Origin of the sequence: Luteimonas gilva (assembly GCF_005239095.1) — a bacterium.
Classification (GTDB): domain Bacteria; phylum Pseudomonadota; class Gammaproteobacteria; order Xanthomonadales; family Xanthomonadaceae; genus Luteimonas_C; species Luteimonas_C gilva.
In genome coordinates this window covers 1-56,934 of the sequence record NZ_SZUA01000001.1, presented here as the reverse complement: position 1 = coordinate 56,934, position 56,934 = coordinate 1, and the positions used below count along the sequence as shown (strand labels likewise).

Below are 56,934 nucleotides of genomic sequence, written 5' to 3'. Positions count from 1 at the left end.
GGAACCGCATCCTCGCGATCGCGCGGATGCGCACAAACCCAAGCCGGCGCCGCGGCCTGCTCAGCCGGACGAGAGCGATCTGCAGCGGGATCCTGAGGAAGACGGCGGCGCCGGGCGCTGAATCGATCGCTTCTTGTAGGAGCGGCTTTAGCCGCGAGCTCTTCCCGCATGGCTGCGGCTCGATGGAAGAGCTCGCGGCTAAAGCCGCTCTTACAAACGCATGCGCGCTGAGGATCCCTGATCCGTTTCTTTTGAAACGAACGCGCTGGATCGATTAGATCTTTCCGGCATCGTTGTCGTCGCTTGACGTCCACGCCCGGCCGGCGCAATTTTGAAAGCGCAAGAGCGGCGCACCGGTTCGGGGACGGTTGGCTGTTCAACCCCACTTCCGCGGCCGGCGCGTTCCGAGGTTAGGCGCAACAACCTCAGGAGGTGGGTCATGGTCCTATCGCAGCACCGCGGCTTCCGTTTTTCGTTCGCAGAAGACGACACCGGCAACTCGCCCAATCCATTACGCATCGCCGTGACGAGTACGGCATTGGCGCTGCATGCGGTGGCGCTGCTGGTATTGCTCGCACCAGTGGCCATGCCGCCGGCGCCGGTCGTGGACGAGCCCGAACCCACCATCAAATTGGTGCCGATCGAGCCGAAACCGGTGATCGTGGATACGAAGAAAGAGGAACCGACCGCGAAGGCCGATCCCAAGCCCGTTGCGTCCAAGCCGGTTCTCAATAACGCCGTCGAGACGCCCATCGTCACTCAACGGCCCACGGACGATTTCGTACCCGATGTCGCCGTGGCCATCGCCGACCCGGTCCCCACGGGGAATATCGAGCCCCCCGCCCCCTCGCCGGTGCAATTGGCTTACCTCAACGCTCCGCCGCCCCCCTACCCGCGCGCCGCGCAAACCCAGCATCGCGAGGGCATGGTGATGCTGCAGATCACCGTCGATCTCGATGGCCGGCCGATAGCGGTGGAAATCGCGCAGAGCAGCGGCCATCGCGACTTGGATGCGGCCGCGCGCGCCCATGTGCTGAAGCATTGGCGCTTCCAGCCGGCGATGAAGGACGGACACGCGATCCAGGCCATCGGCATGGTGCCGATCAACTTCACCTTGAATTGAAGCGAAGCGGCGGACGGACAGGAAATCCGTCCGCTTTTTTCTTCGTAGAGCGGAGCTTGCTCCGCTGCTTCGGTTTGATTCTTGTGGGAGCGGCTTTAGCCGCGAGCTCTCCCACAATGGAGCAAGAGCAGCGGAGCAAGCTCCGCTCTACAAAGCAAAAAAGCTCAGGCGCGGTGGTAGGGGTGATTGGCCAACAGCGCGGCGGCGCGATACAGCTGCTCGGCCACCAGCAACCGCACCAGCATGTGCGGCAAGGTCAGCGGACCCAAAGACCAAGTTTCGTCGGCGCGCGCGAGCACTTCCGGCGCGTGGCCTTCCGGGCCGCCGATCAGGAAAGCCGGATCGCGGCCCAAGCCGCGCCAATGCTCCAATCGCTGCGCCAGCTGTTCGGACGAATGCGGCTTGCCGCGTCCGTCCAATGCGACCACGTACGCGTTCTTCGGCAAGGCGGCGAGCACGCGTCCGCCCTCGTCCTGCATCGCCCGCGCCGCGTCGCGCCCCTTGCCGCGCAGGCCGGGCTCGATTTCGACCAGTTCGAACGGCAGCCAGTGCGACAAACGTTTCTGGTATTCGGCGAAGCCCTGCGCCACCCAGGCCGGCGCGCGTTCGCCGACCGCGATCAATTTCGCTTTCATGCCGACATCGTAGCCCGGGTAAGCGCAGCGCACCCGGGAAACGCCGAAGGCGTTTCGTAACGACCGCGCAATACGCATCCGGCCGCGGCCGCGTTCCCATTTACGTCGACCGCAACCGGAATGTCATCTGGCGGTTACCGCGCTTGCCTAAGGTCCAGACTCCCCCGCTAGCTGGAGTCGCCAATGCAACCGTTCGATCACTCCCGCCGCCAGGTACTGAAGGGCAGCGCCGCCGCCATGGCCATGGGCGCGATGGGCAGCCTGGGCGCGCTGTACACGCGCCAGGCGCTCGCCGCCGCCGGCGACCCGACCCGTGCCTCGCCCATTCCCAGCCCCTACGGCCCGCTGGCTCCGGTCGCCGACCGCACCACCGGCCTGCCGCTGCTGCAGCTGCCGCGCGGTTTCAGCTACCGCTCCTTCGGTTGGAGCGGCGATGCGATGGACGACGGCCAACTCTGCCCGGACCGCCACGACGGCATGGCCGTGGTCGGCTTCCGCCGCGCCCGTCACGGCGGCCGCAAGGACGATCGCCACCACGGCACCGAGCTGGTGCTGATCCGCAACCACGAGCGCGGCGCCGCGACTCCGATCCAGGCGCCCGGCATGTACGACACCGGCGACATCGGCGGCGACGCGCGTCCGGGCGGCGGCACCACCACCCTCGGCTACGGCGCGCGCGGCTGGCAAAGCCTCGAACCGAGCCTGGGCGGCACCCTGGTCAATTGCGCCGGTGGTCCGACGCCGTGGGGCACCTGGCTGACCTGCGAAGAGATCAAGACCAATGCCGTCTCCAGCGCGGGCCGCAAGCACGGTTACGTGTTCGAAGTGCATCCGGAAGCCGAACGCACCAGCGGCCAGCCGTTGGTTTCGCTGGGCCGCTTCAGCCACGAAGCCGTGGCGATCGATCCGCGCACCGGCATCGTCTACATGACCGAAGACGACCGCAACAAGGCCGGTTTCTATCGCTACATCCCCAACGATTCCCGCGGCCGCTACGGTTCGCTGCAGAACGGCGGCCGGCTGCAGATGGCGCGCGTGCGCGGCCAAGCCAACGTCGACCTGACCACGGCTTCGATCGGCGCCGAATACAAACTGGAGTGGATCGACATCCCCGATCCGGACCTGGACAACCTGCCCGCGCCCAGGGGCTTCCCCGACATCGGCGCCAACGACACCTTGAGCGGACCGTTCGCGCAAGGCTGGGCCGAAGGCGGATTGCGCATGAGCCGCGGCGAAGGCATCTGGTACAGCTACGGCAAGATGTTCATCGTCGACACCAGTTGCGGCGTCGGCGCCGACGGCCGCAAAGGCCGGGGTTTCGGCGCGGTGTGGGTGCTGGATCTGCAAAGCCAGCGCTTGCGCGCGTTGTTCGTCAGCGGCCAGCAATTGGCCGCGCACAATCCGGACAACCTCACCGTCAGCCCGCGCGGCGGTGTGGTGCTGTGCGAAGACCCGGACGCGGCGCCGTCCGGCAGCCCCGACGAATATGGCCCGGGCACGCGCCTGGTCGGCCTGACCCGGCAGGGCGAATCGTTCTGGTTGTGCAAGAACAACACCCAGCTCACCGCCGCGCAGATCGCCAACGCGGACAAGAACATCCCCGAAGGCGATTACCGCGAAAGCGAGTTCTGCGGCGCGTGCTGGGATCCGTTCGGCCGCACCCTGTTCGTCAACATCCAGACGCCGGGCATCACGGTGGCGATCACCGGTCCTTGGCAGCGCGGGCCGCTGTGACGCAAACGAAGAAACGGCGCCGAAAGGCGCCGTTTCTTGGCTCTGGTTTCTTTGTAGAGCGGGCTTGCTCCGCTGTTTTTCCCCGATGTCGCTAACATCCAAGGCAAGAGCAGCGGAGCAAGCCCCGCTCTACAAAGCCAAGCAAAATCAAAGGCGGTCTTCGGACTCGGTCTCGGTTTCCGGCGGCTGGTCGCCTACCGTCCACAACCGCTCCAGCGCGTAGAACTCGCGCACGCGCGGCAGCATGACGTGCACGATCACGTCGCCGAGGTCGACGAGCACCCACTCGGCCTCCTGCTCGCCTTCGACGCCCAAAGGCTGCAGATCGAGCTTCTTGGCGTAACGCACGACTTCGTCGGCGATCGACTTGACGTGGCGGGTGGACGTGCCCGAGGTGACGATCATGAAATCGCAGACGCTGGTCTTGCCGCGCACGTCGATCTCGACCGTGTCGCGGGCCTTGATTTCTTCGAGGGCGGAATGGACCTGTCGCAACAGGACAGGTACGGGCGGCGGCGGGTTGGGCAGGCGGGTCTTGATGACTTGCGCGGGGCTGGTCAAGGTCTATCGGCTCCGGGAATTACGCAGGGATTATAGCGGACCGGATGTGACGGTTCGCGCGCCGTACAAGCCGTGATCGGCGATATAGGCCGCCACCGGCGGCGGCACTTGGTCGCGCCAGGGTTCCCCCGCCCGGATGCGGCGCCGGATTTCGCTCGCCGATTCCGGATGCAGGGGTTGTTCCAGCAACAGGATCCGCCCCGCGGCCAGGCGCCCCAACTCCACGCCGGAATCGGCCCAGCGGCCTTCGGCGACTTGCGCCAATGCCTCGGGCAGATCGCGCGCGATGCCGTTGCCGGGCCGTTCGGCGACGACGAAATGGGCGTAATCGAACAATTCGCGCCAGGCCCTCCAGGTCGGCAGCGCCAGGAAGCTGTCGGCGCCGACCAGCAGGGCGAGCGGCGCGGCGGCGCCGATCTCTTCGCGCAGTCCGCGCAAGGTGTCGATGGTGTAGGACGGGCCGTTGCGGCGCAGTTCGCGCAAGTCGACGCTCAGGCCCGGCTCTTCGCCGATCGCCAGCGCGAGCATTTCCGCTCGTTGCTCGGCATCGGCATGGGTCGGGCCCTTATGCGGAGGATCGGCCGCCGGCATCAGATGCACTTCCGCGCGCAACGCATCGCGCGCATGCCGCGCGACGGCAAGGTGGCCGTTGTGCACCGGATCGAAGGTGCCGCCGTAGAGCACCCGTAGCAGGGTGTGCCCAGTCATGCGGCAAACGTCCACTTTTTGCTGTTGCCCCCTTTGAAAAAGGGGGCTACGGGGGATTTGCTTTTGATGTTGCCAACGGCAAAAGCAAATCCCCCTCGATCCCCCTTTTTCAAAGGGGGCGGAACAGCCAGAGCGTCAACGTCGGTCACGCCAGCAATGCCGATGCGCGCGGTTCGGCCACGGCCAGCAGCAGGCGCTCCAACGCTTGCCAGGCGTCGCCCGCAGCGCGGCCCTTCGCGATCCGGTCGACGCGTCCTGCGCCGGCCACGAAACGTTCCCAGCGCGGCGCGGCGTGCCGTTGCAGCGCGCGCCGGTACAGCGCCTGCTTGGATTCCCAAATCCGCTGCGCCTTGAATTCGGCGGCGAGATTGCCGCCGCGCTCCTGCACGCGCGCCAAAGCCGCGGCGCGCTGCAATTCCATCACCACCATGCCGAGCAAGCCGGGAACGGCTTCGCCCTCGGCGCGCAAACCGGCGAGCATGCGCGAGACCTGCGCGGGCTGGCCGTTCATGGCCGCGTCGACCAGGCGGAACACGTCGTAGCGCGCCGCATCGGCGACCAAGGCTTCCATGCGCGCGGCGTCGATCGGCTGGCCGTCGCTGAGCAAAGCCAATTTGTCGATTTCCTGCGCGGCAGCCAGCAGATTGCCTTCGACGCGCTCGCTCAGGCTCTGCACCGCCCCGCGGTCGGCGCGCAGGCCGCGCGCGCGCAAGCGGCGTTCGATCCAATCCGGCATCTCGTGCGGCTTGATCGCCCAAGCGACGACGATGTGGCCGATGCGGCCGATCGCCTCGCTCCACTTGCCCGCATGCGCTTTGCTCCATTCGCCGGCGACGACGGCGAGCGACACGTCGGGCGCCGGATCGGCGCAGAAATCGGAAATGAGTTCGGCGCCCTGCTTGCCGGGCTTGCCGGTGGGCAGGCGCAGTTCGATCAGGCGGCGCGCGCTGAATAGGCCCGGCGCGGACAGGCTGGCGTACAACGCGTCCCAATCGGGTTCGCGCTGGTTGCCTTCGGCTTCGAACACTTCGCGCTCGGCGTAGCCTTGCGCGCGCGCTTGCTGGCGCAGCGCGTCGGCGGCTTCCAGCACGCGCAGCGGCTCGGGGCCGGCGATCAGATAAGCCGGCCGCAGCGGCTCGGCTGCGAGCTGCGCTGCCAGCCGTTCCGGCGTCAGTTCCATCAGGGGTTGGACGTTTGGCCCGGCAGCGGCGACGTGTCGGGCTGCGACGCGGGCGAGTCCGGCGATTGCCGCGCCGGCGGATCGGTGGCGCGCTCGGTCGCGTCGATCCGGCGCAGGATGCTGGCGACCATTTCGCGGCGCATTTCCTTGGCCAGCAATTCCTGTTCGCCCTCGGCGCCGGTGGGATTGACCGGCGAAGACACGTAATCGCGCGACAGTTCGATCGTCTGCTGCGGCACCACGTCCCGGCCATCGGCCGCGCGCAGGCCGAACACGACGGCGTAGCGCAGCGAGAATTCCTGGGCGCGGCCGAGCTCGTCGATGCTGATCGGGCGGCTGCCCCATTTTTCCGAAATGATTTCCAGCGTCGCCGCCTCGGTAGCGCTCTCGGTCGCGGGCGTGGCGCCGATCCGCGCCAACGCCTGCGCCAGGGACTCGTTCAGCGGGCTGTACGGGTCCGACGACACCACGCGCACCGGGCCCAGGTCCGCGGGCAGCGTCACGGCGTTGCGTAGGTGGAAACCGCAGCCGGACAGGACGATGGCCAGAACGGCGGCCGAAACGGCATGGAAGGGTCGAATCATGCCCGCCAGTCTGGACGAGGCCGACCCGGGCATCAATAGCGCATGGGAAGGCCGCTGAGGATCGCTTCAGGCGAACGCGGACCGGCCTTGGCCGGGCCGCGTCAGGCCGCGACGATGTTGACCACCTTGCCCGGCACGATGATGACCTTGCGCACCGTCTGCCCTTCCAGGAACTTGGCGACGTTGCTCTCGGCCAGAGCGAGGGCTTCGATCGTCTCGCGCGGCGCGTCGACGGCAATTTCTATCGTGCCGCGAAGCTTGCCGTTCACCTGCACCGCCAGCGTCAGCGCATCGCGCGCCATCGCCGAAGCATCCGCCTGCGGGAACGGCACGTTCTCCAGCAGCGTTTCGGCATGGCCCAGCTTCTGCCACAGCGCATGGCTGGCGTGCGGGGTGATCGGATTGAGCATCAGCGCCATCGCCTCGAACGCCTGCTGGCGCAGCGCGCGCCCGTTCGGGCTGGCGTCGTCGAACTTGGAGACGTGGTTCAGCAGCTCCATCACCGCCGCGATCGCGGTATTGAAGCTGTGGCGGCGGCCGTAGTCGTCGCCGACCTTCTGGATCGCCTCGTGCAGCTGCCGCCGCAGCGTTTTCTGCGCGGCGGTCAGCGCGGCCGCATCCAAAGCCGGCGCCGCGCCATCGGCGGCGTGCCGCTCGATCTGGTTCCACAGCCGGCGCAGGAAGCGCGCCATGCCTTCCACGCCCGCTTCGTTCCACTCCAGCGACTGGTCCGGCGGCGCGGCGAACATCGAGAACAGGCGCACGGTGTCGGCGCCGTACTTGTCGACCATCAACTGCGGATCGACGCCGTTGTTCTTGGACTTGGACATCTTCTCGCTGCCGCCGATCGACAACGGCGAACCGTCGGCCTTGGCGTGCGCGCCGACGATGCGGCCGCGCTCGTCGCGTTCGATTTCGACGTCGGCCGGATTGACCCAATCCTTGCCGCCTTTGCCGTCGTCGCGATAGAAGGTTTCGGCGATCACCATGCCCTGGCACAGCAGGTTCCGCGCCGGTTCGTCGCTGTCCACCATGCCGGCGTCGCGCAGCAGCTTATGGTAGAAGCGGAAATACATCAGGTGCAGGATCGCGTGCTCGATGCCGCCGATGTACTGGTCCACCGGCAGCCAATATCGCGCGCGGCCGTCGATCATGTCGGCCGCGCCCGGCGAGGTGTAGCGGGCGTAGTACCAGCTGGACTCCATGAAGGTGTCGAAGGTATCGGTCTCGCGCTCGGCCGCCGCGCCGCATTGCGGGCAGGTCGTCTTGCGCCATTCCGGATCGGCCTTGATCGGCGACTGCACCGCGCCTTTGGCGAAGGCATCGGCCACGTCTTCCGGCAGCACGACCGGCAACTGGTCTTCCGGCACCGGCACCGCGTCGCAATTCGGGCAGTAGATCACCGGGATCGGGCAGCCCCAATAGCGCTGCCGCGAAACGCCCCAATCGCGCAGACGATAGTTGACGCGACGCACGCCGCGGCCTTCGGCCTCGAAACGCGCGGCCAGGGCGTCGAACGACTGCTGATAATCCATGCCGTCGAACTCGCCGGAATTCACCAGCCAGCCGCGCTCGGTCCAGGCGCTTTCTTCGGCGATCCGGCGCTGGAACTCCTCCACCACCTGCACCGCCGCGCCGGTGTCGTAGACGTCGATCGCGCCGCTTTCGCCCAGCGCGGCGCGCATCGGGTCGTCGTGGTTGGCCACGTGGCTGGAGATTTCCGCCAGCGCGTCGCGCACTTCGTCGGGCACGATCACCATCTTGATCGGCAGCTGATAGGTTTGGGCGAATTCCCAATCGCGCTGATCGTGGCCCGGCACCGCCATCACCGCGCCGGTGCCGTAGCCCATCAGCACGAAATTGGCGACGTAGATCGGCAGCTTTTCGCCGGTAATCGGATGGATCGCGCGCAAACCGGTGTCCATGCCGCGCTTGGTTTGCGTCTCCAGCTCGGCTTCGGATACGCCGCCCTTGCGCAACTCGGCGATGAACGCGGCCAAATCGGGGTCGCTATGCGCCGCATGCTGCGCTAACGGATGCTCGGCGGCGATCGAAAGGAAGGTGACGCCCATCAGCGTGTCGGGGCGCGTGGTGAATACGGCCAGCTTGTCCTCGCTGTCTTCGACGTCGAACGAGAGTTCCAAACCCTCGCTGCGGCCGATCCAGTTGCGCTGCATGGTCTTGACCGAATCCGGCCAACCCGGCAATGCATCCAAGCCGTCCAGCAGCTCCTGCGCGTAGTCGGTGATCTTCAGGAACCACTGCGGGATTTCGCGCTTCTCCACCACCGCGCCGCTGCGCCAGCCGCGACCGTCGATTACCTGCTCGTTGGCCAGCACGGTCTGGTCGACCGGATCCCAATTGACCACGCTGTTCTTGCGGTAGGCCAGGCCCTTCTTCATCAGCCGCACGAACATGCGCTGCTCGTGGACGTAGTACTCCGGCGTGCAAGTGGCGAACTCGCGGGTCCAGTCGATCGCGTAGCCCATCGTCTGCAACTGGGCGCGCATGTGTTCGATGTTGGCGTAGGTCCATTTCGCCGGCGCGGTCTTGTTCTTGATCGCGGCGTTCTCGGCGGGCAAGCCGAACGCGTCCCAGCCCATCGGCTGCAGCACGTTCTTGCCGGTCATGCGCTGGTAGCGGCTGATCACGTCGCCGATGGTGTAGTTGCGCACGTGGCCCATGTGCAGCGCGCCGGACGGATACGGCAGCATCGACAGGCAATAGAACTTCGGCCGCGGATCGTTTTCCTTGGCTTCGAACGCCCCGGTCCGGGCCCAGTAAGCCTGGGCGGCGGATTCGACGGCGGCGGGCTGGTAGGCCGGCTCGGGGGCGGAGTCTGGCAGGGCGGGCGCGTTCGACACGGGAAACATCGGCTGGACAGGACCGGCAAGCCTACCGCAGCGCACAAAAGGCGCCAACCGTAGGGTGGGCCTCGGCCCACCATCGCCATATCCGGTCCACGACGAACAATGAGCGGAGCCCGCACGCGCGACCATTTCGACGATACGTTCGTCGCGACGGCCGGATGGCAATGGTGGGCCAAGGCCCGCCCTACGCCCGAACTACCGAAACTGGAGCGTCCCGGCTACGCTCGGCGCATGAAAACCACCGCCGCCATCTTGATCTCCTTGGCCGTCCTGCCCGCCCAGGCCGCCGACACCGCGCTGCATTGCGAGCGCCTGTTCGACAGCCGCAGCGGCAAAGTGCTGGGCGAGCACACCGTGCTGGTCCGCGACGGCAAGGTCGCCGAAGTGATCCCCGGCCGCGCCAAGCTGGCCGAGGGCACGGACTCCATCGTCCTCGCCGGCCACACCTGCTTGCCCGGCTGGACCGACCTGCACGTCCATTTGGGTTCCCAGTCCAGTCCGCAGAGCTATTCGGAAGGCTTCCGCCTGGACGACGTCGATTTCGCCTTCCGCAGCGTCGGTTACGCGGAGAAGACGCTGCTGGCCGGCTTCACCAGCGTCCGCGACCTGGGCGGCGAAGTGGCGCCGCATCTGCGCGACGCTATCAACCAGGGCCTGGTGCGCGGGCCGCGCATCTTCGCCGCCGGCAAATCGATCGCCACCACCGGCGGCCACGCCGATCCCACCAACGGCTACAACTCCGAGCTGTCGCACTTGCTCGGCCCGCCCGGTCCGACCGAGGGCGTGATCAATTCGGTCGAAGACGCGCGCCAGGCCGTGCGCCAGCGCTACAAGGACGGCAGCGACGTGATCAAGATCACCGCCACCGGCGGCGTGCTGTCCTATGCGAAATCGGGCGATGCGCCGCAATTCACGGTGGAGGAAGTCAAGGCCATCGTCGATACCGCCAAGGACTACGGCTACAAGGTCGCCGCGCACGCGCACGGCGCCGAGGGCATGAAGCGCGCGGTGCTCGGCGGCGTCACCAGCATCGAACACGGCACGATGATGACCGACGAGATCATGTCCTTGATGAAGCAAAAGGGCACTTGGTACGTGCCGACGATCTACGCCGGCCGCTTCGTCGCGGACAAAGCCAAGATCGACGGCTATTTCCCGGAAATCGTGCGGCCGAAAGCGCAACGCATCGGCGCGCAGATCCAGCGGACCGCGGGCAACGCCTACAAAGCCGGCGTCAAGATCGCTTTCGGCACCGACATGGGCGTCGGCCCGCACGGCGACAACGCCCGCGAATTCGTCTACATGACCGAAGCCGGCATGCCCGCGGCCTACGCGTTGCAGGCCGCGACGATCCGCGCGGCCGAAGTGCTGGGCGTGGACGACCAGGGCGTCGTCGAGGCCGGCAAGCGCGCCGACATCATCGCCCTGCCCGGCGATCCGGTGGCCGACATCGGCAACGTCATGAAGGTCGACTTCGTGATGAAGGACGGCGTGGTCTACAAGCGCCCGACTCCGTAGCCTCGCGATTAAGGCCGAGTCCAAAAAGCGAACCCGTAGAGTCGAGCGTCAAGCGGATTCTCGGGATTGCGCGTAACCCGCCCAAACCAGCCACGCGAACCACAGAACAAACGCAATGCGATGCGCGATCGCGGCGGGCATCCACTCGGTTACGACCATCGCGAATGCGAGCACGCCGAGCGCCGCGAGCGCGCTGGCGGCGGACAATCCGCGCCACTTCGGCAACGAGCGCAGGCCGATCGCCAGCAAAGCGGCCCCGGGCACGAAGGCCAGCCACCACAGCATCCAAGCGACGCCGTGCAGCCGGCTCGCGGTCGATTCGAGATGCTCGGGATCCAAACGGAACAAGCCCTGCGCCGCGAAAGCCAGGCAAGACAGCAACGCCATCCACGCACCGATCCGCGCCATCCACCCGCCGGCATCGACGCGTTCGCGCAGCCGCCGGCACACCCAAGCCGCGAGCAAGCCCGGGATCAGGAAGCCGACGATGTCGAACGCCACCGCATGCGGTATGCCCTGCGCGCCGAGCAAGCCGAGCGGATGCACGCGGTGCGAATAGCCTTCGAGGCCGAGCGAAAAGAAGAAAGCGCTGGCGGCGAACGCCGCGCCCGCCAACAGGCCTGCGCGCGAAGCGGAGCGGCTCATGCCGGCCCCGGATGGAATGCGCCTGCGATATCGAACGCCATCGGCCTCGCCTGAAAATACATTTTGCAATCAAAAGCTTAGGCGGCCGCGATGTCAAATCCTTTCGGCATCATCTTGGATTCGCGCGGGACTGGCACAATCTCCCGCTGAACGAATTCCGGGATTCCCCATGTCCGCAGCCATCGACAAGCCGCACGTTTTCGACGTCACCACCGAGCGTTTCGAAGCCGAGGTCCTGCAGAAATCGCTGCAAACCCCGGTCCTGGTCGATTTCTGGGCCGATTGGTGCGGGCCGTGCAAGACCTTGGGGCCGATCCTGGAAAAGCTGGCGGGCGAGTACAACGGCGGCTTCGTCCTGGCGAAGGTCGACACCGAACGCGAGCAGCAGATCGCCGCGGCTTTCCAAATCCGCTCGATCCCGACCGTATTCCTGGTCCAGGGCGGGCAGCTGGTCGACGCTTTCCAAGGCGCGCTGCCGGAAGGCCAGGTGCGCGAGTTCCTGAAGCACCACGGCGTCGAACCGGTGCCGGCGAACGACGAAATCGCCGACGCCGCGCCCGCGGCCCCGGTCGATCCGCACGCCGAAACGATGCGGCTGCGCAAGGCGATCGAGGCCGAGCCCGACAAAGCCGAGCACAAGCTGGATCTGGCGCTCGCATTGCTGCAGACCGGCGCCGCGCACGAAGCCGAACAATTGCTCGATGCGTTGCCGGCCAACCTCTCCACCGACGACCGCGCGGTGAAAGCGCGCGCCCGGCTCGGTTTCGCCGGCCTGCTGCAGAATGCGCCGGTGCCCGAGGTCCTGGAAGCGGCGGTGGCGGCCGATCCCGGCGACTTGCGCGCGCGGCACCTGCTGGGCGTGCACCGCTTGGTCGGCGGACAGTCGGAAGCGGCGTTGGAGCAATTCCTGGAAATGCTGCGGCGCGACCGCGCTTACGAGGACGGGTTGGCGAAAAAGAGCTTGATCGATGCGTTCCGGGTGATCGACGACGAGGACCTGGTCGGCCGTTACCGCCGCAAGATGTCGTCGCTACTTTTGGTGTGACTGCAACGAGAAGGGCCGGAGTCCGCCGATCGCGCTTGTAGAGTCGAGCCTGCTCGACTCTACGGAACTGATATCGTGGAAAACGGAGACGCTGTTTGAAAGCCAGCACCTTGCGCAGCATCCTCAACCTGTGGCCGCCCTTCCTCTTCTCCGGCATCCGCGTCGTCGAATTCTCCGCCGACTGGCGCCATGCCCGCGTCGAGTTGCGCATGCGTCCTTGGAACCGCAATTACGTCGGCACCCATTTCGGCGGCAGCCTGTTCGCGATGACCGATCCTTTCTGGATGATCATGGTCAAGGAAAGCCTGGGGCGCGGCTATAGGGTTTGGGACAAGGCCGGCGAGATCGAATTCGTGAAGCCCGGCCGCGGCACCGTCGCCGCGGCGTTCTCGCTGCAGGAAGCCGCGCTGGACGAAATGCGCGCGGCCGCCGCGAACGGCGACAAAGTCCTGCGCTGGTTCGAAGTCGCCGTAACCGACGCGCAAGGCGAAACCGTCGCCCGCGTGCGCAAGCAAATCTACGTGCGGCGCAAGCGCGAATCGCAGGCCGGCGACGACGCTTAGCGCTTCTTGGCGAAACGCAGCCTGCCCAGGTTTTCGCCCACGAAATCGAAACCGACGACCTCGCCGCCGTCCTCGACGAACTGGACGGTTCCCATGTCCCCGGTGAACCTATCGGAATAGGCCGGATGCGGCGTCAGCACCGCATCGCCGCGGCGGAAGTGGCGCATGGACAATTTGCCGTCCTTCGCTTCCACCCGGTACTGCGCGGCCAGGTCGTCGTTGTAATAGGTGCCGGCATACGCTTCCAGCGCGCCGGGCACGAACGGCTCGACCTGTTCGCCTTCGCCCGACCGGAACACGAGCACAGGCGCGCCGTTCTTCTTCGAAAAATAAATCGGCGCACGGTAGGCCGGCACCCAGAACTCGGTATCGGATTTCGCCTCGGCGGGCACCTTTTCTTCGCCCAGGTATTGCGACATCAGCCGATCGCCCTCGACGCTGATCACGATCGCATCGTCTTTCCAGCGATAAAGGCCCGCATAACCGCGCAAAAGCGCCGGCGCGGGCTTCACCGTCGGAACGTCCCGCAGCGAGGCGGCCTTGCCCGGCGGCCCTGCTCCCTCGCCGAGGAACAGCGCGGCCACCTGCGGCACTTTCTTGGGATTCATGTCGTTGTCGCCGGCATTGTTCAATGCGACCACCGAAAGATGCCGCGCGGGATACAGGCGGATATTGGCGCGATAACCGCCCCAGGCGCCGGTGTGGAAGACGATGTCCAGGCCGCGATCCTTGTCCAGCATCAGGCCGAAGCCGTAAGGCACTTTCCCGCCGTCGGCCAGCGCTCCGGGTTCGGTCATCCGCAGGTATACGGGATCCTTCGCGGCGAGCCTGCGGTCGAAATGGATCGCCCAGCGAGTCAGATCGCGCAGCGTGGACAACATGTACACGCCGCTGTCCTGCTGCAGATCGCGGCGAAAGACGCCGCCTCCGCGCGAATAAGGCATCGCCGCGTTCCGGACGATCTTGGAATAGTCGTCGACGAAATACGTCGAATCCATCCCGATCGGGCGAAAGATGTTCTCCTTCGTCCATTGCGGAAACGGCTGGCCGCCCGCCGCGGCGACGATCGCCTGCAGCAACCGGTATTCGGTGTTGCTGTAGGCGTAGCGCGTGCCGGGCGCGAAGGCCAACCCTTTCTGCGCGATTGCGGTGCGCATGCAATCGTCGGCGGTGAAGGCGTCGTCCCAACGCCATCCGGCGGCGACCAGCACTGCGTAGCAGTCGCGGATGCCGCTGGTGTGGTGCAGCAACTGCCGCACGGTGACCTTGCCTTCCGCGTACTGCGGCAACTCGGGCAAGTATTTGCGGATGTCGTCGTCCAATCCGACCTTGCCCTGCTGCACCAGGATCGATACGGCCAGGCCGGCGAACTGCTTGGACAGCGATGCGGTGTTGAACGGCGTCGACGGCGTGAACGGCGCGCCGTATTCCACGCTGGCCAGACCGTAAGTCTTTTCGAAGACCACCTTCCCATCCAGGGCGACTGCGACGGCATAGCCGGGCGCATCGCCGCTATCGGCGTTCGCGAAGATCGCCGCGATCTTCGCCGCCGTCGCGGGCTCCTGCGCGGCGCAGGCGCCGGCCGCAAACAGCGAGAGGAATGCGATGATGCGATTTGCCTTCGTCATGATTCCCGCCTGGTTGGACCTGCACCATTGCCTTCCGCTCGCGCCGAACCTGAACAATGTGAACAGCCGCGCGAACGCCGGACCCCGGTCCGGCGCTCCCAAGCACAGATGCGCAATCGGTCACAAAGGTTGAACCGAGCCCGTCTGCGCTCCGCCCAAAACGACCGTCGCGGGCCATGTACGGCGCTATTGAGGACCCCGAACGGTCGCCAAGACACGGCTTGCGGGCGCTATGCTGGCCGCGGATCCGGGGGGAACCATGTCCATCCAATCGCCTGAACGGCCGGAGAGCCGGGCCGAGACGTTGCCGGAGATCGCCGGATACACGGTGCTGCGGGCGATCGGCCATGGCGGGATGTCGACCGTCTACCTGGCCGAACAGACCGCGCTGGGCCGCGAAGTGGCGGTCAAGGTGATGCTGCCCGAAGCGCTGGCCGACGAAGTGAGCCGGCGCCGGTTCGAGAACGAGGTGCGCACCATCGCGCGGCTCGAGCATCCGCACATCGTCGGCATCTTCGAGGTCGGACGCAGCCGCGACGGCCTGCCCTACTACGCGATGCCTTACCTGGCGCGCGGGCATCTGGGCCAATGCGACTTCACCCAGGACGAGAGCCGCGTCGCCTCTACTTTGCGCGCGCTGTTGTCGGCGCTGGACTACGCCCATGCCCGCGGCGTCATCCATCGCGACGTGAAAGCCGAGAACGTGTTGTTCGACGAAGCCAATCGGCCGCTGCTCGCCGATTTCGGCATCGCCTTGCGCCACGGTTACAGCCCGCGCGTGACGATGGCGGGCCTGGCCGTCGGCAGCACCGCCTACATGGCGCCCGAACAGGCGCGCGGCGAGAACGTCGACCATCGCGCCGATCTCTACAGCGTCGGCGTGCTCGCCTACGAAATGCTCGCCGGGCGCCTGCCTTACATCGCCGACGACGCGTTGGCGATGGCGATGCAGCACGTGCAGGATCCCATTCCGCGCTTGCCGCGCGAGCGGCGCCATTGGCAGCGGTTGATCGACAAATCGATGGCCAAGACCGCGGGCCTGCGCTATCGCAATGCGCAGCAGATGCTCGATGCGTTGCAGAAGATCGAGCGCAAACGCCAGTCCGCGGGATTCGCGCTGAGCCGGCGCATCGGCGATTTCTTCGCCGGACTGCGGCGCTGGCCGCGCGGCGTGTGGATCGGCGCCGCCTTAGCCGCCGCCGCGCTGGCGGGCGTCGGTCTGCGCCAACTCGACCGCAAGCAGGAACCCACCATCTCGGCCACGAGTCCGGGGCCCGCAGCTGCACCTGCGCCTGCGGCGCCCACGCCGATCGCGCCCATCGATCCGACCGACGCGATGCTGCGGCCGCCGCCCGAATCCCCGGCCGAACGCTGGATGCGCGATGCCGAACGGCAAACCGCCGCCCGCAACCTGACCGCGCCGAAGGACGGCAACGCCTACGACAGCCTGCTCGCCGCTTGGCGCGCGGATTCCGACCACGCCCGGCTTCCGGCCGCGGTGGACGCATTGATCGACGCGACCTCGCTGCAGATACAGCAACGTTTGAAGGAAGGCAATGCGGAACGCGTGCGGGATTACCTGACCCACGCCGACCGTCTCGCGCGCGATACGCGGCGCGCTAACTCGCCCGCGCTCAAACGCCTGCATGCCGCGCTCGAGCGCGGACTGCGCGAACGGATCGACGAAGCGGCGAAAAGCGGCGACCGCATGGCCGCGGTGGCGACGGCGGAACTCGCGGCGAAGGTTCTGGACGACAAAACCGCCGCGACCGGCTTGATGAAGACCGCGCTGGCCGTCGTCGGAACGCCGCGCGACGCCAGCTTGCAGTTCTTGCACAGCGGCGGACGCGTCGTCGCCATCGGCCGGAGCGAAGTCTCGCGCGCCGACTATGCGCGCTTCGCCGGCGCGACCGGACGCGCGCCGGCGCTATGCCGCGAACGCGCCTCGCTGCTGCGCGTGCTGTCTCCGCGCGATTGGACTTCGCCCGGCTTCGAGCAGAACGACGCGCAAGCCGTGGTCTGCGTGTCCTGGCAGGATGCGGAAGCCTATCTGCGATGGCTCGGCCAGCGCGACGGCCGGCGCTATCGTTTGCCCACCGCCGCCGAAGCCAAGCAGATCGCGGCGGCGACCGAGAGCAAGCCGGTGGCCGAATGGCTGGCCGATTGCGAACAGGGCTGCCGCCGCCGATTGGCGCAAGGCAAATCCTGGCGCGGCGCGGCGGATTCGCGGCCTTTGGATCCCAGCCGCGGCTACGACGACGTCGGTTTCCGGCTGGTGCGCGATCCCTGAGCCGTTATCCGGCATGCGTCGCCGCTGGAAGTTGCCGTTAGAATCGGCCCATGCCATCGACCGCCACCGCAGGCAAACGCCTGCAACGCTTGTTCCTCACCGGACTGCTGACCCTGCTGCCGATTTGGCTGACTTGGGTGGTGGTGAAGTTCGTGTTCGTGCTGCTCAGCGATTTGAGCAAGCCTTGGGTGCAGCCGCTGGCGCGGCAAATCGCATCGAGCGATCCGCGCATGCTGGGTTGGTTCGACGAACCTTGGGTGCAAACCGCGATCGCCTTGCTGGCCACGCTGATAGTGATCCTGGCGGTCGGCTGGCTGGCGCGGCGCGTGGTCGGCCAACGCCTGCTGCGCTGGTTCGAAGCGGTGATCGCGCGCATTCCGCTGGCCAGCACCATCTACGGCAGCGCGCGCAAGCTGCTCGACATCCTGCAGACCCAGCCCGACGGCACCCAGCGCGTGGTGCTGATCGACTTTCCGCACAACGAGATGAAGTCGATCGGTTTCGTCACCCGGGTCGTGCGCGAACAAGGCACCGGCCGCGAACTGGCCGCGGTGTACGTGCCGACCACGCCCAATCCGACGTCCGGCTATTTGGAGATCGTGCCCGTGGAGAAGATGACGCCGACCGACTGGACCGTGGACCAGGCGATGAGCTTCATCATCTCAGGCGGCGCGGTGTCGCCGGACACCATCCCGTTCGCCCCGCCGGCACCGCAGAAGTGACCACGCGTCCGCTCGAGGACCGCGCGACGCGGTTGTTCATCCTGTTGGCGGCGTTTTTCTGCGTCAACGCCGTGCTGGCCGAGTTCATCGGCGTCAAAATCTTCGCGCTGGAAGACACGCTGGGATTGAAGCCGTTCGAATGGAATTTGTTCGGCCAGACCGGCTCGTTGAACTTCACCGCCGGCACCCTGCTGTGGCCGATCGTGTTCATCATGACCGATACGGTCAACGAGTATTACGGCCGCCGCGGCGTGCGCTTCATCAGCTGGCTCGCGGCGGGGCTGATCGTGTACGGCTTCGCGTTCGCGTTCGTCGCGATCCATCTGGCGCCCGCCTCTTGGTGGGTCGGCGTGGCCAAAGACCAAGGCGTGCCGGATTACCAGGCCGCGTTCGCGGCGGTGTTCGGACAAGGACTGTGGACGATCTGGGGTTCGCTGATCGCCTTCATCATCGGTCAGCTGATCGACGTGTCGGTGTTCCACCGCATCCGCCGCGCTACCGGCGAGCGCCATGCTTGGCTACGCGCGACCGGCTCTACGGCGGTGTCGCAGCTGATCGACAGCTTCGTGGTGCTGTACATCGCTTTCGTGATCGGCCCGCAGCATTGGCCGACTTCGCTGTTCCTGGCGGTGGGCAGCTTGAACTACCTCTACAAAATGGCGGCGGCGATCGCGCTGATTCCGCTGCTCTATTTGGCGCGGGCGGCGATCCACCGCTATCTGGGCCACGCGCGCGCGGCCGAATTGCGCGAACACGCGGCGGGCGCCTGATCTTCCTGTGGGAGCGGCTTCAGCCGCGAGCTCTTCGGCCGCGGCGCGATCATGCGAAAAGCTCGCGGCTGAAGCCGCTCCCACAAAAGATCGACCTTCGTTCGCTAAAAAAGAAGGGAGCCGAATGGCTCCCTTTTTCAATGCGATGCCTCACGGCAAGGCCACATGGCGGACCGGTGAAGCCAGGCGCCGGGCTGCGTAGGGGAAGTACGCGAACCCGGCGCCCCCGGCCGTCATGTTGTTCTAGTCGCCGGTGTTCGACCGGCGCATTCGCGGCGCGGCGCGATGGTGTCGTCGCGTCTGCCGCATTCGTTCCGCGCCGCGTGGGCGACGCGGAACGGGATCACTTGCGGGAGATCGCACGCAGCGACACCTCCACTCTCCGATTCGGCGCCAAACAGGCGATCAGCTGCGCGCGCGGCGCGTCGGCGCATTCGGCGACCGGCTCGCGCTCGCCGCGCCCTTCGCTGGCGACCGCAGCGGACGGGATGCCCTTGCCGATCAGATAAGCGGCAACCGCGTCGGCGCGTCGGCGCGAGAGCGCTTCGTTGGCGGCACCGTCGCCGATCCGGTCGGTATGCCCGACGATGCGCACTTGCTCCACGCCTGCGCCGGCTTCGGCCGCGATGCGGTCGAGCGCTTTGCGGCCCTCGTTGGAGAGTTCCGCGCTCGCGAAGGCGAACGAAGCGTCGGCCGAAAGCGAAACGACGCGTTCTTCGACGATCTCGCGCTTCGGCGGATCCTTCGCCAGCAACGCCGCGCAACTCTGCGGCAACCAGGCGGTGGCGCTTGCGCGCTGCGCGTCGTCGAACGAAATCTTAAACTGGCACACCGAAGTATCCGAACCCGGACCCGGCAGGTGGAACAGGTAATTCCACTCGCGCACGCCGAACACGCCTTCGTGGAAATGCGGGCGGCCGAGCAGATGGTAGAGCTGATCCTTGCTCATGCCGGGCGCGACGGCGCGCAGATTGTCGAGATTGGGATAAATACCGCCGGCCAGCGTCGCCGACGCCGGATCCGGGAAGCCGTCGGACGGGTGCGATCCCGTACTGGCGCAGGCAGCCAATCCCATCGCTGCGGCGAGCAGCATCCCTGCGCCCGCCCACTGTCGTTCCATGCTGTGCATACGCCCGATTCCCCCTGTGCGGTCCTTCGTCCCTGTCTCGCGTTGCGCGGCAGCCCCCTGCGGCCGCGCAAAGCGGACGATTACCATTGCAATCCGGCGCCAACCGTCACGCCGACTTCCTTCACCGTGTTGGTGGTGCCGCTGAACTTGTAGATCCAGCGTCCGTTCTCGGAGATCGTGGTGATGCCGATCGCCAGCGCGGCCTCCTGCTTGTAGCCGCTGGCCGCCATCGCGACCATGCTCTTACCCGGCATATAGGCCTGCGGCAAGCCGGCCACGGCCAGCGCCGACGCGGTCGCGGCGCGGTAGCCGCGATCGATCTCCCAAATGTCGTCGCGCATCTCGTTGATGCGGTTGTCGACATAGGTGTTGGATTGGGTGATCGCGTTCTGGATGCTGGTGTTCAACTGGCCGACGTTGACCGCATCGGTGGTCTGCACGCCCGCGGCGACGTTGGTGATCTGGCGCGTATTGCCTGCGCCGCCGACCGAAACCGTGTTGGCGCGGTCCGCCACCGAGCCCTGGCCCAGCGCGACCGAATTCGTCGCCGTTGCCGAACTGCCTTGGCCCACTGCCGTGCCCGACGCCGCCGATACCGCGGCGCCCTCGCCCATCGCCACGGCATTGGTCGCCGCGGCGCCGATCGCCACGTTGGCGCCGACGCCGGTGCTGCCGTCGGCCGATACGCGGGCGTTGCCGCCGATCGCGGTGTCGTTGTCGCCGGCCGCGAAGCTGCCGCCGCCGACCGCCACGCCGTGATCGCCGCCGCTTTCCGCGTTCGAACCGATCGCGACGCTGCCCGAACCCGACGCCACCGTCGCATCGTCGCTGCCGTCGCGCACGCCGTCGACCGCGACCAGCGGATCGCCGACGCTGGCCGGCGGCAGGTTGTCGACGCGGTCGTTCACGTCGTCCAAGCCTTGGTTCAAAGCCGACAGCGCGTCGCCGACGTTGTTGTACGTATTGCCTTGGATGAAATAGCTCGGCGGCGTCCAGCCGCCGGCCGGACCGACGCTCGCGCCGCCGCCGAAGATATTGGCGATGGTCGTTTGCGCCGAGAACAATTGCGATCCGTTCACCGCATCCAGGCTGGCGGCGGTCACCGCGCCCGCCGCGACGTTGCCCAGCACGGTGCCCGTGCCGGCCGGGCCGCGCAACGTGACGTTGCCGTAGTCCGGATTGCCGCTGCCGTCGTCGTCGTACTGCACCGCGAAGGCGTTGCCGCCGCTGACGTTGCCGTCCAACGCGGTCAACGCGTCGCCGACGTTGTGGTAGGTGTTGCCGCCGATCACGTAATTCGGCGCGGTGAAGATGCCGCCGGCGTTGTAGGTCGTGCCGCCGCCGAACAAGCTTGCAGTGGCGCTGCCCAGCGCGAACAGCTGGCCGCCGTTGACGGCCTGCAGGCTACCCGCGGCGATCTGCCCTGCGGCGAGGTTGTCGAGCACGGTGCCGGTGCCGGCCGGGCCGCGCAACGTGATGTTGCCGTAATCCGGATTGCCCGCGCCGTCGTCGTCGTAATGCACGGCGAAGGCGTCGCTGTCGCTGAGCCCGCCGTCCAACGCGCTGAGCGCGTCGCCGACGTTGGTGTAGCTGTTGCCGCCGATGATGTAGTTCGGCGCGGTGAACGTGCCGCCGGCGTTGAACGTGGTGCCGCCGCCGAACAGATTCGCCACCGACGTGCCGATGCCGAAGATCTGTCCGCCGTTGACGCCCTGCAAACTGCCGGCGGCGATTTGCCCCGCGGCGAGGTTGTCGAGCACGGTGCCGGTGCCGGCCGGGCCGCGCAACGTGATGTTGCCGTAATCCGGATTGCCCGCGCCGTCGTCGTCGTACTGCACCGCGAACGCATCGGCTTCGGCCAAACCGGTGTCGATCGCGGCCAGCGCCGAACCGACGTTGTTATAGCCGTTGCCGTCGATGACGTAGTTCGGCGCACTGACGGTTCCGTCCGGCGCCACGCCCGCGCCAGCGCCCAGGTGTTGCGCGTTGGACTGGCTGATCGCGAAGATCTGGCTGCCGTTGATCGCTTCGGTGCTGGCCGGCGCGATGACGCCGGCGCGCACGTTCGAAATCGTGGTGCCGCCCGCGCCCTGCAAGGTGACGCTTTGCAGGTTCGGCGAACCGCCCAGATCGTCGTACTTCACCGCGAACGGATCGGCCGCCATAGTCGCCAATGCGCCCTGCAGCTGGGCGAGATTCACCGCATCGCTGCCGACGCTGCCCGCCGCGACGTTGGTCAGCTTGCGGGTCGCCCCGGCCGCGCCGATGGAGACTTCGCCCGAAGAGTTTTGCGGCGCCGCGAGCCCGAACGCGATATAGCCGGTCTGCGCGCCAACGGCGGTCGAGGAACCGGCGCCCAGCGATACGCTGTTGGCATGCGTCGATGTCGCGCCGAAACCGAGGATGGTCTGACGGTCGGCGTTGCCGAAGCTGTTGTCGCCGATCACCACCGAATTGCCCAACCGCGCTGCGTAATTGGTGTCCGGTCCGCCGGGGAAGCCGGCCTGCGCGGCGGTAATGGTCGGCAGCTGGTGCCGCGCATTGGTGCCCATCACGATGGTGTTGGAGCCGTTGGCGTAGCTGCCGTCGCCGATGATCACCTGGTTGTTCTGTGCCGCGTTGGTCTGCCACGTGCAAGCCAGGCCGATGATCACGCAGCTGGCGTTGTTGTTGTTGCCGAAATAGTTGCTGTCCTGGAACTGGATGTAGCTGTCCGAATGCACGCTGCCGATCAGGGTCAGGTGGTTGGCGGGCTGATTGCCGTCCAGGTCCAGCACGTTCGGCGCCTGGATCAGATTCAAGATCAGACTCAGGTACGAATAGTTGAAATTGGCGCGGTCGATGGTTAGGCAGCCCGAACCCAACAGGCCGCACGCCTGATAGTCGTTGCCGAGCAGCCAATCGTTGAGGTACTGCACCAAGCCCGGCAGGGTGTTGTTGGTCGCCGGTGGCGGTTCGATCACGCTCATCGGCGACATGCCGCCGCCGGCTAGCGAAAACATCGAAAAATCGGGCGGAGGCAGCAGGTACGGTTCGCTCGGCACGAAGGCCGGCGCCAAGGCCTGCGCTTCTTCGCTGTCCTCTTCGGTATCGGCGACCGATTTCGTCGTTGCGTCCTGCTGGACCGTTTCTTCTTCGGCCGGTGGCGCCGTTTGCGCCCAGGCGCCGGCCATCGGCAATGCCAGCGCGGCCGCCAGCAAGTTCGCGCGCAGGGCGCGGAGCTTCACATCGCTGCTCATGGTTTTCCCCCGTCAGTCCCTGGATGGAACGGGCGATAGCGGAGCGGCCGTAGCTGCGGCGTTTCCGTTATCGAACGCGCCCTCGGCGCGGTGCGTCATGCATTGCGCCGTGAACCACCCTGGGCGTGCCGCACGAGAAGGAGAATGAGACGATTCTGATATTGCCTAGCCGACGATCGAAAAGCGGAGCTCCGTCACGATTTCAAACCGTGGTCGCGGGCGTAGGCGTACAACTGGCTGTGGTTGTCGATGCCCAGCTTGCGCATCGCGTCCGCCTTCTGATGGCTGATGGTCTTGACGCTGCGGTTCAGCCGGCGCGCGATATCGCTGACCGAATGGCCGTCGGCGAACAAGCGGATCACTTCGGTTTCGCGCGCGGTGAGCGCGGTTTCCGGCCGGCCGCTTTCGCTTTCCAGCGCGGCCTGCAGGATCGGGCTGAGATAGCTGCGTCCGGCGCCGACCACGGCCACGGCCGCCGGCAGTTCGCGCAGATCCGAGCGCTTGCTGATCAGGCCGTGCGCCATTTCCCGGATCGCGCGCAGGATCGAAGGGTTGTCGAGCATGGTCAGCACCACTACCCGCAACAACGGATGGGTGCGGCGTATGGTCTGCAGCATGCGCAGCCCGTCCTGACCGTGGTCGCTGGGCGAAGGCATCGAAAAATCGGTCACCAGCACATCGCACGGCACGCGATCGAGCAATGCGATCAGCTCCTCGGCGCCTTGCGCGGCGCCGACGATCTCGATCGGCGGTTCGGCGCGCTCCAGCACGGCGCGGACGCCTGCCAGGACCACCGCGTGGTCGTCGGCTAAGACGATGCGTAAGGCGTTCATTCGTCCTTGGTCTCGACGATCCGTAAGAAAACTCGAGCGTACCGCGCCCACGGTCTTCGGCACGTATGCGGGAAGTCCGCGCCGGTGCCGTTTATATCGATTCAGACGCTGCGGCCGCTCGCTTCCCGATCGTGCGTTTCGTTATACGTGACGGGCGTCACACACGGCACGATCGGCATCGACCATCTTTTCCGTGGGGGAAATCATGCACAAGCTCCGCAGGGCGCCATCGCCCGGCTCCGCACAGAGCGAAGCCACGCCGCTTCCGCGCCCGGACGCGGCGCTCAAGCTGTTGCCTGCACCGGCCGCGACGGTCGCGCCGGCCGAGCGCACCGCCTGCTTGGTTTGCCCTGAACTGAGCGCCCTGGTCGACCTGCTCGGCGACGCCGTCGCCGCCGACGGCGTGGCCCTGATGCTGATCGAAGCCACGCTCAAGGACATCGCCGAGCTCGATGCCTGCCTGGATTCCTGCGATCTCGATCGCGCCGCGCTCTGCCTGCACCGCATCGTCGGCGGCTACCACGTCCTCGGGCCTTCGCCGCTGATGGACGAAGGCCGCGCGCTGCTCGCCGAAATGCGCACGGCGCGCAAGGGCGCGACCTTGGCGCGCCTGGCCCGATTCCGCGGACGCTTGCTCGCATTGACCTGGCGCTTGGAAGAAGCGATGGAAGCCGGCCGCGAACCGCGAACGGCTTAGCGATCAAGCTTCGGCGTTAGGCGTCAAGCCGAGCGCGCGCCTCAGTTCGGCGCGATAACTGCGGCCCGACGTCAAGCGGGCGCCGCTGCGCATCCGCACCACGTATTGGCCCGCGCTGTATGGTTCGACTTGCTCGACCATGCTCAGCCGCACGATCCGCGACCGATGGATGCGGATGAACTGCGCGGGATCCAAGCGTTCCCGGATGCCGGCCATGGTTTCGCGCAGCAACAAGCCGCGCCCGCCGACCTTGAGCTCGACGTAGTTGCCTTGGGCCAGCACGTATTCGATGTCCGCGACCGCGACGATCCGCACGCGCGCGCCATCGGGGACGGCCAAACGCTCCGGATAACGTCCGCGCGCATCGTCGCGGGATGCCTGCCCGGCGAGTTGGCGCCGAATCCGTTCCACCGAATCGCGTAAGCGGTCCGGCGCCACCGGCTTGACCAAATAGTCGACGGCGCGCGCATCGAAGGCCTGCACCGCGTGTTCCGAATAGGCGGTCACGAACACCACTAGCGGCCGCGGTTCGGCCGGCAGCCGTTCGAGCATGGCGAAGCCGTTCATTTGCGGCATGCGCACGTCCAAAAACACCACGTCCGGAGACAGCGCCGGCATCTCGCGCACCGCGGATTCGCCGTCGGCGAATTCGGCCAGCACTTCCACTTCGCGTTCGTCGCCGAGCAGGCGGCTCAGGCGCGCGCGCGCCAGCGGCTCGTCGTCGACGATCACCGCCCGCAACGCCCGGCTCATGCCGCGATCCTTTCGCGGTGCAGCGGCAAGCGCAAGCGCGCGCAGGTTCCGCCTGCCGGACCGCTGCTGTCGAGTTCCATCGCGTACTCCTGTCCGAACAGCACTTCCAATCGCGAACGTATGTTGGCCAAGCCGGTGCCGTGCCGCGGCGCGGTGGATCGGCCGTCGCCGTCGTCGCTGACTTCCAGCAGCAGCCAATCGCCGTCGCCGCGCACGCTGACGCCCAGGTGCCCGGGCGCGATCTTTTCGGCGATCGCGTGCCGGATCGCGTTTTCGGCCAAAGGCTGCAGCAGCAGCGGCGGAACCAAAGCATCGCATACCGCCGCGTCGATATCCCAATGCAACTGCAAGCGTTCGCCCAGCCGGACTTTTTCGATATCCAAATAATGCCGCAGCAGCCGCAATTCCTCGTGCAGCGCCACCAACGGGCGTTGCTTGTGGTCGAGGCTGCTGCGCAGCAATTCGCCCAGGCCTACCAGCATGCGATCGGCGGCCGCAGGATCGCTGTGCACCAACTCGGCCATCGAGTTCAAAGCATTGAACAGGAAATGCGGATTGAGCTGCGCGCTCAGCGCTTCCAGCCGCGTCTCGGTGAGCCGCGCCTGCAACTGCTCGGCCTGGCGCTGGCGCTGCAGCGCGCGGCGGCCGAACAGCCAAGCGTGGGCGACGCCGATGTTCAGCCAGGCGAGCAGGAAGTTGTTGAACACGCTGGTCACCAGCACGTCGCGGAACGGAGGCAATTCGCGGTACCAGCCCAACCAGGGGTTCAGGCGATAGATGACGATGGCGCGCAGCACGACGATGATGGCCACCGCGACGAATGACGCTCCGATCGATGCCGCCAAGCGGCCGCGCTCGATCGGGAAGCGCTCCACCAGCCAGAACAAACCCAACGAAAACGGAATCCACAACCAGGCCGAAGCCACGCCGCGACGCAGGGCTTGGCCGAGCGTCAGCGCCTCGTCGCCGCCGAACTGCATGGTCAGCAATTGTCCGGTCGTGACCAGGCCTTCCAGCGTCCACCAGAAGACCACCGCCAATACGACCAGCCAAGAGCGCCGCGACATGGCTGCAAGCTAACGGCGCGGGGATGCCGTTGCAACCCGCGGCCGCCGCCTTGGTCACCCCCGCGGATGCGTTCGTCACATCGGCCTTGTCGGCGCATGCGCGGGGCGGGAGTTTGCCGCCGAACCCGACCCGAGGACCGTCATGAAACGCCGCGCCGCGCTGTGTACCGCCCTCCTCCTGTGCCTGTCCGCGATCGCCCTGCCCGCCGCTGCCGACGACGGCCATTGCGCACCGCCGAAGATTTTCGGCGAAGGCGTCATTTCCCGCCCCGGCAACAACTGGGAATCGCGCCTGACCTTATCGCCGGATCGCAATCTGGCGCTGTGGACCGTGGGCAACGGCTTCGCCGGCGAGCAATTGGTCATCCTGATGTCCGAATACCGCCGCGGCGGTTGGAGCGAGCCGGTGGTCGCGCCGTTCTCCGGCATCTACGACGATGTCGACACGGTGTTCTCGCCCGACGGCAAGACCATCTATTTCTCGTCCAAGCGTCCGCTGCAACCCGGCGGCCAGCCGCTGGAGTTCTACGACTTGTGGAAGCTGCGCTACAGCGACGCGCGCGGCTTCGGCGAACCGCAGCATCTGGGCGCCGGCCCCAATAGCGCCGCGGACGAGCTGTATCCCAGCATCGACCGCCACGGCAATCTCTACTTCGGCAGCAATCGCGACGGCGAGAAGTGGGACATCTGGCGCAGTGCGCGACGGCCGGACGGCAGCTTCGGCCCGGCGGTGAAGCTGAGCGCCGCGATCAACACCGCCGACTATTGGGAATACAACCCCGAGATTTCGCCCGACGGCAAGACCCTGCTGTTCGCATCGCTCAGCCGCCCCGGCGGCTACGGCTGGGGCGACATCTACCGCAGCGATGCGCGCCGCGGCGTTTTCCAGCCCGCGCGGAATCTCGGGCCGTGCATCAATTCGAACGCCGACGATTACCACCCGACCATGCTGTGGGACGAGAACAAACTGATCTGGATCCGCAACTTCATCGAAGACCCCGACTGGTTCCCCGACTTCTTCATCACCCGTTACAAGCTGGAGTGATCGCGACATCCGACTTCGGCCGTTGCCGCCCCTCCCATCCCGGGAGGGTTTTTTTTCGATCCGCCACGAGCCTGCCGTAGCGCCGCCGCGTTAAACTGCGCACGGGGGTAGGCATGGATCCGCAGCCGGTCAGTTTGGCGTCCATTTTGATCGTGGAAGACGATCCGTCGGGACGGCTGCGTTTGCAGCGCTTGCTTTCCGGCGTCGCGGACGACGGCGCGCATATCGAAACCGCTTCCGACCTCGCCCAGGCGCAGGCGGCGCTGAGTGCGCGAACTTTCTCCCTGGCATTGGTGGACGTGCAATTGCCGGACGGCAACGGCATCGGCTTGATCGCCTGGATGCAACAGCACGCGCCGCGGACCGCGTCGGTGATCGTGTCGGCTTGGGCGGAAGAAGAAACCATCCTGGCCGCAGTGCAGGCCGGCGCCATCGGCTATTTGCTCAAGGACCGCGACGACGACGAACTGCGCGTCTCGCTGAAGAGCCTGCAGCGCGGCGGCGCGCCGATCGATCCCACCATCGCGCGCCGAATTCTGGCGCTGCTGCCGCAAGCCGCGCCGGCCGCGCCGCAGCCGGCCGCGCCGCCATTGTCCGAACGCGAACGCGAGATCCTCAAATTGGTCGCGCAAGGCTTCAGCAACCGAGAAATCGCCGAACTGGTGTCGCTATCCAAGCTCACCATCGAATGCCACACCAAGAACATATACCGCAAGCTCGCGGTCGGTTCGCGCACGGCCGCGGTTTTCGAGGCGCGTTCGATGGGGCTGCTGAATTGATCGGACGCCTGGCCGCCCTGTGCTTGTTCGCATTGCTCGCTTGTACCGCTGCGCAGGCGCAACCGCAGACACGGACGATCGAAGGCGCCGAAGCCGCGCGCTCGGATTGGGATGCGCAGGCACCGCCCGCGCAAGGCTGGGTGCCGGTGACGTTGATGGACCAGTGGCAAACGCGCTGGCCGGGCCATGATGGCGTCGTTTGGTATCGGCTCACCTGGCAGCAGGCCGACCCGCACGTGCCGACCGGCCTGTTGGTCGATTACACCTGCATGGCCGCGGCGGTCTACGTCAACGGCAGCCTGATCGCCCGCGACGCCAGTCTGGTCGAGCCCTTGTCGCGCGGTTGGACGGCGCCACGTTATTTCCTGCTGGATGCGCCGTTGCTGCGCCGGGGCCAGAACGAATTGCTGGTGCGCGTCTCGGGGCTCGCCGCCTACCAGCCCGCGTTCGGCAAGGCCACGGTCGGCGACCCGCAAACCGTTGAATCGATGTATCGCGCAGAAAAACTCGTGCGCCACGACCTGCAGTTGCTGGACATCGCGATCGGCGCCGTGCTGACCGCCTTGTTCGGCCTGTTCTGGCTGCTGCGCCGGCAGGACACGACTTACGGCTGGTTCGCGTTCAACGGCTTGTTCGGACTGGTCTACGGTTACAACTTCGTCGCCGCCAGTCCTTGGCCCTTTCCGACCACCGACGGCTGGCAGGCGTTCATTGCAGCGTGCTACGTCGCCGTGGCCGCGAGCTATGTGATCTTTCTGCTGCGATATGCCGACCGGCGCTGCCCGCGCTTCGAACGAATTCTGCTGGGAGTCGCGGCACTCGCGCTTGCGCTGGCGCTGGCTTTCCCGCAAGCGATGGGGCCGCTGCGCAACGTCTACGTGCTGCCGATGATGGGCTTGCACTATGCGGCCAGCATCGCGTTCGTGGCCTTCGCGCTGCGCCGCGGGCGGCGCGATCAGCAGGTGCTGGGGCTTTGCATCCTCTTGCCGCTGCTGGTGACCCTGTACGACGCCGCGGTGTACTTGGGTTTCGTGCGCGGCACCGGCTATGTCGCCGCGTTCACCTCGCCGGTCATGCTGCTGGGCATGGGCTTCGTGCTGGCGCACCGTTTCGTAGGCGCGATGAAGCGCGTCGAAGGCTTCAATCTCGAACTGCAACGCGAAGTGGCCGCGGCCACCGGCGAATTGTCGGACACGCTCAACCGGCAGCATGCGCTGGAACTGTCGCATAGCCGCGCGGGAGAACGCCTGAAGCTGGTGCGCGACCTGCACGACGGCTTCGGCGGCACGCTGGTTGGCGCCATCGCACGGCTGGAGCAAGCGCCGGAGGCCACGCCCAAGGCCGATCTCGTTAACCTGTTGAAAGAAATGCGCGAGGATCTGCGGCTGGTGATCGACACCACCTCGCAGGAACACGCCGACCTGACCGATCTGATCGCACCGCTGCGGCATCGCGCCAGCCGCTTGCTGGAGGCCGCGAAAATCGACGCGCGCTGGCAACTGGACGGGTTGGAAGGCATCGCGCTCGACTCGGCGCGCAGTTTGGATCTGCTGCGCTTGCTGCAAGAGGCCTTGACCAACGTCTTCAAGCACAGCCGCGCGCAGCGCGTGGAGGTGCGGGTCGCGCTCGTGGGCCAGCGCATGGTAGTCCGCGTGCGCGACGACGGCCGCGGACTGGCGGATCGCGCCGAGCCGCAGTCCTTCGAGGGCGGCACCGGACTGGCCAGCATGCGTTTGCGCGCCCAGCGCCTGGGCGGCGTGCTGCAACTGGCCTCCGCCGCGGACGGCACCGAATTGCGCGTGGATTTCCCGCTGGCCGCATAACCGTCTACCCGGTTTCGGGGATACCTCCGCGGCCCGCCTGCGCGCATGGTGGCCGCGCCATGGACGACGGCCTCGGGCAGCGACCGCAACCGCGGATGGAAGCCCTCCCTCCCGACGACGCTCGTCGTGGCATTCCTATCCACGATGCGTCACCAACGGGAGAAACTCGAATGGAAGTCCAAGACCAAACCGAACAGGCCAAAATCGAAACCGACGCCGGGTTGCGCGAAATAGGCCTGGAAATCGTCGGCAACCTGGAACGGCATTTCGGCATCGATCTGAAGAGGATCGTCGACGACGAAAACCTGGATGCCGAGCAAGCCTACGTGGAGCTGCGCGCCTCGCTGGCGGCCGCGGTGCTGTCGCACGCAGGCTATCCGGCCGAAGACCGCGAATTCGCAGTGCCAGGCCCGCTCGCCAAAGGCGTGGAGAACGAGCCGAACGTGTTCATCACCCAGCACAACGCCAACATCGCCGCCGATTACAGCGGCGAGCGCGTGCGCGAATACGTGATCGACCTGACCCGCAGGCTGGACCTGATGTCGCGCTCCAACAGCGTCGGCAGCCTGGTCGGCAACACCATCGGCGGCTTCGTGATCGCGGTCGGCATCGGCGTCGGCAAGGAAGTGGGCAAGCGCTTGTTCAACGGCGACGCGCTGAAAGAAGCGCTGACCGGCGCGATCGGCAAGGTCGGCCTGAAGACCGCGCTGCTGGCGGTGGTCGGCGCGCTCGCCGGCATCCTGAAATGGATGGTCTTCGACAAGCAGGCGCGGATCCTGGGCGTGGTGATCAACGACACCGATACCGACTTCGTGGTTCGAGATTGGCGCAAGAGCGTGGACGGCTACCACGGCGGCGACCTGTACATGGCCCACGGCGCCACCAAGAACTTCATGTCGGACCATCTGACCGGCGATCTGGATTCGCCGGAAGTGCAACTGAAGGCGCGCATTGCCGGCAAGACGCCCGAAGAGCGCCAGGTCGCGATCGGCATCTACTTCGCCGACCGCAAGTCAGGTTTCTACGGCGCCGAGGGCCTGTACGTGTTCACTCCGCTCGCGGGCGGCCACGACAGCGTGGCGGTCCAGTTCGCGGTGCCGTTCTCGAAGGCGAACAACGCCAACATCGCTTTGCACCGGGGCGGTTCGGTCAACGACAAATCGAAACTGGAAGGCATGTTCCGGGCCTTGTACAACGAGAAGAAAGTGAACGTCGACAAGCGCGAAGGGCCGTACCGGCTGCGCTCGCACATCAATTCGCCGTCGGGCGGCGTGGTCAGCGGGATCGCCTGCATCAGCAAGGCCTAGCTCCGCACTCCCCGCGCCGCGATCGCGGCGCGGGGCCCGCCCGGGTCGCTCGAATGGCGCAGGCGATCCGGGACGACGGATGTTTCGCTAAGGCGGAGCGTTCGCCGCTCAGGCCAAATCCATGGCCTTCAGCGCCTCGACGAGCCGTCGCGCATCGCCGGCGGGCACCACGGTCGTAGCGGGCAGCTGCGCCGGCAGGCCGCACTCCGGCGAACAGATCACCGGAATGCCGGCAGCCAAGGCTTTCAGCAACAGTCCGGGCCGATGCTCGACATAGGCCGGCAATACCACGCAGCCCACGTCGGCGAAAATATCGCCGGGCGCAGCGGCTCGCGCCTTCGTTCCGCGCCAAAATCCTTCGCCTTCGCTGGCGCTGCCCAGCACGCGCACTTCCAAACCGAGTTCCGCGCACGCCTCGCGCACTTCGTAGGCGCCTTTGCGCCCCAGCGCGGAGGCCGGGAACAGCAGACTTTTGCCTTGCGATGCTTTGCCGGCGAATTCCGGGAATACCCATTCCAAGCGTTCGACCGGAACGCCGTAACGCCCGGCGTAATCCGCGACGGCCGTGTGCGGCGTGACGATGCTGTCGGCATTGCCGAGCCCCGTTTCTTCCAGCCTCACCAGCGCCTCATCGGCCCTGAAATCGGCCAACGTCGGCGACTCCGGGTGCAGCGCCGCGGCGCGATCCAAATCGCGCTGCAGCATCGCGATCGGCGCGCGCGTCATCAGCACGGCGTAACGCCGACCGCCGAGGACGCCCGTGCGGACCAGTTCGGCGAGCATGCCGACCGGGACCACGAGTTGCTCGGCGTCGTAAGGGACCGCTTTCGCGAACGCCCGCGCGAACTCGCGGTCGAACGCCAACAGCCGCCGTTGCCTCGCGGCGCCTTGGGCCTGCAAACGCCTGGAGGCCAAACTGCGGCGCAGCGCTAACCAGCGATGCTCGACCAACCGCACGCCCTCGTTCCGGACCGAGTTCCACGCATAGTTCGGGCGCTTCCGGCGAACGCCGTCCATCGGCACCGACGCGAAATCTCCGGAACGCAGGCGGCCGGCGATCCAGCGGTCGAATTCGGGCCACATCTCGTCCAACAGATACCCGGTACTGCGCGATCTGGGCGCCGGTTCGAAGCGCTGAACGCATTCGCCCTGAGCGCAATCTCCGCAATCGTCGGGCGCCGGCGCCGGATCGCCGACCAAAGCCGCGCGCAAAGCGGGGCGCGATGAAGCTTCGCGCCGCGGCGCTGCATCGCCGCGGAATCGGACGATCAACCGGTCTTGGGTCAAGCGCGCTTCGATGGCGAACGCGCGTTCGCAACGGAAGCGCAGGTCCAGATAGTTCCAAAACACGGTCGCGTCCCTGCCCCGTTCGGCAAGCGAGCCCGGCACGACTTGCGAATGCGGATGGCGTTCGACGATGCGCATGCCGGCATCCAGCGCGGCCGAATACAGCGCGTTCGACAATTGGCACAGGCCGCCGCCGATGCTGGAGATCATGCAGCCTTCGCGCAGTTCGCGGCCTTCGACGTAGCCGCGGCGTTCGGTCGGCCGCCCAACGGCTTTCCAGAAACTGAAAACGTCGCCGGCCGCGAAATGCAGGCCATCCAATTTCGTTGCGGCGACGCGCAAGTTCTGCACTTTGCCGGCTACCAGGGCGCTGCGGTCGTCGAACAGAGAAGTCCAGAGCGGGCTGACGGATTCGGCCAGAACGCGGCCTTCGTCGTCCCCGGCCGCCGGCCGATAGGCCAACGATGCCGGACGCCGCCCGGCCGGAGCGGCGATGTCCTCGATCAACCGCAGCGCGCGCAACCCATTCGCACGGATCCCGAACCAGGCTTTCCCCGCCCGGGATCCGAACCAGCTCGTTTGGGCGGGCGCATGCATGCGCAGCACTCTAACCACAAATGCTTGCGACCGGCAGACGGCCTATTCGAACAGGCGATGGAACGTTTCCACCGGCAGGTCGTGCCCGGCCTTCGCATCCAGCTTCGCGAGTACCTCTTCTTGCAGGATGCGCGCGCGGCGGGTCAGCTCCTTGCGGTGATGGCCGCCGAATCCGTACAGCTTGCCCACGATCGCGCAACTCAAATTCATGTGCGCCGGGCCCGCTCCGCCCCAACCGAAGCCGCCGCTGTAGTCGTACAGGTCGCCGCGGGCCGGGATCGCCTCCGCCTTCTCGCCCGGTTCGTGGCGGTACAACGCGACGCAAGCGCCCTCGACGATGCGCAGTAAGATTTCGGGCATGTCATTGGCTCCGTTGCGATCGCGACTCCGTGTCGTCTTGCGACAACGACGGAAAGCCACCGATGCGACGGCCTCGCCTTGCAGCGGATGTTCGGAAGTGCAATTCGTATCGCAATTCATCCCGGTGTTGGAATGTGATCGCGTCTACTACATCCGCTCGGACAAAGAAAAAGCCGGCTAGGCCGGCTTTCTCTTCGCTTCTGTTGTCGGCGGCCTGCGCTTAGGCGCGCGATCCGCGCCGCGCCCCATCGCGGGCGCCCTGCCCGCTGCGATGCTGCTTCGGGCCGGCATGCGCATGCGCGCTGCGGTCGCCCGGCTTGCCGTGCGGGCGGTGCGCCTTGCGCGGCGGACGATTGCCGGCGGGACGCTGGTTGCCGCGCTGCTGCGTCGGCACGCCGATGTCCAAACGGATCGGGCGGCTCGGCGCGTAGCCTTCGACCACCGACATGTCCAGATCGACTTTCAGCATGCGCTGGATCTGGCGCAGCAGGCCGCCTTCCTCCGGCGACACCAACGACAGCGCTTCGCCGCTGGCGCCGGCGCGGCCGGTGCGGCCGATGCGGTGGATGTAGTCCTCGGCCACCATCGGCAGATCGTGGTTGATCACCAGCGGCAGGTTCGGGATGTCCAAACCGCGCGCGGCGACGTCGGTCGCCACCAGCACGCGCGCCTTGCCGGCTTTGAACAGGTTCAACGCCTTCTGCCGCTGCGCCTGGCTCTTGTTGCCGTGGATCGCGACCGCCTTCAAGCCGGCGGTTTCCAACTGCTCGGCCAAACGGTTGCAGCCGTGCTTGGTCTTGCCGAACACCAACACCTGTTCGGTGTGGCGCTTGCTGAGGATATCGATCAGCAATTCGCGCTTGCGGGAAGCGTCGACCGGATGCGCGCGATGGACGATGGTCTCGGCGATGGTGTTGTTGGCGGCGACCTGCACCTGCTGCGGATTGCGCATGAACTCCAACGCCAGCGCCTTGATCTGAGCTTCGAACGTGGCCGAGAACAGCAGCGTCTGCCGCTGTGCCGGCACGCGGCCGAGGATGCGCTTGATCGCGGGCAGGAAGCCCATGTCGAGCATGCGGTCGGCTTCGTCCAGGACCAGGATCTCGACCGCGTCGAGCTTAGCGGTGCCGCGCTCCATGTGGTCGATCAAACGGCCCGGCGTGGCGACCAGGATGTCGACGCCGCGGCGCAGGTTGTCCATCTGCGGGCCCATGCCGGCGCCGCCGTAGATGGTGGTCACGTTCAGGCGCAGGTGCTTGCCGTAGGTGCGCAGGCTGTCGGCTACCTGCACCGCGAGTTCGCGGGTCGGGGTCAGGATCAGCGCGCGCGGCTTGCGCGGGCCGGCCGGCGGGGTCTGCTTGGACAGGCGCTGCAGCAGCGGCAGGGCGAACGCGGCGGTCTTGCCGGTGCCGGTCTGGGCGCCGCCCAGCAGATCGTGGCCGGCCAGGGCCAGCGGGATGGCCTGGGCCTGGATCGGCGTCGGCTGGTTGTAGTCGTTTTCGGCCAGCGCGCGCAGCAGCGCGGGCGACAGCCCGAGGGTTTCGAACGTCATTGGGTAAAGCTCCGATGGTGCAACGGCCCCACGCCGCCGAGCGGCGGGCCGTTTACTCGAAGCTTCCTAGAAACCGCGCTGCGAGTAGGGATTTGGACGGTTCCGGAGGTTCCGGACCGTGTCTGCGCGACGAAAGACGTGCGGGATAAGTGGCCGGGATCGTTGGGGTTTCAGCCCCTCTCCGACCCTGCGGCAGGCGTACCAGGAACAGGCAGCCGCGTTGCAAACGGGACGAACTGTACGCGAATTTCCCTGAATGGGCCACCTACCCGGCGGCCCGCCTTTCGTTTTTTCGATGAATTGCCCGGATTTTTCGCGGACAATATGCCCGTTGGGGGAATGGACGAGCGGTTTGGATCGGAATTCGATAGCCACGGATGACGCCGGCGTAAGCCGGTTCGGCCGCAAGTTCGCGAAACTCGCGATGCTCGCGCTTCTCGCGCTGGCCTCGTTCGCCGTATCGGCGCAAGAATGGCGCTACCGCGTGCGTCCGGGCGATACCGTTTGGGATCTGTCGGCCAAATACGTGCGCAGCGACATTCCTTGGCAGAAGCTGCAAGCGCATAACGCCGTCCCCGATCCGTACCGGTTGCCTCCCGGCTCGCTGATGCGTTTTCCGGTGGCTTGGCTGAAGCAGCAGCCGGCGAAGGCCCAGGTGCTGGCGGTCGAGGGCAGCGTGCAAGCGCAAGCCGGCCGCGCCGCGAAATCGATCGCCGTCGCCGAAGGCATGCGCTTGGGGATCGGCACCCGGCTGCGCACCGCCAAAGGCGCCAGTTTGACGCTGCAATTCGTCGACGGCTCGCGCTTGCTGTTGCAGGGCGACAGCGAATTGGTCCTGGACAAGCTCACCGCTTACGGCGCCACCGGCATGGCCGACACGCGCGTGCGCTTGGCGCGCGGCCGCATCAGCAACGCGGTCAAGCGCATGCGCGGGCCGGCGTCGCGCTTCATCGTCGAAACGCCGAGCACCATGTCGAGCGTGCGGGGCACCGAATTCCGCATCGGCAGCGACGAGCAAGGTTCGCAAGCCGAGGTGTTGGAAGGCAGCGTCGCGGTCAGCGGCGGCGGTCGGCAGCTCGTGCTGAAACCCGGCCAGGGCACGGCAAGCGGCGCGGACAACCGCCCGGCCGCCGTTTCGTTGCTGTTGCCTGCGCCGGAATCGGCGTCGCTCAAACTGCAAGCGGGCCGCCTGGTGTGGGCGCCGGTAGCCGGCGCGCAACGCTACCGTGGGCAAGTCAGCGCGAGCGCCGATTTCCTGACGCTCGCCGTCGATGAAATCTCCGACGCTCCGAGCATCGCCCTGCCGCCGCTGGCAAACGGCGACTACCACTTGCGGGTGCGCGCGATCGACGGCCACGGCATCGAAGGCTTCGACGCGACCGCCGCCGCGCGCATCTCGGTGCAGCCGCCGTTCGCGATCGCGCCCGCGCAAGGCGAAACCTCCCGAGTCGACCGTCCGCGCTTCCGCTGGGCGTCGACCGGCGAAGGCGTGCGCTACCGCGTGCAGCTCGCAAGCGACCCCGGATTCGCGACGCTGCTGTTCGATCAGGAGGGATTGCAGAAGACAGAACTGCGCGCCGCGCAGCCTTTGGCGCCCGGCGAATACTATTGGCGCGTCGCCGCGGTGGATGCGGCCGGACAAACGTCGGCCTTCAACGACGGCGTGCGTTTCGGCGTGGCGCCGGCGGACGGCCCGGCGCTGGAACGCGACGCGAACGCCGACAAGAACACGCTGACGGTGCGTTGGCCGGAAGGCGGACCGGGCCAGCGCTATCGCTTCCAACTGTCGCGCAAGGCCGATTTCTCGCGCCTGGAAGTGGATCGCGAACTGGACACGAACCAGATCTCGCTGCCGGACCTGCGCTCGGGCACGTGGTACGCGCGTACGCAGGTGATCGACAGCGATGGATACGCGGAGCCGTTCGGCCCGGCGCAGAGCGTCAAGCTCGGCTGCCGTCCGTGCACGATCGCCGCCATCGGCGGCGGCGCGGTATTGCTGCTGCTGGCTTTGTAAGCATGCGCGCCGACGGCAGAGGATTGCGATGGAAGCTGCTGGCGGGCCTGGCCGCGGCCGCCTGCACGGCTTTGCTGACGGTATCCGGCCTGACCTGGCGCTTCGATACCTGGCTCTACGATTTCCTGATCGCCCACTCCGGGCAGCAAGCCGATCCCAGCATCGTCCTGGTGGAAGTGGACGACGACAGCCTCAGCTCGCTCGGCCGCTGGCCGTGGCCGCGCCGGATCCACGCCGATTTGCTCGACAAGCTGCACGGGGCCGGCGCGCGCGGGATCGCGCTCGACATCGCGTTCGCCGAACCGGACCGTTCCGATCCGGCGGGCGACGCCAAGCTCGCGGCGGCGATCAAGCGCGAAGGCGGCATCGTGCTGCCGGTGATGGTCGAACCTTCGCAGCCGGACGGCACATTGATCGAAGTGCTGCCGATGCCCGAGTTCAGCGCGGCGGCGGCGGATCTGGGCCATGTCGAAGTCGACGTCGATCCCGATGGCGTCGCCCGCCACACCTATCTGCGCGCAGGCTTGGGCGAAGCGCGCTGGCCCGCGCTGGCCTTGGCCTTGTTCGAATTGCGGCCGAGCGAAAGCCATCGCGGCGCGTTGCCCGGATTGCTCAATCCGCAGACCACGGCGTCGCCGTATTTGTGGGTGCGCGACCGCGACGTGATGATCCCTTACGTCTCCGACGGCAAGGGCTTCCAGCGCGTTTCCTATCTCGATCTGCTGCGCGGCCAGGTTCCGGCGGAACTGCTGCGCGACCGTTGGCTGCTGGTGGGCGTTACCGCGCACGGCATCGGCGATACGCTGCTCACGCCCGTGGCGTCGACCGACACGCGCATTTCCGGCCTGGAGTACCAAGCCAATCTGCTCAACATGCTGGTCCGCGGCAACGCGATCACGCCGTTGACCGCGTCTTGGCAATTGGCGTTCGGCCTTGCGCTGACGCTGCTGCCCTTGCTGGTGCTGGCCTGGACGGATCTGCGCCGGCCTTGGCTGCTGGCATTGGGCGCCTGCACCGCCGTGGTCCTGTTCTGCGCGCTGTTGCTGCACGTCGGGCGCTATTGGTTCGCGCCGATGCCGGCCTTGGCGACGCTGCTGCTGGCGCTGGCCGCGTGGGGCGTGTACCGGCTGCAGTTGTCGCAGCGTCTGGCCCATTCCGACGCGCTGACCCGCCTGTCCAACCGGCGCTTGTTCGACGTGATGCTGACCCGCGAGCTGGGCGCGGCGCGGCGCGGCAACCGGCCGCTGTCGCTGCTGCTGATCGACCTGGACCACTTCAAGCACTACAACGACACCCAGGGCCACCAGGCGGGCGACGACGCCTTGCGCCGGATCGCGCATGCCATCGCCGAACGCGCGCGGCGCCCGCGCGACGTGCCCGCGCGCTACGGCGGCGACGAATTGGCGGCGATCCTGCCCGAAACCACCGCGCACGCGGCGCAGGCGATCGCCGACCACATCGTCCGCGACGTGCGCGCCTTGGCGATCGCGCACCCGGGTTCGGACGTGGCCCCGGTCATGACGGTCAGCATCGGCGTGGCCACCTATTTCCCGATCCTGGAAGGCCACGAAGCCGACCTGCTGGAGCGCGCCGACGCGGCCCTGTACCAAGCGAAGCAGAAGGGCCGCGACCGCAGTTTCTGCGCCGAGACCACGACCTCGGCCTGAGCGCGCGCGCCACGCCTGCGGCGGCCCTGCCCTCCTCGGCGCGTTTATGCCAATCTTGGCGCTTCGACGCGGAAGGGGACGGCAATGAGACGTGATCCCGGCATCGTGCTGGCGAGGCTGCTGCTGGCCAGCGTATTCGTGGTGATGGGCGCCTACCGCCTGTGGGCCGCCAGCCAAGGCGCGGCGATCCCGAACAGCACGCTGGTGTTCAGCGCGGTCGAATTGATCCTGGGCTTGCTGATCGCGATCGGCTGGAAGCTGCGCCTGACCGCATCGGTGGCCGCGCTGCTGATGGCGGTCGACGCGCTGCTTTCGCATCGCTTCTGGGCGCTGCCCGATCCGGAGCGCGGCGCGCAATTGCTGCACTTCATGAAGAACGTCAACATCGTCGGCGGCTTGCTGTTGCTGGCGGTGGTCTCCGGCCAAAAGCAGCGCCGTCTGTAAGGAACGCCTATGACGGGACAGCCGCGCAAATCGCTGCTGCGCGCGCGCGGCGGTCACGACAGCAGCCGGGTCGGCATGGTCGAGCTGTTCTTCGACCTGGTGTTCGTGTTCGCGGTGACCCAGCTGTCGCACACGCTGTTGGCCCATTTGGATCCGCTCGGCGCGCTGCAAGTCGGATTGCTTTTCGTGGCGATGTGGTGGGCCTGGGTCGACACCTCTTGGATCACCAATTGGTTCGACCCCGAACGCCTGCCGGTGCGGTCGATGCTGTTCGCGCTGATGCTGGCCGGGTTGGTGCTGTCATCGTCCATCCCCAAAGCGTTCGACGGGAACGGCATGGCCTTCGCTTGCGGCTATGCCGCGCTGCAAGTCGGGCGCTCGGCGTTCATCCTGTGGGCTTTCCGCAACGAGACGACGGCCCGGCGCCGCAACTTCGAGCGCATCTTGATTTGGCTATGCGTCACATCGGCGATGTGGATTGTCGGCGCATTCCACGACGGCGCCACGCGGCTGGCCTGGTGGACGGCGGCCGTGGCGATCGAAATGATCGCGCCGTTGTCGTATTTCTGGGTGCCGGGCCTGGGCGCTTCTTCGACCCGCGATTGGGACGTCGACGCGCACCACCTGGCCGAGCGCTGCGGCTTGTTCATCATCATCGCGCTGGGCGAATCCCTGCTGGTGACCGGCGCGACGTTCGCCGAGCGTCCTTGGGATGCGCCCACGGTCGCGGCGTTCTTGTCGGCATTCCTGGGGTCGGTGGCGATGTGGTGGGTGTATTTCGACACCGGCGCGGAACGGGCGATCCATCGCTTCGCCGCTTCGGACGATCCCGGCCGGGTCGCGCGGCTCGCCTACACCTATCTGCACATGCCGATCGTGGCCGGCATCATCGTCTGCGCGGTCGCCGACGAGATCGTGCTGGTCCATCCCGGCCATGCCGAGGACGCGGGCATCGCCGCGATCCTGGGCGGTCCGGCGCTGTATCTGATCGGCAACGCATTGTTCAAATGGGCGACCAACGACCGCCGCACGCCGCCGCTGTCGCACCTGGCTGGCTTGCTCTTGCTGTTCGCGCTGGTGCCGTTCGCCTTCGCGCATGTGTTTTCGGCGCTGACGCTGGGCATCGCGACGACCGCGATCTTGGTTCTTGTCGCCGCGTGGGAGACCATCGCTCTGCGCAGGCCACACAGGCCCGCGGCTTCGTAGAGTCGAGCCTGCTCGACTGCTTTGGCGATCGAACAGCAAGAGCAGTCGAGCAGGCTCGACTCTACAAATCGAATCAGACGCGAAGCGTGACGCCCGGCCGCGCCAGCCGAACTTCGACGCCGTAACGCTCGCCGATCTCGCCCGCCAGCGCTTCGCGCGCCTTGTCTTCGCCGTGCACCAGCGCCAGCGGCGGCCGGTTCTCGAAGCCGCCGTACCAGTCGATCAACGCGCGCTGATCGGCATGCGCCGACAAGCCGCCGACGGTGTGGCGCTGCGCGTTGACCCGGTAATCGCGGCCGTGGATTCGCACCCAGCGGGCGCCGTCGACCAAACGCCGGCCAAGCGTGCCTTCGGCCTGGTAGCCGACGAAGACCACGTGCGCCTGGCGACGTTCGAGATTGCGCTTGAAGTGGTGCAGGATGCGGCCGCCGTTGGCCATGCCGCTGCCGGCGATGATGATCGCTCCGCTTTCGATGGCGTTGATCGCCATCGAATCTTCGGCGCTCTCGGTGAAACGCAGATTGGGCAGATGGAACGGATTCGGCTTGCCCTTCCAGACGGCTCGCGCCTGTTCGTCGAACAATTCCGCGTGCTTCTCGTACACGCCGGCGACTTTGGCCGCCATTGGGCTGTCGAGGAAAATCCGCCAGCGCGACATGTTCCACTCGTCCCAATGCATCGCGATCCAGTACAGCAATTCCTGGCTGCGCCCGACCGCGAACGCAGGAATGCAGACGTTGCCCTGGCCGCGCCAGGCTTGGTCGAAGATTCCGCCGAGCTCGCGCACGGTGTCGAGCCGGTCGCGATGGTTGCGGTCGCCGTAGGTCGACTCCATCAGCACCAGGTCGGCTGCCCGGATCGTCGCCGGATCGCGCAGGATCGGCGTGCCTTTGGGGCCCAGATCGCCGGAAAACACCAGCGTGCGACCGTCGGCACGCAGCTCGACGATCGAAGAGCCGAGGATATGGCCGGCTTCGCGGAACGCCAGCTCGACGCCGTCGAAGATCGCCGTGGCGGCGTCGTACGGCAGCGGCCGCACCCGCGGCATCGTCGCTTGCACATCGTCGCGGGTGTAGAGCGGCTGCGTTTCGGGTTCGCCCTCGCGGCGCTTGCGGTTGGCGCGTTCGGCGTCGTTTTCGGCCAGCGAGGCCGAGTCCAGCAGCATGATCGACATCAGATCGGCGGTCGCCTGCTGCGCGTAGATCGGCCCGGCGAAACCGCGCTCGACCAGCAGCGGCACGCGGCCGATGTGGTCGATGTGGGCATGGCTGACGACCAGCGCGTCGAGCGAAGCCGGATCGAACGGGAACGGTTCGGCGTTGCGCGCTTCGGCTTCGCGGCTGCCCTGGATCATGCCGCAGTCCAGCAATATCCGTTTGCCCGCGGCTTCGACCAAGTGCATCGAACCGGTGACTTCGCCGGCCGCGCCGTGAAAATGGACCCGCATGCGGTTTCCTCGAATCCGAAGACGAAGTCGAAGTTAGCATGCGCACTTGCTGTTTCCCCCTCTGAAAAAGGGGGACCGAGGGGGATTTGCTTTTGACCTTGCCGTTAAAAACAACCACAAAAGCAACAGCAAATCCCCCTCAGTCCCCCTTTTCAAAGGGGGAGGAACAGCGAAGCTCGCTGGAACCGGTTACGCATCGGCGAGCCGGCCCCGCGCCATGACCTTCGACACCCGCCCACCCCTGCCGTCCGGCGTACAGTCCCCCGGCGCCCCTTTCCGGGGCCATACGCCCATGGTTCGGCCCTCGGCCGCAACTCCCGCACACCTCGCGCCCGCCCGGGCCGGAGAGCACTACGTGACCCCGAACAAACCCCAGATCCTGCTGTTGACCCTTTCCGTCGCCGTCGCGCTGGCCGCGTGCAAGCGCGAGCCCGCCGCCGACCAGGCCGCCGCTCCGGCCGCCTCGCCCGCCGAAGCCAAGCCGCTGACGCTGGACGAAAGCAAGCTGCCGCCGGTCAACCGCTTCCAGCTGGCCGATTTGGACAGCAGCAAGAACGCGTGCACCGACTTCAACGGCTACGTCAACAGCAAGTGGCTCGCGGCGAATCCGATTCCGGGCGACCGCTCCAGCTGGGGCGCGTTCGAAATGCTCGACGAGCGTTCCAACGCCGTGCAGCACCAGCTCGCCGAGCAGGCCGCGGCCGACAAGAACGCCGCCGGCATCGAAAAGATCGTCGGCGACTTCTACGCCACCGGCATGGACGAGGCCAAGATCGAAGACCAGGGCATCAAGCCGCTGGAGCCGGAACTGGGCGCGATCGACGCGCTGACCGACGGCCCCAGCATCGCCGAATACCTGCGCAAAAGCGCCGCCAAGGGCCAGAACGTGCTGTTCGGCTTCGGCTCGGATTCGGACTTCGACGATCCGACCTTGAACATCGCCTACGCGACGCAGGGCGGCCTGGGCCTGCCCGACACCACGTACTACTTCGATGCCGACAAGAAGGACAAGCGCGACGCCTACGTCGCCCACGTCGCCAAGGTGCTCGAACTGTCCGGCGTGCCGGCGGCCGACGCGGCGACGCAGGCCAAGGACGTGATGGCTTTCGAAACGCGCCTGGCCAAGGTTTCCAAGTCGCGCAAGGACATGTCGCGCGACGCCAAGCTGTTCTACAACCCGGTCTCGCTGGCCGACGCCGACAAGCTGGCGCCGAACTTCCCGTGGACCAAGTTCTTCGAATCGCAGGGCGTGGCCGCGCCGAAGATGTTCTCGTTCGCGATGCCCGAATTCCACCAGGAAGTCAGCAAGATGCTGGCCGACGTACCGGCGGCGCAGTGGAAGAGCTATCTGCGCTTCCATATCGTCGACGGCGCTTCGCCCTACCTGAGCGACGCGTTCGTGCAGGAGAACTTCAACTTCTACAGCAAGACCCTGCGCGGCCAGAAGGAAATCAAGCCGCGTTGGAAGCGCGTGCTGGCCACGGTCAACGGCGAAGCCGGCGAAGCGCTCGGCCAGATGTACGTGAAGGTCGCCTTCCCCGCCGAGTCCAAGCAGCGCATGGAAGCGCTGGTCAAGAACATGAGCGATGCGCTGAAGGTGCGCATTCAGAACCTGGCCTGGATGAGCGACGAAACCAAGGCCAAGGCCGTCGCCAAATGGGAGAAGTTCGACCCGCGCATCGGTTATCCGAGCAAGTGGCGCGACTGGGCCGGCCTGCAGACGAACCGCGACAGCTACATCGGCAACGTGATGGCCGCCGACGAGTTCAACTACAAGTGGGATCTGGGCAAGATCGGCAAGCCTGTCGACCGCACCGAATGGGGCATGAAGCCGCAGACGGTGAACGCCTCGTACAACCCGCAGCAGAACCAGCTGACCTTCCCGGCCGCGATCCTGCAGCCGCCGTTCTTCGACGCCAAGGCCGACGACCCGATCAACTACGGCGGCATCGGCGCGGTGATCGGCCATGAGATGACCCACGGCTACGACGATCAGGGCAGCCGCTTCGGGCCGACCGGCAAGTTCGAGGACTGGTGGACCAAGGCCGACGCCGAGGGCTTCAAGTCGAAGACCGGCAAGCTCGTCGCCCAGTTCAACGAGTACTCGCCGGGTCCGGGCCTGAAGGTCGACGGTTTGCACACGCTGGGCGAGAACATCGCCGACCTCGGCGGCCTGGCCACGGCCTACGACGCGATGAAGAAAGCCACCGCCGGCACGCCCGACCCGATGACCGACGGCATGACCCGCGACCAGCGCTTCTTCTACGGCTGGGCCACGGTGTGGCGCCGTTCGCACACGCCGGACGACATGAAGAACCGCCTGGCCACCGACGAGCACGCCCTGGCGCAGTTCCGCGCCGTCGGCGCGCCGTCCAACCTGCCGGCCTTCGCGGCCGCGTTCTCCTGCAAGCCGGGCCAGCCGATGGTCCGCGAAGGCGACAAGCAGGTCGTGATCTGGTAACTCGCGCCCCTCGTCGTGCGCGCGAAGGCCCGGGACCTCCCGGGCCTTCTTTTTTGCGACGGTCTGCCCGGACCGCGCGGAGGTTCAGATTCGCCGCCCGGCCGCCTTGCTAGACTGAGGCGATCCCATGCGATGGAAACCGCGATGCTCTCAATCCGCCCGCTCGTCCTGGCCCTGACCGCCGCCCTCGCCGCCACGCTCGCCGTCCACGACGCCGACGCGGCCAAGAAGAAGAAAGCGGCCCCCGCCAAGAAAGCGCCCGCGGCCACGGCCTGCACGGATTTCTACGCCTTCAGCAACGCCGACTGGCTGAAGAGCCACACCGTCGTCGCCGGCGACGGCTCGGTCAGCGCCTTGGGCGAAATGCGCGAACGCAGCCTGCAGCAGCAGCGCGACCTGCTGGACGCCGCGATGCGGACGCCGCAGGGCAATGTGCAGAAGCTGCTCGGCGATTTCTGGGCCAGCGGCCTGGACGAAGCCGCGGTGGAAGCCGACGGCAGCAAATCGATCGCGCCGCTGCTCGGCCGCATCGACGCGATCAAGAAGGCCAAGGACATTCCGCCTTCGATCGCCGCGCTGCACCAGGTCGGCATCCCGGTCGTCTTCAACTTCAGCCCGGACATCGATCTGGCCAAGTTCGACCGCCACATCGGCTATTTCAGCCAAGGCGGCCTGGGCCTGCCCGACCCCGCCTTCTACACCCGCGGCGACGCCGACACCAAGGCGCTGATGGCGCGCTACACCGATTACGTCAAGCGCATCCTCACCTTGACCGGCACGCCGCAAGCGCAACTGGATGCGGACACGAAGTCGGTGATCGACCTGGAAACGCGCATCGCGCAGGCGTCCAAGCCGCTCACCTCATTCCGCGATCCGCGTACGAACTACGCGCCGATGGCCGCGTCCGCGCTGGGCAAGCAGTACAAGCGGCTGCAGATGGCCGAATTCCTCAAAGCGCAGGGCGTGTCCAACGACACCGTGTCGCTGGCCAATCCGCAGTTGTTCGCGCAGATCGACAACCTGGTCGGCTCGCTGCCGACGGCGCAGTGGAAAGCGTATCTGCGCTTCCAGGTCGGCAATGCGATGGCGCCCTATCTGTCCAAACCGTTCCGCGACGCCGAGTTCGATTTCCGCGGCCGCCTGCTGCGCGGCGAAACCGCGCCGGAACCGCGCTGGAAGGACGTGCTGGACGCGATCAACACCGCCGCCGGCCCGATGCTGGGCCGCGAGTACGCGGCGCGCTACCTGCCCGCCGCGACGGATTCGCGCGCCGAAGCCATCGCCAAGCAAGTGCGCGAGACGCTGGCCGCGAACGTCGAACGCAGCGCGTGGATGAGCGCCGAAGCCAAGGCTGAAGCCAAGAAGAAGCTCAACGATCTGAAGATCGAAGTCGGCACGCCGAACCGCGACTTGGATTACAGCGTGCAGCCGATGGGCCGCGGCAGCTTCGGCGGCAACATGCTGATCGCTTCCACCTGGCGCCATCGCGAAGAGATGAAGCGGATCGGCCAAAACAACGCCGACCGCCGTTGGGACGTGTTGCCGCAGCAGCCGGCGCTGGCTTACGACATCGCCCAGAACCGCCTGATCGTGACCGCCGCGATGCTGCAGTCGCCGGTGCTGGACATGGGCAAGGACGCGGCCACGCAATTCGGCACGTTCGGCGCGCTGGTCGGCCACGAACTGAGCCACGCGGTCGACATCAAGGGCCGCTTGGTCGATGCCGGCGGCGGCTTGAAGAGCTGGTGGACGCCGGCCGACGACGCTGCGTGGCAAGACAAGGCCAACAAGCTCGCCGCGCAATACGACGGCTACGCCTATCCCGATTTGAGCGGCGTCAAGGTCAACGGCCGGCAGACCTCGGAAGAAAACATGGCCGACTTGGCCGGCGTCGAACTTGCCTACCAGGCTTTCGCCGGCGACGCATCGGCGAACACCGAAGCGGGCAAGCAAGCGTTCTTCAAAGCCTGGGCCGGCTTGTGGGCCCAGGAAAACAGCGCCGAAGCGGCCAAGGTGCTCGCCGCCAGCGACGTGCACGCGCCGGGCCAATGGCGCGCGAACGGTCCGTTGGTGAATCAGCCCGCGTTCGGCGAGGCCTACAAGTGCAAGGCGACGACGAACATGCAGAAGGCGCCTGCCGAACAGTTGTCGATCTGGCGTTGATTCCGCTGCGTACGTCGGCGAAGCCGCATGGCGTAAATCCTCCCCGACCCTCCTTTTTCAAAGAAGGGAGAACAGCAGATCGTTGCGATCTCGCCGACAGCTAGGAACTCCCCCTTTGAAAAAGGGGGACCGAAGGGGGATTTACGCCAGTTGCAACGGCTGCGCCCCTTACCGATCATCTCTTATCTGACGATCGTCGGCCTGCGCGGCCCGCCCTTGCCGAACGGCGGTTGCCCGCGCCAATAGCGGATCAGCAACCAGCCGAACAGCATGCCGCCCAGATGCGCGAAATGGGCCACGCCGGGTTGCAAGCCGGTGAAGCCCATCAGCAGTTCGATCACGCCGTAGACGATCACCAGCGTGCGCGCCTTCATCGGAATCGGCGGGATCAGCAGCATCACCCGCTGGTTCGGGAACAGCATGCCGTAGGCCAGCAGCAAGCCGAACACGCCGCCGGAAGCGCCCAAAGTCGGATACGCGCCGCCGCCTTGCGCCACGGTCCACGACGACACCAGCAATTGGCACACGCCCGCGCCGGCGACACAGACCAGGTAATAGATTAGGAAACGGCGATTGCCCCAGGTGTATTCCAGCGGCGCGCCGAACATCAGCAGCGCCAGCATGTTGAACGCCAGATGGGTGAAGCTGCCGTGCAAGAAACCGTAGGTCAGCAACTGCCACGGCAGGAAGCTTTGCTCGGGCGCATAGGCGTCGAAACCGACATCTCCAATAGGCCACAACATGAAGGCCGCGAAGGTTTCGTTGGTCAGCAGATACTGCAATGCGAATGCGAGGCCGTTGATGATCAACAGCGCCTGGGTAACCGGCGGAAGTCGGGAGAACATGGCGGCTCCAATCGGGGGCGCGGCTATCATAGCCGCATGTCCGCCCTGCCCGAGATCGACGCCGCCGACGGCACCGCCATCGCCGAGGCGCTGGCCGGGTACGGCGTCTGCCGGATCGCCGGGCCGTTCGCGCCCGAGCGCCTGCGGGCGTTGCGCGCGGACCTGCTGCGCCTGCGCGACGCGGGCGCGCTGCAGGCCGCCGCGGTCGGCCGCGACCGCACGCGCGACCTGCGCCCGGACATCCGCGGCGACGCCACGCTTTGGCTGAACGATCCGCGCTGCGGCGACGCCGCGCGCGAGTTCCTGGCTGCGTTGGACGCGCTGCGCGGCGAGTTCAACCGCAACCTGTTCGCCGGATTGCGCGAAGTCGAAGCCCACTACGCCGCCTACCCGCCCGGCAGCGGCTACGCGCGCCACCGCGACCGCTTCCGCGACGACGACGCGCGCGTGCTGTCGTGGGTGACTTACCTGAACGAAGATTGGCGCGCGGAAGACGGCGGCGCGCTGCGCTTGCACGCGGACGACGGTGCGATCGACATCGCACCGCGCATCGGAACTTCGGTGTGCTTCCGCAGCGAACTCGAACACGAAGTGCTGCCAGCCGTACGCGAACGCTTCAGCATCGCTGCTTGGTTCAGGCGCTAGCTTGCTTTCGTCGCTCTCCCCTTGCGGGGGAGGGACTGGCCGAAGGCCAGGGAGAGGGTTCGGCTTTTGGCGAGTCCTTTCAAACAGCGGGATATGCGCTTTTGCTTAACTAACCGCCAAAGCCGAACCCTCTCCCTGGCGCTTCGCGCCTTCCCTCTCCCCCAAAAGGGAGGGGGGAAATCATCACTCCGGCGGCATGCCCCAAATCTGTTCGTCGATCGTCGCCGCGGCCTTGAGCCCTTTCACTTTGCCCTTCTCCACCCACACGCCTTCGGCGCGCAAGCGGCGCGTTTGCTCGGCGTGGCCCTTGGAGCCTTCCGGAAACGCGATCCGCCCGTCCGAACGCAGCACGCGATGCCAAGGCAGCTTCGGATCGGCGTTTTCGCTCAGCAGCCGCGCCACCAGGCGCGCGCGGCCCGGCAGGCCCGCGCGGCGCGCGACTTCGCCGTAACCGGCCACCTGACCGCGCGGAATCGCGCGGATCGCGGCCAAAATGCGCTTGGCGGAAGACAGGTCGGCCATGGGGGATTAGCATAGCGGCAACTTCCCCGCGCTTCCGGTCCCGATGCAGAATTTCGAACAGATCCGCAGCCACCTCGGCGCTTCCGGCTTCCGTCTGACGATGCAGGAGCCGTATGTGGTCTGCGTCGAGCTGTCGCTGGACGGCGGCCGCCGCCATCAATCGATCTTCCTGTCCGAAATCCACGACGACGACGAACGCACCTATCTGCGCGTGGCCACCACCATCGCGCCGATCACCGGCGTCGACGCGCGCCGCGCGCTGGCGTTCAACTGGGAAAGCCGGGTGGGTTATCTCGCCATCGGCGACTTGGACGGCGTGCCTTACCTGCAGCTGTGCGAAAATCGTCCGTACGACGCGCTGACCCCGGCCGAAGTCGACCGGTTGGTGCTGGAGATCGGCGGCATGGGCGACCGCATCGAGCATGCGCTGTCCGCAGGCGGCGATCTGCTTTGACGCTTCTAACCCTCTCCCGTAAACGGGAGAGGGTTGGGCGAGGACACGCGCGACGTTCAGATGGCGACAAACAATCGTTCCCTGAAATTCCAGACGAACTACTGGAAAACCAGGTTCGATGCGACCGGCTGGCCTGTGCGCCCTCACCCCAGCCCTCTCCCGCAAGCGGGAGAGGGAGCAAACATCAAGCCCAGCCGAGGGCTTCCAATAGCCTGAGCAATCCATAGGCGATGCCACCCGCGGCGGGGATCGTCAGGATCCACGCCCACACGATCCGCTCGATCACGCCCAGCTTCAGCGCGCGCGGATTCTTGGCGAAGCCCACGCCCATGATCGCGGTCGAAATGCTGTGCGTGGTCGACACCGGCATGCCGAAATGCGCGGCGGTCACCAGAATCGTCGCCGACGCGCTTTCCGCGGCGAAGCCGTCGATGGGATGCAACTTGACCATCTTGTGGCCGAGCGTCTTGATGATGCGCCAACCGCCGGCGGCGGTGCCCGCGGCCATCACCAGGGCGCAGGTGGCGATGATCCAGCTGTCGATGTCGTCCTTGCCGCCGTCCGGATGCAGGAACGACAGCCACGCCGGCAGATCGTTCAACGCGCCTTCGGTCTGCGCGGCGAAGATCGCCAGGGCGATGATGCCCATCGTCTTCTGCGCGTCCTGGCGGCCGTGCGCGAAGCCCATATAGGCCGCGGAAACGAACTGCGCCTTGCCGAAGAACATGCCGACCCAACGCGGCCGCGCCAACCGGGCCAGCAAACCGCCGGCCTTGGACATGCCGGCGATCAGCACGTACAGCAGCGTGATGATCGCAACGCCCAACAGGAAGCCGGCGATCGGCGAACTGATCATCGGCACCACCACTTTCCACAGCAGTCCCTTGTTGCTGGTCCAGCCTGCGTCGCCGACTTTGGACCAGATCAGCGCCGCCCAATTGTTGTGAGCGGCGGCGAGCGCCGCGCCGCACAGGCCGCCGATGAGCGCGTGCGAGGACGACGACGGCAAGCCGCGCCACCACGTGATGAGGTTCCACACGATCGCGCCGAGCAAGGCGCAGATCAGCACCTGCGAAGTGACGACGACGACGTCGGTGTCGACCAGCCCCGAAGCGATGGTCTTGGCCACCGCCGTCCCCCAGAACGCGCCGATCAGGTTGGTGCTGGCGGCCAGCGCGATCGCCTGCCCCGGCGACAGCACCTTGGTCGCGACCACGGTGGCGATGGAATTGGCGGTGTCGTGGAAGCCGTTGATGAACTCGAAGACGAGCGCGGCCAGGATCACCGTCAGCACGAGGGTCAGCACGGAATACCCCTTTTCAATGGATTCTCGCAGCCATCCGTGGCGCGACAATACGGCTTCGGACGGTCCAGCCCCGCCATCCATGGCGTGGCGTTCGCAGCGATGCACGCCTGCGGCGCGCAAGCATCGCTACTCACCCTCAGCTGTTCTTCAATACGATCTGGTAGGCGACCACACCGGCTTCGCGGCAGCGGTCGATCGCCTTCTCCAGAATCTCGAAGAACTCCTTCAGCAGGAACATCTGCAGGTTGTCGAGCTTGCCGGAGTAGATGTCGCGGTACAGCTCCAGCATTAGCCGGTCGGCCTCGTTCTCGATCGCGCGCAATTTTTCGTTGAGCGCGGTCATGCGGTCGATGTTCATCTTGCGCAGCTCGGCCACCATCTCCACCACCACGCCGGCGGCTTGCTCCAGCATCGCCGCGCGCGGCGCGAAATCGATGCCTTCCAGGTGGCGGGTGGCCAGCGAATAGCGGTCGGCGAATTTCTCGACCTGCTTGGGGATCTTGTACAGGGCCGAGCCCAGCGCCTCGATGTCCTCGCGCTCGAACGGGGTCATGAAGCTGTCGACCAGGGCCTGCCCGATCTTGTCCGAGGCCACCCGCTCGCGCTGCCGCGCCAGCTTGAAGGCGTCCAGGGCCGGCTGGCGGTCGCTGGCCTTCATCATCGCGTGCAGGGCCCGGGTGCTGTCGTAGGCGGCCTGGGCGGCCTCGTCGAACAGGGTGAAGAACTGCTTGCCGGAGCCGAAGATCGTCTGCAGGGAGAACATCGCGTAGGCCTTCCCGATGGCTGGAGGTCGGATCGAAGGCGCGATTATGACGGGATCGTGACGGTTCCGGCATTACCGTCGCTGCTTGGACCCGTTCCGGACCCCGCGTCCGGCCCTGTTATGATGCTTGGGCGCCCCGGCGCAGCCTATGGACGACGACCGAACGCCCTCGCCCCCGCCCGCCGCCGGATCTACCGCGGCCCGCCCGTTTCCCGGCATCCTCCCCACCTCGGCCCTGAGCGAAGCCCCCGCGTGCTCGAGCTACTGATCGTCATCTTCCTGATCGCTCTCAACGCTTTCTTCGCTTTGTCGGAGATGGCGCTGATGACCTCGCGCAAGTTGCGCCTGAAGCAGATGGCCGAGGACCCGGCTGCGCCCAGCCGCGGCGCGCGCAAGGCCTTGGCCTTGGCCGAGCACCCGGACAATCTGCTGTCGACGGTGCAGATCGGCATCACTCTGATCGGCATCCTGGCCGGCGTGTTCGGCGGCGACGCGATCGGCCTGATCATCGCCGACTGGCTCAAGCACGTGTTCCCGGCCGCACAGCAATACGCGCGCCCGATCGGCATCGGCACCGCGGTCGGGCTGATCACCATCTCGTCGGTGATCTTCGGCGAACTGATCCCCAAGCGCTTGGCGCTGACCAACGCCGAAGGCATCGCCAGCGTCGTCGCGATTCCGCTGGACATGCTGGCCACCGCCGCCAAGCCCATCGTGTTCACGCTCGGCGCGATCAACCGCCTGGTGCTGCGCCTGCTCGGCATCAAGGACGACGCCCGCAACGCCATCACCGAAGAAGAGATCCGCCTGCTGGTGAGCGAAAGCCACGAGCAGGGCGTGATCGACTCGCACGAACGCAACATGATGAACCGCGTGCTGCGCCTGGGCGACCGCACCGCCGAAAGCCTGATGACGCCGCGTATGCGCATCGCCTGGCTCGACGCCGCCGCGCCGTTCGAAGAGAACCTGGCGGCGATGCGCGAGACGCCGTTCTCGCGCTATCCGGTCTACCGCAGCAACGACCAGGACGTGCTGGGCGTGCTGGAAGTCAAATCCTTGCTCGACCGCTTGGACGAAACCGCGCCGGACTTGTTCCGCGATCTGCGCGAACCGCTGTTCGTATCCGAATCCACCCACGCGATGAAGCTGCTGGAGATCCTGCGCGAGGAACAGCAATCGCTGGCGCTGGTGGTCGACGAGTACGGCGACATCCAGGGCGTGGTCACGGTGACCGATGTGATGGGCGCGGTGCTTGGCCGCCTGCAGTCGGGCGAGCCCGACGACGAGGAAGCGCTGGTGGTGCAGCGCGAGGACGGCTCCTACTTGGTCGACGGCGCGCTCTCCATCGAAGAGCTGCGCGAGCTGATGGGCGTCAGCGAGTTCCCGGACGAAGAAGAGCACGACTACCACACCGCCGCCGGCATGACGATCGCGCGCTTCGGCCGCATTCCTCACGCGAGCGAGCATTTCGATTGGGACGGGTGGCGGATCGAAGTGGTCGATCTGGACGGCCCGCGCGTAGACAAGCTGCTGCTGACGCGGCGCGCCGAGCCGGAACGCGAAGACGATGACGGCTGATCGCGACGAGAAGCACCGCAAGACGCGCGAGCCCGGCACGCGCGTGCTGCTCGACGCGCTGGCGGTGGGCGATCCCGAGGAAGTGCTGAAGCTGCGCGACGTGCTGGCCGGTCTGGGCCGCAGCACGTTCGGCATGCTGCTGATGGTGGCCACGCTGCCGGCCTTCATCCCCATTCCCGGTCTGGCGGGCGCGTTGAGCGGACCGCTGGTGATGCTGGTCGGCGCACAGCTGCTGTTCCTGCTGCGCAAACCGTGGCTGCCCGCTTTCCTCGCCGAACGCGGCCCGCACCGCAAGCTGCTGGTGAGCTTCAACCAGCGCATCTCGCCTTGGCTCAGCCGGCTGGAGCATCTGGTCAAGCCGCGGCTGACGGCGATGCTGGATCATCCGCTCGCGACGCTGTTCACCGGCCTGTTGCTGGTCCTGCTGGGCCTGCTGTTGTCGCTGCCGATCCCGTTCACCAATTATCTGTTCGGCGTGCTGCTGCTGATGTTTTCTTTCGCCCTGCTGGAACGCGACGGCGCGCTGATGCTGCTCGCGTGGGCGGCGGGCCTCGTCGCCATCGGATTCTTCGGGATCTTGTCCGGCAACCTGGTCGCGATGGCGACGCGCTGGATCGACAGTCTGTTCTGACCGCTCCTTGGTTTTTGTGGGAGCGGCTTTAGCCGCGAGCTTTTCAGGTCTGGACGACTTGACCACAGCGTATGGGAAAGCTCGCGGCTAAAGCCGCTCCCACAAAAAATGGCCACTTTTTCGCCGCTTTCCGTCTTGCGTCGAGCGACTCGACGCAACCGCGAAGGAGCGGCCCCTTGAAGCACGACGCAACATCCGTTCCGACCCGCCCCCCGGTCGGGATTCCCTCCGCATCGCTCGCCGACCGTGGCATTCAACCGCCCAAGCGCTACGGCATCTACCGCGCCAAGACCACCGGCCGTCTCGACGGCCCCGGCGACAACTGGTCCTGGCGCGTCATGATCACCCGCGACGGCAAGCCGCTGTGCAACAAATCCTTCGCCGACAAGCGCTACGGCGACGCCCGCCAAGCGTTGCAAGCGGCGATGGATTTCCGCGACCGGATCCTGGCGCGGTGCCAGCCCATGCGCAAACGCGAGCGGCAGCAAATGCTCCGCCGCAACAACACCAGCGGCCTGGCAGGCGTTTGCCGCTGCACCAGCCGCGGACGCGATTACTATATCGCGCAGACTTTGCTGCCCGACGGCACCCGCCTGCGCCGCGCGTTCGCGATCGCCAAGCACGGCGAGCAAAAAGCGCTCGAGCTGGCCGCCGCCGAACGCCAACGTCAGTTGGCGCGGATCGAAGGCGAGACGGAGCGCGACACCGGCGCCGTCCCGCCCGAGCGGTGACGCGCCGTGCGCTTCAAGGGCATCTTCATCAGCAACGTCCGCTGCGGCGGCGACCTGGCCGGCATCTTCGAACAAGAAGGCTCGTCGGCCTATTTCTATCTGTACGACCTGACCCGCGAAGAAGGCCGCAAAGCGGTGCGCCAGCTGCGCATCGGCTACGTACCGTCCGACTTGCAGGAGAAGGACGTGGACGTGGAATGGGACGACGACCAGACGACGGTGGCACTGTTCATCCGCAAGAAGCTGCGCGCGGCCTTCGACGTTCGGTCCGCGATCGGCTGATCGCGGACGTTTGCGGCATCAGGCGGGCGGCGCCGCCGCCGGATCCATCCACACCGCTTCCCACACGTGGCCGTCGGCATCGGCGAAGCTGCGGTTGTACAGGAAGCCGAGTTCCAGCACGGGATTGACGTCCGCGATGCCGCCTTTCGCGGCCGCGGCGGCGTTCATCGCATCGACCGCCTCGCGGCTATCGCAGGACAGGCACAGCATCACTTCGCTCGAATCCTTCGACGGAATCGGCCGCGTGGTGAAGGTCCGCCACTTGTCGTGCGTTTGCAGCATGACGTTGATCGCCTCGCTCCACACCATGCACGCCGCGGTGTCGTCGCTGAAAGCCGGGTTGTTGACGAAGCCGAGCGCCTCGTAGAAAGCCTTGGCCGCGCCGAGATCGGCGACGGGAAGGTTGATGAAGATCATCTTGGGCATGGCGGCTCCTTGGTTATGGGGTCGAGGCTGTCGTGTTGCGCATATCTGAGCGCATCATATTTTCAGCGCGGGACGGCAACCATTACCTCGATGGTTATCGACGCACGCCGCTATCCGACATGCCAGGCTAGTTCATTGTAGGTTGGGGTGAAAGCCGATGGTCAGGCTATTGGCACCATCGAAGCCGAGGCAAGCGGCACTGGGGTTACAGCAACCCGGGCTTCCGTAGGGCGGAACCGCCGCAGGCGTTTCCGCCGAGTCGTATTGACAGCGTGACGGCGGAATCCGCTTCGCGGGTTCCGCCCTACGTGAATTTTTCCCCACGTAAAACCAGCCAAAACACGAAACCGGAAACCGCTCCGACAAGGCAGGTGACAAGAAGGTCAGCAGGCTTAGGAGCTGCCGGCAAATGCAATATCGCTCCAACCAATGCGCCGCCCATGCCTCCAGAAATCAATGCACTCCACCCATTGACGAGCTTCATCGCTCGAAGCGCGAGATAAAGCGGAATTCCAATCACCGCCACTGCAATAGACGAGAAAACAAAAAACACAGGAACAAGGCCAAATTGCCAGAATGTGAAGCGATCAGAACCGAGCGGCGTAAGCAAAGCCATAGTCACCGCGGGAGTGAATGAAGCAAGACAATACCCCACCAGCAAGCGCACCGAGCCACCTGCATGCCGAGTCTTCACCTATTCACTATCCCAAACATCCGGTTAGAGTAAGACCCAAAAATACTCCGAGCCCGCGCTATGGATAAGGCCCTGCTTTCCCAGTATAGAAAAATGCGATGGCTATGCTGGCTCTTATTTGCAGCATTCATGACTTGCCTCGCCTTCGGAAACGCCACTTCGATGATTCTTTCTGGCGGCGGATTTTTTATCGTCTCCATAGCCGCGGCCTTTATGCCTTGCCCTCACTGCAGACACAGAGTCGGGTTTATAGACCTCGGCCCACTTTACGCATTATGGCCGTTCGGAGGGTGGTGCATGAATTGCCGTAAGAGGCTTTTTGTCTTGGGCACTCACCACACCCTGTAGGGTGGAACTACCGCTGACGTCCGACAAATCGTGTTGACAGGAAGGGGCCGCTTCGCGAGCCCCTCAGCTCATTGATTTCTTGCGCAATTTTTTTGCGTATGACTTCCAGCTAGCTTCGATTTAGCAGAGCTTAATACCGCACCCACTATTTCAACGCCTGCCGGGTCTGCGCGATTCATCCCCACTCTAGCGATGAGTCTAAATGAACTTCGCAGGTCTTGAACTTCTCCTATCAAATGATATTCACGACAATCAGGCCCTAAAGCAATAATAGCCGCGGCGCATTGCTTCAACATCACCGCCTGCTTCTTTTGCATGCCATCAGCTGAAATCGCAACATCTCGCAAAACCGGGCCGCCGCCTGTATCAAGGAGCTGTTTCATTTCATTAATCGCACTCTGATACTCCGAGAGCTTTTCATCTAGTTGGCCACACCCAGCAGGAACATTGACGTCCGCACAACCTACGCCAATCATTCCGAGCACCGCAACGAGCAATAATTTCATGGAATTGGGTCTCTAGGCGTTTTCGTCCTTATCATGCCGATATTGCACAATTCCCCCAAGATATCCCACCACGGGAATGGGTCGACTAATCCCAAATCTTTACGTTCCTGCGCCAGATCGCATTCGACTGCCATTCTTTCTTCTTCGCAATATTTAATTGCATCTGGAACGCATGAGGGGCTGTCGCTGTTTTTGCAAGCGAGATACACGTTATCGCACATCCTCTTTGCAGAACCCAATCTACTTCGGCTGTAATCAGAATAATGATTCTCTTTCCTGCGGTGCCAGTATCCTCCGACGCCTGATACAAATTCGCAGGCAGCTTGTGCAAGCTGTCCCCAAAATAAACCATAGCGATCTGAGTACGCGAACGGCGCGCTAGCTACGTATGTGTATGTGGTTGGCCCTGCCATTAGCCCCAAAGGATCGCTTTCCGCATACCTTCCTGCGCCAGCCTCGTAATTCCTAAAATAGTTGTAGTTCAGCCCACTAGCACTGTCATAGCGCTGCCCCGGGAACCGCATATTCATGACGAACGCGGTGCCGTTGCTATCGGGATCCTGATTGGGGATCGTATTGCCGAACGCCTCGCCCTCCAGATCCCAGCGCCAGATCGCCGTGTTGGCCGTCGTGTCGATCACCGCTCGCGGCGTGCCCAGGTGGTCGGGTTGCAGGTAGTGCAGCTTTTGGTTGGTGGTGGCGCCGGCCAGTAGGCCCACCGGCAGATCGTCCAGCCAGATGGCTTGTTGGATCGGTT

At 66.1% G+C, this 56,934-nt stretch carries 51 protein-coding genes (1 of these 51 only partly in view); 26 read left to right on the top strand and 25 right to left on the bottom strand.

Features of this window, described 5'->3' with window-relative positions; genetic code table 11:
• Nucleotides 1-121, top strand: the 3' portion of a protein-coding gene (locus FCE95_RS00255) for a hypothetical protein (RefSeq protein ID WP_137265013.1). 68 nt of this gene lie to the left of the window's left edge; the window shows 121 of its 189 coding nt (coding positions 69-189); its start codon lies beyond the left edge, outside the window; its stop codon occupies nucleotides 119-121.
• Between the two features lie 318 nt (nucleotides 122-439).
• Nucleotides 440-1,123, top strand: a complete 684-nt coding sequence (locus FCE95_RS00250; RefSeq protein WP_137265012.1) for an energy transducer TonB — start codon at nucleotides 440-442, stop codon at nucleotides 1,121-1,123.
• A 164-nt stretch (nucleotides 1,124-1,287) separates the two neighbouring features.
• Here FCE95_RS00250 and rlmH read toward each other — a convergent pair whose 3' ends face one another.
• A complete protein-coding gene (gene rlmH / locus FCE95_RS00245; protein WP_137265011.1) occupies nucleotides 1,288-1,758 on the bottom strand; it encodes a 23S rRNA (pseudouridine(1915)-N(3))-methyltransferase RlmH in 471 nt (156 codons plus the stop codon).
• A 183-nt stretch (nucleotides 1,759-1,941) separates the two neighbouring features.
• Between rlmH and FCE95_RS00240 the strand changes: the two genes are divergently transcribed.
• Entirely contained in the window at nucleotides 1,942-3,492 is a 1,551-nt protein-coding gene (locus FCE95_RS00240) for an alkaline phosphatase PhoX (protein ID WP_137265010.1), read from the top strand.
• Nucleotides 3,493-3,639: 147 nt separating this feature from the next.
• On the opposite strand, the gene rsfS is transcribed toward FCE95_RS00240, so the two are convergent.
• The 5 genes from rsfS to leuS all read right to left on the bottom strand — a co-directional run bounded on the left by rsfS (nucleotide 3,640) and on the right by leuS (nucleotide 9,371).
• Complete coding sequence (rsfS, locus tag FCE95_RS00235) at nucleotides 3,640-4,053, bottom strand: ribosome silencing factor (protein WP_137265009.1); 414 nt, start codon at nucleotides 4,051-4,053, stop codon at nucleotides 3,640-3,642.
• Between the two features lie 30 nt (nucleotides 4,054-4,083).
• Nucleotides 4,084-4,761, bottom strand: a complete 678-nt coding sequence (gene nadD / locus FCE95_RS00230) for a nicotinate-nucleotide adenylyltransferase (RefSeq protein ID WP_137265008.1) — start codon at nucleotides 4,759-4,761, stop codon at nucleotides 4,084-4,086.
• Between the two features lie 145 nt (nucleotides 4,762-4,906).
• Nucleotides 4,907-5,941 (bottom strand): DNA polymerase III subunit delta, encoded by a 1,035-nt coding sequence (gene holA / locus FCE95_RS00225; protein WP_137265007.1) that lies wholly within the window; start codon nucleotides 5,939-5,941, stop codon nucleotides 4,907-4,909.
• Nucleotides 5,941-6,525, bottom strand: coding sequence for an LPS-assembly lipoprotein LptE (locus FCE95_RS00220; RefSeq protein ID WP_137265006.1), 585 nt, complete (start codon nucleotides 6,523-6,525; stop codon nucleotides 5,941-5,943). Before FCE95_RS00220 ends, holA begins: the two co-directional genes overlap by 1 nt.
• 101 nt (nucleotides 6,526-6,626) lie before the next feature.
• On the bottom strand, nucleotides 6,627-9,371 hold the full coding sequence (gene leuS / locus FCE95_RS17450; protein WP_425481286.1) for a leucine--tRNA ligase: 2,745 nt from the start codon (nucleotides 9,369-9,371) through the stop codon (nucleotides 6,627-6,629).
• A 255-nt stretch (nucleotides 9,372-9,626) separates the two neighbouring features.
• On the opposite strand from leuS, the gene FCE95_RS00210 reads away from it, so the two are divergent.
• Nucleotides 9,627-10,913: a metal-dependent hydrolase family protein gene (locus FCE95_RS00210; RefSeq protein WP_137265004.1), complete on the top strand. Its 1,287-nt coding sequence runs from the start codon at nucleotides 9,627-9,629 to the stop codon at nucleotides 10,911-10,913.
• Between the two features lie 48 nt (nucleotides 10,914-10,961).
• On the opposite strand, the gene FCE95_RS00205 is transcribed toward FCE95_RS00210, so the two are convergent.
• A complete protein-coding gene (locus tag FCE95_RS00205) occupies nucleotides 10,962-11,558 on the bottom strand; it encodes a DUF998 domain-containing protein (protein ID WP_137265003.1) in 597 nt (198 codons plus the stop codon).
• 169 nt (nucleotides 11,559-11,727) lie between these two features.
• On the opposite strand from FCE95_RS00205, the gene trxA reads away from it, so the two are divergent.
• A complete protein-coding gene (gene trxA, locus FCE95_RS00200) occupies nucleotides 11,728-12,603 on the top strand; it encodes a thioredoxin (protein WP_137265002.1) in 876 nt (291 codons plus the stop codon).
• Nucleotides 12,604-12,698: 95 nt separating this feature from the next.
• The gene (locus FCE95_RS00195; protein ID WP_137265001.1) at nucleotides 12,699-13,166 is read left to right on the top strand and encodes a DUF4442 domain-containing protein; all 468 of its coding nucleotides are present in this window, start codon (nucleotides 12,699-12,701) and stop codon (nucleotides 13,164-13,166) included.
• On the opposite strand, the gene FCE95_RS00190 is transcribed toward FCE95_RS00195, so the two are convergent.
• Entirely contained in the window at nucleotides 13,163-14,794 is a 1,632-nt protein-coding gene (locus FCE95_RS00190; RefSeq protein ID WP_137265000.1) for a serine hydrolase domain-containing protein, read from the bottom strand. The genes FCE95_RS00195 and FCE95_RS00190 overlap by 4 nt on opposite strands.
• Nucleotides 14,795-15,053: 259 nt before the next feature.
• Between FCE95_RS00190 and FCE95_RS00185 the strand changes: the two genes are divergently transcribed.
• The 3 genes from FCE95_RS00185 to FCE95_RS00175 are packed head-to-tail and all read left to right on the top strand — an operon-like array spanning nucleotide 15,054 to nucleotide 18,576.
• A complete protein-coding gene (locus FCE95_RS00185) occupies nucleotides 15,054-17,084 on the top strand; it encodes a bifunctional serine/threonine-protein kinase/formylglycine-generating enzyme family protein (RefSeq protein ID WP_189644594.1) in 2,031 nt (676 codons plus the stop codon).
• 50 nt (nucleotides 17,085-17,134) lie between these two features.
• A complete protein-coding gene (locus tag FCE95_RS00180; protein WP_137264998.1) occupies nucleotides 17,135-17,806 on the top strand; it encodes a DUF502 domain-containing protein in 672 nt (223 codons plus the stop codon).
• Nucleotides 17,803-18,576: a queuosine precursor transporter gene (locus FCE95_RS00175; protein WP_137264997.1), complete on the top strand. Its 774-nt coding sequence runs from the start codon at nucleotides 17,803-17,805 to the stop codon at nucleotides 18,574-18,576. The genes FCE95_RS00180 and FCE95_RS00175 overlap by 4 nt, the downstream gene beginning before the upstream one ends.
• A gap of 343 nt (nucleotides 18,577-18,919) precedes the next feature.
• Here FCE95_RS00175 and FCE95_RS00170 read toward each other — a convergent pair whose 3' ends face one another.
• The 3 genes from FCE95_RS00170 to FCE95_RS00160 all read right to left on the bottom strand — a co-directional run bounded on the left by FCE95_RS00170 (nucleotide 18,920) and on the right by FCE95_RS00160 (nucleotide 23,777).
• Nucleotides 18,920-19,696: an OmpA family protein gene (locus tag FCE95_RS00170; protein WP_137264996.1), complete on the bottom strand. Its 777-nt coding sequence runs from the start codon at nucleotides 19,694-19,696 to the stop codon at nucleotides 18,920-18,922.
• An 89-nt stretch (nucleotides 19,697-19,785) separates the two neighbouring features.
• The gene (locus FCE95_RS00165) at nucleotides 19,786-22,944 is read right to left on the bottom strand and encodes a YadA family autotransporter adhesin (protein ID WP_137264995.1); all 3,159 of its coding nucleotides are present in this window, start codon (nucleotides 22,942-22,944) and stop codon (nucleotides 19,786-19,788) included.
• Between the two features lie 194 nt (nucleotides 22,945-23,138).
• Nucleotides 23,139-23,777, bottom strand: a complete 639-nt coding sequence (locus FCE95_RS00160; RefSeq protein WP_137264994.1) for a response regulator — start codon at nucleotides 23,775-23,777, stop codon at nucleotides 23,139-23,141.
• 205 nt (nucleotides 23,778-23,982) lie between these two features.
• Between FCE95_RS00160 and FCE95_RS00155 the strand changes: the two genes are divergently transcribed.
• On the top strand, nucleotides 23,983-24,474 hold the full coding sequence (locus FCE95_RS00155) for a hypothetical protein (RefSeq protein ID WP_137264993.1): 492 nt from the start codon (nucleotides 23,983-23,985) through the stop codon (nucleotides 24,472-24,474).
• A gap of 3 nt (nucleotides 24,475-24,477) precedes the next feature.
• Here the strand turns inward: FCE95_RS00155 and FCE95_RS00150 are convergent, their stop codons facing one another.
• Nucleotides 24,478-25,227, bottom strand: coding sequence for a LytR/AlgR family response regulator transcription factor (locus FCE95_RS00150; protein ID WP_189644593.1), 750 nt, complete (start codon nucleotides 25,225-25,227; stop codon nucleotides 24,478-24,480).
• Nucleotides 25,224-26,294 carry a sensor histidine kinase gene (locus tag FCE95_RS00145; RefSeq protein WP_137264991.1) on the bottom strand — a complete coding sequence of 357 codons (1,071 nt, stop codon included), beginning with the start codon at nucleotides 26,292-26,294 and terminating at the stop codon, nucleotides 25,224-25,226. The genes FCE95_RS00150 and FCE95_RS00145 overlap by 4 nt, the downstream gene beginning before the upstream one ends.
• 142 nt (nucleotides 26,295-26,436) lie before the next feature.
• Between FCE95_RS00145 and FCE95_RS00140 the strand changes: the two genes are divergently transcribed.
• The 4 genes from FCE95_RS00140 (at nucleotide 26,437) to FCE95_RS00125 (ending at nucleotide 31,248) form a co-directional block, all read left to right on the top strand.
• Entirely contained in the window at nucleotides 26,437-27,339 is a 903-nt protein-coding gene (locus tag FCE95_RS00140) for a TolB family protein (RefSeq protein WP_137264990.1), read from the top strand.
• Nucleotides 27,340-27,452: 113 nt separating this feature from the next.
• A complete protein-coding gene (locus FCE95_RS00135; protein WP_137264989.1) occupies nucleotides 27,453-28,118 on the top strand; it encodes a response regulator transcription factor in 666 nt (221 codons plus the stop codon).
• A complete protein-coding gene (locus FCE95_RS00130) occupies nucleotides 28,115-29,941 on the top strand; it encodes a sensor histidine kinase (protein ID WP_189644592.1) in 1,827 nt (608 codons plus the stop codon). Before FCE95_RS00135 ends, FCE95_RS00130 begins: the two co-directional genes overlap by 4 nt.
• 170 nt (nucleotides 29,942-30,111) lie before the next feature.
• Nucleotides 30,112-31,248: a hypothetical protein gene (locus FCE95_RS00125; protein ID WP_137264987.1), complete on the top strand. Its 1,137-nt coding sequence runs from the start codon at nucleotides 30,112-30,114 to the stop codon at nucleotides 31,246-31,248.
• Between the two features lie 108 nt (nucleotides 31,249-31,356).
• Here the strand turns inward: FCE95_RS00125 and FCE95_RS00120 are convergent, their stop codons facing one another.
• The 3 genes from FCE95_RS00120 to FCE95_RS00110 all read right to left on the bottom strand — a co-directional run bounded on the left by FCE95_RS00120 (nucleotide 31,357) and on the right by FCE95_RS00110 (nucleotide 35,044).
• The gene (locus FCE95_RS00120; protein WP_223266720.1) at nucleotides 31,357-33,057 is read right to left on the bottom strand and encodes a VanW family protein; all 1,701 of its coding nucleotides are present in this window, start codon (nucleotides 33,055-33,057) and stop codon (nucleotides 31,357-31,359) included.
• 117 nt (nucleotides 33,058-33,174) lie between these two features.
• The gene (locus FCE95_RS00115) at nucleotides 33,175-33,492 is read right to left on the bottom strand and encodes a hypothetical protein (protein WP_137264985.1); all 318 of its coding nucleotides are present in this window, start codon (nucleotides 33,490-33,492) and stop codon (nucleotides 33,175-33,177) included.
• 220 nt (nucleotides 33,493-33,712) lie between these two features.
• Nucleotides 33,713-35,044, bottom strand: coding sequence for a DEAD/DEAH box helicase (locus tag FCE95_RS00110; RefSeq protein WP_137264984.1), 1,332 nt, complete (start codon nucleotides 35,042-35,044; stop codon nucleotides 33,713-33,715).
• Between the two features lie 424 nt (nucleotides 35,045-35,468).
• On the opposite strand from FCE95_RS00110, the gene FCE95_RS00105 reads away from it, so the two are divergent.
• The 4 genes from FCE95_RS00105 to FCE95_RS00090 all read left to right on the top strand — a co-directional run bounded on the left by FCE95_RS00105 (nucleotide 35,469) and on the right by FCE95_RS00090 (nucleotide 40,375).
• Entirely contained in the window at nucleotides 35,469-37,058 is a 1,590-nt protein-coding gene (locus FCE95_RS00105; protein ID WP_189644591.1) for a FecR family protein, read from the top strand.
• Between the two features lie 2 nt (nucleotides 37,059-37,060).
• Nucleotides 37,061-38,725, top strand: a complete 1,665-nt coding sequence (locus FCE95_RS00100; protein WP_137264982.1) for a CHASE2 domain-containing protein — start codon at nucleotides 37,061-37,063, stop codon at nucleotides 38,723-38,725.
• Nucleotides 38,726-38,809: 84 nt separating this feature from the next.
• A complete protein-coding gene (locus FCE95_RS00095; RefSeq protein WP_137264981.1) occupies nucleotides 38,810-39,169 on the top strand; it encodes a DoxX family protein in 360 nt (119 codons plus the stop codon).
• Between the two features lie 9 nt (nucleotides 39,170-39,178).
• Nucleotides 39,179-40,375 (top strand): low temperature requirement protein A, encoded by a 1,197-nt coding sequence (locus FCE95_RS00090; protein ID WP_137264980.1) that lies wholly within the window; start codon nucleotides 39,179-39,181, stop codon nucleotides 40,373-40,375.
• A 73-nt stretch (nucleotides 40,376-40,448) separates the two neighbouring features.
• Here FCE95_RS00090 and FCE95_RS00085 read toward each other — a convergent pair whose 3' ends face one another.
• The gene (locus FCE95_RS00085) at nucleotides 40,449-41,822 is read right to left on the bottom strand and encodes an MBL fold metallo-hydrolase RNA specificity domain-containing protein (protein ID WP_137264979.1); all 1,374 of its coding nucleotides are present in this window, start codon (nucleotides 41,820-41,822) and stop codon (nucleotides 40,449-40,451) included.
• Between the two features lie 379 nt (nucleotides 41,823-42,201).
• On the opposite strand from FCE95_RS00085, the gene FCE95_RS00080 reads away from it, so the two are divergent.
• Both FCE95_RS00080 and FCE95_RS00075 read left to right on the top strand, forming a co-directional pair.
• Complete coding sequence (locus FCE95_RS00080) at nucleotides 42,202-44,283, top strand: M13 family metallopeptidase (RefSeq protein WP_223266814.1); 2,082 nt, start codon at nucleotides 42,202-42,204, stop codon at nucleotides 44,281-44,283.
• 144 nt (nucleotides 44,284-44,427) lie between these two features.
• Nucleotides 44,428-46,446 carry a M13 family metallopeptidase gene (locus FCE95_RS00075; protein WP_137264977.1) on the top strand — a complete coding sequence of 673 codons (2,019 nt, stop codon included), beginning with the start codon at nucleotides 44,428-44,430 and terminating at the stop codon, nucleotides 46,444-46,446.
• Nucleotides 46,447-46,628: 182 nt separating this feature from the next.
• On the opposite strand, the gene FCE95_RS00070 is transcribed toward FCE95_RS00075, so the two are convergent.
• Nucleotides 46,629-47,291 carry a rhomboid family intramembrane serine protease gene (locus FCE95_RS00070; RefSeq protein ID WP_137264976.1) on the bottom strand — a complete coding sequence of 221 codons (663 nt, stop codon included), beginning with the start codon at nucleotides 47,289-47,291 and terminating at the stop codon, nucleotides 46,629-46,631.
• A gap of 36 nt (nucleotides 47,292-47,327) precedes the next feature.
• On the opposite strand from FCE95_RS00070, the gene FCE95_RS00065 reads away from it, so the two are divergent.
• Nucleotides 47,328-47,936, top strand: coding sequence for a 2OG-Fe(II) oxygenase (locus FCE95_RS00065; protein ID WP_137264975.1), 609 nt, complete (start codon nucleotides 47,328-47,330; stop codon nucleotides 47,934-47,936).
• Nucleotides 47,937-48,119: 183 nt separating this feature from the next.
• On the opposite strand, the gene FCE95_RS00060 is transcribed toward FCE95_RS00065, so the two are convergent.
• Complete coding sequence (locus tag FCE95_RS00060) at nucleotides 48,120-48,458, bottom strand: MGMT family protein (RefSeq protein WP_137264974.1); 339 nt, start codon at nucleotides 48,456-48,458, stop codon at nucleotides 48,120-48,122.
• Nucleotides 48,459-48,501: 43 nt separating this feature from the next.
• Here FCE95_RS00060 and FCE95_RS00055 point away from each other — a divergent pair, with 43 nt between their 5' ends.
• Nucleotides 48,502-48,912, top strand: a complete 411-nt coding sequence (locus FCE95_RS00055) for a hypothetical protein (RefSeq protein WP_137264973.1) — start codon at nucleotides 48,502-48,504, stop codon at nucleotides 48,910-48,912.
• Nucleotides 48,913-49,096: 184 nt separating this feature from the next.
• Here the strand turns inward: FCE95_RS00055 and FCE95_RS00050 are convergent, their stop codons facing one another.
• Entirely contained in the window at nucleotides 49,097-50,218 is a 1,122-nt protein-coding gene (locus FCE95_RS00050; protein WP_137264972.1) for an inorganic phosphate transporter, read from the bottom strand.
• Between the two features lie 136 nt (nucleotides 50,219-50,354).
• Nucleotides 50,355-50,981: a DUF47 domain-containing protein gene (locus FCE95_RS00045; protein WP_137264971.1), complete on the bottom strand. Its 627-nt coding sequence runs from the start codon at nucleotides 50,979-50,981 to the stop codon at nucleotides 50,355-50,357.
• Between the two features lie 252 nt (nucleotides 50,982-51,233).
• Between FCE95_RS00045 and FCE95_RS00040 the strand changes: the two genes are divergently transcribed.
• From FCE95_RS00040 to FCE95_RS00025, 4 genes are all read left to right on the top strand, one after another.
• Entirely contained in the window at nucleotides 51,234-52,559 is a 1,326-nt protein-coding gene (locus FCE95_RS00040; protein WP_137264970.1) for a hemolysin family protein, read from the top strand.
• Nucleotides 52,549-53,190, top strand: coding sequence for an exopolysaccharide biosynthesis protein (locus FCE95_RS00035; RefSeq protein WP_137264969.1), 642 nt, complete (start codon nucleotides 52,549-52,551; stop codon nucleotides 53,188-53,190). The genes FCE95_RS00040 and FCE95_RS00035 overlap by 11 nt, the downstream gene beginning before the upstream one ends.
• Before the next feature lie 176 nt (nucleotides 53,191-53,366).
• The gene (locus tag FCE95_RS00030; protein ID WP_137264968.1) at nucleotides 53,367-53,921 is read left to right on the top strand and encodes a hypothetical protein; all 555 of its coding nucleotides are present in this window, start codon (nucleotides 53,367-53,369) and stop codon (nucleotides 53,919-53,921) included.
• Between the two features lie 6 nt (nucleotides 53,922-53,927).
• Nucleotides 53,928-54,203, top strand: coding sequence for a DUF2251 domain-containing protein (locus FCE95_RS00025; protein WP_137264967.1), 276 nt, complete (start codon nucleotides 53,928-53,930; stop codon nucleotides 54,201-54,203).
• Nucleotides 54,204-54,221: 18 nt separating this feature from the next.
• Here the strand turns inward: FCE95_RS00025 and FCE95_RS00020 are convergent, their stop codons facing one another.
• The 4 genes from FCE95_RS00020 to FCE95_RS00005 all read right to left on the bottom strand — a co-directional run.
• The gene (locus FCE95_RS00020) at nucleotides 54,222-54,629 is read right to left on the bottom strand and encodes a VOC family protein (RefSeq protein ID WP_137264966.1); all 408 of its coding nucleotides are present in this window, start codon (nucleotides 54,627-54,629) and stop codon (nucleotides 54,222-54,224) included.
• 304 nt (nucleotides 54,630-54,933) lie between these two features.
• On the bottom strand, nucleotides 54,934-55,296 hold the full coding sequence (locus FCE95_RS00015) for a hypothetical protein (RefSeq protein WP_137264965.1): 363 nt from the start codon (nucleotides 55,294-55,296) through the stop codon (nucleotides 54,934-54,936).
• A gap of 443 nt (nucleotides 55,297-55,739) precedes the next feature.
• On the bottom strand, nucleotides 55,740-56,177 hold the full coding sequence (locus FCE95_RS00010) for a hypothetical protein (RefSeq protein WP_137264964.1): 438 nt from the start codon (nucleotides 56,175-56,177) through the stop codon (nucleotides 55,740-55,742).
• Nucleotides 56,174-56,934: RHS repeat domain-containing protein (locus FCE95_RS00005; RefSeq protein ID WP_317616459.1), on the bottom strand; the 761-nt coding region annotated here is incomplete at its 5' end. The genes FCE95_RS00010 and FCE95_RS00005, both read right to left, overlap by 4 nt.

Excerpts from the sequence above, each read along its gene's own strand:
- FCE95_RS00185 (WP_189644594.1), top strand. The coding sequence starts at position 15,054 with ATGTCCATCCAATCGCCTGAACGGCCGGAGAGCCGGGCCGAGACGTTG.
- FCE95_RS00205 (WP_137265003.1), bottom strand. The coding sequence starts at position 11,558 with ATGAGCCGCTCCGCTTCGCGCGCAGGCCTGTTGGCGGGCGCGGCGTTC.
- FCE95_RS00060 (WP_137264974.1), bottom strand. The coding sequence starts at position 48,458 with ATGGCCGACCTGTCTTCCGCCAAGCGCATTTTGGCCGCGATCCGCGCG.
- FCE95_RS00125 (WP_137264987.1), top strand. The coding sequence starts at position 30,112 with ATGGAAGTCCAAGACCAAACCGAACAGGCCAAAATCGAAACCGACGCC.
- FCE95_RS00240 (WP_137265010.1), top strand. The coding sequence starts at position 1,942 with ATGCAACCGTTCGATCACTCCCGCCGCCAGGTACTGAAGGGCAGCGCC.
- FCE95_RS00170 (WP_137264996.1), bottom strand. The coding sequence starts at position 19,696 with ATGGAACGACAGTGGGCGGGCGCAGGGATGCTGCTCGCCGCAGCGATG.
- FCE95_RS00160 (WP_137264994.1), bottom strand. The coding sequence starts at position 23,777 with ATGAACGCCTTACGCATCGTCTTAGCCGACGACCACGCGGTGGTCCTG.
- holA (WP_137265007.1), bottom strand. The coding sequence starts at position 5,941 with ATGGAACTGACGCCGGAACGGCTGGCAGCGCAGCTCGCAGCCGAGCCG.
- FCE95_RS00155 (WP_137264993.1), top strand. The coding sequence starts at position 23,983 with ATGCACAAGCTCCGCAGGGCGCCATCGCCCGGCTCCGCACAGAGCGAA.
- rlmH (WP_137265011.1), bottom strand. The coding sequence starts at position 1,758 with ATGAAAGCGAAATTGATCGCGGTCGGCGAACGCGCGCCGGCCTGGGTG.
- FCE95_RS00180 (WP_137264998.1), top strand. The coding sequence starts at position 17,135 with ATGCCATCGACCGCCACCGCAGGCAAACGCCTGCAACGCTTGTTCCTC.
- FCE95_RS00055 (WP_137264973.1), top strand. The coding sequence starts at position 48,502 with ATGCAGAATTTCGAACAGATCCGCAGCCACCTCGGCGCTTCCGGCTTC.
- FCE95_RS00070 (WP_137264976.1), bottom strand. The coding sequence starts at position 47,291 with ATGTTCTCCCGACTTCCGCCGGTTACCCAGGCGCTGTTGATCATCAAC.
- FCE95_RS00140 (WP_137264990.1), top strand. The coding sequence starts at position 26,437 with ATGAAACGCCGCGCCGCGCTGTGTACCGCCCTCCTCCTGTGCCTGTCC.
- FCE95_RS00220 (WP_137265006.1), bottom strand. The coding sequence starts at position 6,525 with ATGATTCGACCCTTCCATGCCGTTTCGGCCGCCGTTCTGGCCATCGTC.
- FCE95_RS00065 (WP_137264975.1), top strand. The coding sequence starts at position 47,328 with ATGTCCGCCCTGCCCGAGATCGACGCCGCCGACGGCACCGCCATCGCC.
- FCE95_RS00105 (WP_189644591.1), top strand. The coding sequence starts at position 35,469 with ATGCTCGCGCTTCTCGCGCTGGCCTCGTTCGCCGTATCGGCGCAAGAA.
- FCE95_RS00090 (WP_137264980.1), top strand. The coding sequence starts at position 39,179 with ATGACGGGACAGCCGCGCAAATCGCTGCTGCGCGCGCGCGGCGGTCAC.
- FCE95_RS00075 (WP_137264977.1), top strand. The coding sequence starts at position 44,428 with ATGCTCTCAATCCGCCCGCTCGTCCTGGCCCTGACCGCCGCCCTCGCC.
- nadD (WP_137265008.1), bottom strand. The coding sequence starts at position 4,761 with ATGACTGGGCACACCCTGCTACGGGTGCTCTACGGCGGCACCTTCGAT.
- FCE95_RS00165 (WP_137264995.1), bottom strand. The coding sequence starts at position 22,944 with ATGAGCAGCGATGTGAAGCTCCGCGCCCTGCGCGCGAACTTGCTGGCG.
- FCE95_RS00210 (WP_137265004.1), top strand. The coding sequence starts at position 9,627 with ATGAAAACCACCGCCGCCATCTTGATCTCCTTGGCCGTCCTGCCCGCC.
- FCE95_RS00010 (WP_137264964.1), bottom strand. The coding sequence starts at position 56,177 with ATGAAATTATTGCTCGTTGCGGTGCTCGGAATGATTGGCGTAGGTTGT.
- FCE95_RS00095 (WP_137264981.1), top strand. The coding sequence starts at position 38,810 with ATGAGACGTGATCCCGGCATCGTGCTGGCGAGGCTGCTGCTGGCCAGC.
- FCE95_RS00190 (WP_137265000.1), bottom strand. The coding sequence starts at position 14,794 with ATGACGAAGGCAAATCGCATCATCGCATTCCTCTCGCTGTTTGCGGCC.
- FCE95_RS00100 (WP_137264982.1), top strand. The coding sequence starts at position 37,061 with ATGCGCGCCGACGGCAGAGGATTGCGATGGAAGCTGCTGGCGGGCCTG.
- FCE95_RS00135 (WP_137264989.1), top strand. The coding sequence starts at position 27,453 with ATGGATCCGCAGCCGGTCAGTTTGGCGTCCATTTTGATCGTGGAAGAC.
- FCE95_RS00020 (WP_137264966.1), bottom strand. The coding sequence starts at position 54,629 with ATGCCCAAGATGATCTTCATCAACCTTCCCGTCGCCGATCTCGGCGCG.
- FCE95_RS00110 (WP_137264984.1), bottom strand. The coding sequence starts at position 35,044 with ATGACGTTCGAAACCCTCGGGCTGTCGCCCGCGCTGCTGCGCGCGCTG.
- FCE95_RS00250 (WP_137265012.1), top strand. The coding sequence starts at position 440 with ATGGTCCTATCGCAGCACCGCGGCTTCCGTTTTTCGTTCGCAGAAGAC.
- trxA (WP_137265002.1), top strand. The coding sequence starts at position 11,728 with ATGTCCGCAGCCATCGACAAGCCGCACGTTTTCGACGTCACCACCGAG.
- FCE95_RS00035 (WP_137264969.1), top strand. The coding sequence starts at position 52,549 with ATGACGGCTGATCGCGACGAGAAGCACCGCAAGACGCGCGAGCCCGGC.
- FCE95_RS00045 (WP_137264971.1), bottom strand. The coding sequence starts at position 50,981 with ATGTTCTCCCTGCAGACGATCTTCGGCTCCGGCAAGCAGTTCTTCACC.
- FCE95_RS00085 (WP_137264979.1), bottom strand. The coding sequence starts at position 41,822 with ATGCGGGTCCATTTTCACGGCGCGGCCGGCGAAGTCACCGGTTCGATG.
- FCE95_RS00145 (WP_137264991.1), bottom strand. The coding sequence starts at position 26,294 with ATGTCGCGGCGCTCTTGGCTGGTCGTATTGGCGGTGGTCTTCTGGTGG.
- FCE95_RS00150 (WP_189644593.1), bottom strand. The coding sequence starts at position 25,227 with ATGAGCCGGGCGTTGCGGGCGGTGATCGTCGACGACGAGCCGCTGGCG.
- FCE95_RS00115 (WP_137264985.1), bottom strand. The coding sequence starts at position 33,492 with ATGCCCGAAATCTTACTGCGCATCGTCGAGGGCGCTTGCGTCGCGTTG.